This is a genomic window from Terriglobia bacterium, assembly GCA_020072815.1.
Taxonomy (GTDB): Bacteria; Acidobacteriota; Terriglobia; order Terriglobales; family Acidobacteriaceae; genus Angelobacter.
The window spans coordinates 1-57671 of the sequence record JAIQGE010000010.1; the positions used below are offsets into that span (position 1 = coordinate 1).

A 57671-nucleotide genomic window follows, 5' to 3' on the forward strand; every position below is an offset into this window, starting at 1 on the left:
GCGGTCCCAAAGCTCCCCCGCGGTTGTAGCCTGAGGGGAAACGGGCGCCGTCCGCCACGCGAGGGGTTCGAAAGGCCTTCGGATCCCTCGCAGCGACATTGTCCATTACCATTTGCCGCTGAATAACAGATACAAGGGGGAGGGTGGAAGAATCGCCGTGATCGCCGACATCGCACGTGATCGCCGTGATCGGAAAACCTCAGACTCCAAAACTGTCTCACCCCAGGGGTTCACCTCACGGAAAAATGATCGCCGGGGATGACATGAGCTAAGTCTATATTTTCCGGGGATGAACGGGGAGGGGAGGGGGTATCGCAATTGGGGACTCCCGCCCAAATCTTGGGTATAATCGGCGGCAACCGGGCTCTGACGCGGTCGCGCTCCCCCCAACGCCTGCGTTCAGCCGCCCTTAAAAATCGGAGGATTGCCCGATGCGTCACTCCCTGCGACTGCTTGTTCTCTGCATCGCCCTGTGCCTCACAACCATCCCGGCCTTCGCCCAGGTCCAGACCGTGGGCGACGTCTCTTTCGCCGTCCCGGCCGGCTGGACTTACACAACCGGCCCCGACTTCGGCGCCATGGTTTACAAGGAAGACAACCGGTTCTGGCTGGTGAGCGTTTATACGTCCATGCCCAGCAGCGGGAATCCTGACCAGGATTTCAAGGCGGCCTGGCAGCGGGTGGTCCTGGCAATAGCCGGGTTCCGAGGCGTGCCGGGGTACAACCCGTACAGTATCTCGAAACCTCTGGGATACGCGGGCAAGTACTATGACGATTCCAACACCAGCGGCACGGCGTACGCCCGGCTTTACGCACTCCAAACCGGCAAGAGCTGTGTGCCGGTAGTGTTCATCAGCGGGAACCGCCAAATGCTGGACGGCATGGGGCACATGGAGGCGGCCATCCTCGGCAGCGTTCGTGCGGCGCCGGCCAAGGCAACTCCCATTCAGTTGAGCGCTAAAGTAGGGGACTTGACCGGGGAATGGCACGAGGGTCTGGCCTTCAGCCAGAATTATTACAGCCGATCCACCGGGCAATACGTTACCAGCACACAGACTTTTTATAGCGCTGTGTGGAACATCGGAGCCAACGGCAGGTACGACTACAAGATGGGCGGGATGATGAACAGCCGCCCGGTCAACGATAATGATACGGGTGTCGTGGAGCTGGCGGACGGGTTTGTGATGCTGAAAGGTCAAAAGCACCAGCGGCGCTATCGCTTTGTGTATCTCCTTCAGGCGCTGGATGGTTCCACCGTGCTGGCACTGTTTCCTGACGTGGAGATGGCGCAGATTAATTCGAATCGTGACATTACGTTCTGGACGCGTTCGCTCAAGAAATAACGCGGTGACTTTGCAGGACAGTAACTACTTGATTCGTGGGCCAAAAAACTAGCTGTGTGATTCTTTGCGATCAGGAAGGGAAAATGCTCATGCGCCGGATTGCTTGCCTGCTTCTTCTTGGAGTCTCAGCCTTCACAGCCCTGGCGCAGGGCGGCGTACAAGGCTTTGGAGATGTAACGTTCGCCGTCCCGGACGGCTGGACTTATACCGCGGGCCAAGGCGGCGGTGGCATGATGTCCCTCAAGGACGGCCAGCGTTTCGCGGTGATGGCCGTGTGGCCGCCGATGGTTTCGAGCGGGAATACCGAAACCGATCTGCTGACTGCGTGGAACACGATCGTGATTGCCGGCGGCGGATACCGGGGAGCGCCGGCCAAGCCGTATTACCAGATCAACCACACGGTGGGCTATCCCGGTAAACGCGCCGACGATTCCAGCGTGAACCGCGCCACCTACACGCGGCTTTATGTTCTGGAGGCCGGCAGGATGTTCATCCCTGTGCAGTGTGTCGCCACCGATGGCGCGGCTCTCAACGCCGTAGAGCACATCACCAATGCCATGCTGGGCAGCGTGCGGCTGGCGCCCCTGAAGGCGTCGCCGATCAAGACGAACATTACAACGGCGGACCTGGTGGGCCACTGGACCAGCGGCGCAGGCAGCAGCTACGACTTTTACAGTGCCTCCACCGGACGCTATGAGAGCACGGCCAGCGCCTTTTACGGCGCCGGCTATACCATCGCTGCCAACGGCAGCTTCACTTACCAGATGTCAGGCATGGTCAACGGCCGGGTCGCCCGCGACGACGATGCTGGCGTGGTGCAGTTCGACAGGGAATTCGTGGTCTTCAAGGGCCGCGCCCACGTGGTGCGCTACCGCTTCCTCAACATCCAGCAAGCGATTGACGGATCCACGGTGATCACCTTCCTGCCGCCGGCGGCCAATCCCGCGACGCTGAGCTTCATCCGCGACAGCGAATATTGGGTGCGGAAGCCGGGCAAATAGTGTGCGTGGACGGGAGCGCAAGACTGCCGGGCTTGCTCCGAGTCCGTGGGAGTGCAGACGGCATAGAGCATGGCCGGGCCACCGTTGGCAGCGTGCGCATGCTGCACGCGCCAAGCTTCACCTTCAGGAACACCAATACACCGGCTGATCTAGTGGGGTGGGTCGCCAGGCGGCGCGCCTCGCGATGTATACTCTACGGCGCCCAGGAAAAAGCAGAGAAGGTGGCCGACTCCAAGAGTAAGTGAGGTGTCCATCCACCATGTGGCTCGCAAAAGCAATCACGCTCGCCGGATTTTCTTTGCTGCTGATTTCCGGTCGGGCGCCAGGATCGCCGTGCCTTCCTTCCCCGGAATTGCCATCAGAAGCTTTGCAATCAGGTTCGGCGTCCCCAGCCCCGCCCGCGCAGGATGCCGGTCAGGGCTCCCAAGTGGGCGCTTCGCAGCCGGTCATCACCGTCCGCGGTTTGTGCAGCGAGGACGGGGGCAAAGCCGTGAATGGCGCGGCCCGGTGCAGCACGAACATCACCCGCGAGCAGTTTGAGAAACTGATGAACGCTTTGAATCCCGCTGGTCAGCCAATTTCGCTCGCAGGGCGGCAGAACCTTGCACTGGCCTATGTCGAGGTCCTGGCCTTCGAAGAAGCTGCCAGGAAATCCGGGATGGAAGACTCTGCTCAGTTCCGCGAAGTGCTGAACTGGGCGCGCCTGCGGACCATTGCCGATCTCTACCGCCGCAACCTGCAGGAACAATTCCGCAGTCCCTCGCAGGAAGAAGTTGACTCCTACTACCAGCAGCATCTGGCCGAGTTTGAAAGGGTCCACCTGGTGCGGATTCTTGTTCCGCGTGAAGATCTTTCCGGTCGCGACAAGAATGATTTCGACAAGAGGGCGCTGCAAGCCGCCCAGTCCGCGCATGAGCGGGCCGCCAAAGGCGACGATCCCGGCCAAATTCAAAAAGACGCGTATTCCACGCTGGGACTGGAATCGCCACCGGCCACGGACCTGGGAAACTTCCGGCGCGCGGACTTCCTGGAAAAGGAAGCGGACGAAGTTTTCTCCCTGCAACCAGGAGAGATCAGCCGCGTGCAAACCGAGCTCAAGAGCTATGTCATCTACAAAGTCTTGAGCAAGGAGACGCTGCCGGAAAGCCAAGTCAAAGCGGAGATCGCTCGCGAGATTGCCCAGCAGAAGTTCAAGGACGCCATCAAGGCCGTCGGCGATGCTGCACCAGCGGAGTTCAATGAGCAATATTTCGGCCCTATGGCGCCCAAACTTCCCGTGGAGGCGCCGATCGTGCCGTCGCGACGGCCGGGTCGTTGACCTGCGCACCGGTTTATCCGCGACATCGCGCAGGGAACAGGACTGCAAACAGCACACGGCGCCCCATCTGGGACGCCGCGTGCCGGATTCAAACGGAGAACCAAGCCGCCTTGGTCAAAGTGATCGCAGGAACAGGATTACGTTCTGCTGTTGAGTACAGTTCAATTGGTTAAATTTAGTGATGACCGCATTCGATTCCGAACCGCAGAACGTGGTGGCCGCGGCAGGGATGGTGATTGTCTGTCCGTTGAGAATGAATGTCTCGGACACGCCGGTCACCTTGACACAGTCGGTTGCCGGGCTCACGTGGAACTGCTCGATCACATCCACCAGGTTATTGGTGCGGCCATCGTGCAGGAAGAACAGACGCTGGCCTGCTCCCCATAGCGGTGCGGTGCGGAATTCATCCGGCCCTGCGGCGCCCTGAGTGACCCCATCCGCCAGTTTGGAACCCATGTGGTGCAGCGCAAAATCAGAAAAGGGAGCAAACGTGGCGTTGTTGAGGTCGGTGAAGAGAGAGGGGCCGGTGGTGAGGCTTGGTGTGTGGCAGGTGTTACAGCCCGCGGCGTTGAACTGGGTCTGCCCGTCGACGGCGGCGGGGCTGAGCGGCAGGCATTGCGGAATCCCGCCCGGCGCCTGGCTGCTGAAATCGCACTGCGCGGGAGCCGTGTTGGCGAACATGAAGAATGACTGAAGCTCGATGTCGGAAGCTACGACAACCGGGTTGGTGGAGATGGTCTGGTTGTTGGGGGTGGTGAAGTCCTCGGGTGTGGTGTTGCTGGCGCAATCGCCGGGCCGCCGCTCAAAAGGAAAGAGCTCATTGGTGACGCCCATTTCCACGTTCGAGGCCTCTCCCGTAAACATCAGCATGGATACGTTCTGCGCCTTCCAGCCGAACCGCGTGACCGTCTGATCGTTGCCGTTGGTGTTGAGATGGCCCCCGACGCCAAAGGGGTTCGTGCTCGCCGCGAGCAAGTTGGCGATCAGAGTATTGTCCGGCACCGTCTCAATGAATCCCATGCCGAAGGTGGGCGTGGGGACGCGGAAGATCACGTTGTTGTTAGCCACCGCAGCGGGAAAGTTGGGTTGCGTGATGTTGCACACCGGCGGCGCGTCATTGCGTCCCTTGATGGTATAGAGCTGCTGCACGGATCCATCCAGCACGTTCACCGGAGTGCCGGTGGCGTTGGTAGCCAGCGGGAAACGCGCCTCCAGCACGGGCCCGTTCGGCCGGTTCTGCACGAAGGAAGGCACAAAATTGGTGGCGCCGTGCGCGCCGGCCAGGGGAATCTGCGGATTTCCCGCGAAAAGCGGCGTACCCTGTCCAGGGCTGCTCCCGCCGATGGACGGCTGCGAGTGGCACATGAAGCAACTGTTGCCGTTGAATCTTGGTCCCAGGCCTTTGAGCGGCTCAGGGCTGATGCCCGCTGCGCCCGGTACGGATGCTACGTCGCCGAACTTCGCCATGCCGGATTCCCAGAAATTGAATTGGTTCACCGTCAGGTTGGGCAAGGCGTTGCCGGAGGAGTTGAAGGTTCCATTTTGCGATTGCTGCGTGAAATTTGGAATGTTGTTGCCGTGACCGTCCGCAACGCTGTAGTGAGGGATGTTCCCCCCCGCCGGCCGTGGTCCCGGATCTTTCAGCACGCAAGAGGTTTGGGCGCTTACCAGAGACGAACAGCATAGCAGCGCAACCAAGGTACGAGCACACTGCGAGATAATCTTGTTTCTGAGCCTCATGTGGGTTTTCCTTTCACCAAAGCACCTTCTCCGCACCTTAGCAATAGGGCCCCGGGTTGTAGCATCTGCTTCTTGATGCATGAAGCGGCTGGAATTTTAGTCCGCAAACACCAGCGCAATGACCGTGTCGTGCGTTTTTTTTGGCTTGCAGGTTCCCGTTTTGGGAAGCTCCGAACAGTTCGCTTTTGGGAACGATAGAACGGATCAGTTGGGGAGACGATGTGCCCGTCGTCACTGGGAAAATTCACGTTGCGGGGGAGTTCACGACAAAACAAAAAGCCCGCCTTTCCGGCGGGCCCTCGTAAACGATCTGGATTAGATCTTATCGGTTCGCTTGCGCTGCGGCTCTCTGCGCTACGATCCTCTTGGCGTTGTCGGCCAGCTCTTTGGCCTTGGGCAGTTGGTTCAGCGCAGCCAGCACCTGCGGATCGTTCTCCGCGCGGACCTTCAGGCCTTCTTCCTGCCCGAATTCGCTGATGAAGAGTTCAGACTTGATGCTGGCCTTGATGTAGTCCAGGCCTTCGTTGATTTCCGGCTCGGTGTAAGGGATCTTCTGCGCATCCAGGAATTTGCGGAAGTCGTGCATCACCGCGTCCGTGACTTCAAAACTCTTGTCCACGTGGCGCCCGTTCAGGTAATGGTGGGCAAAGTTGAAGAACGCGTACTTGAGCAGCAGGGAATCCTCAAATTTCGTGGTCTTAAAGGTGGCCACTTTCACGTCTGGAGTGATGCCGCCGCCGCCGAACATGGTCCGGCCGCTGTCGGTCAGCTTCACTTCTTTCCCTGACGAGTTGGCGTTGTTGTTGGGATTGTCTTCCTGCGCGCGGGCGTAATAGTAGTCATAGAGCGAAACGCCGTTGTAATCGCGCTGGATCAGGCGTCCGCTCGGCGTGTAGTACTTGGCCGTGGTCAGCGCCAGTCCGGTATTTTCTGAAAGCGGATACACCGTCTGCACCAGGCCTTTGCCGAAGGTAACTTCGCCCACAATCAGCCCGCGGTCGTGGTCCTGGATGGCGCCGGAAACAATCTCCGCCGCGGAAGCTGTGCCGCGATTGACCAGCACCACCAGGGGATAATCCTTGCCGCCGTTGCCGTGCGCCGCCTTGTAGAGCTTCTCCGGTGAGCTGCGTCCGTGATGGGAAACAATCACCTGGCCTTTTTTCAGGAACTTGTCGGCCACGCCCACGCCTTCATTGAGCAGGCCGCCGGGATTGCCGCGCAGGTCCAGCACCAGCCCTTTGAGTTCGCCAAACTGGGCCAGGGCGTCTTCCACTTCCTGTTCCGTAGTCTCGTTGAAAGCGGTCACGTGCATGTAACCGATGCCCGGCTTGATGAAGAACTTCAAGTCCACGCTGTTGCGCGGGATCTCGTCGCGGACCACGTTGAATTCCAGCGGCTTCTCCGCGCCTTCGCGCAGGATGGAGATGTGGACGTTGGTGCCTTTGGGGCCTTTGAGTTTTTCCGCCACGTCGCTGACGCTGAGGTTGTCGGTGGGCGATCCATCCACCGCCATGATCACGTCGCCCGGCCGCAGCCCGGCTTTGTACGCCGGCGTCCCGACGAAGGGCGCCACCACAATGATCTTGTTGTTGCGCGGGGCAATCTGCATGCCCACGCCGTAATACTTGCCGCTCTGCTCTTCGCGCAGCAACGAGTATGACTTGGGGTCAAAGAAGTTGGAGTGGGGATCGAGAACGTGCAGCATGCCGGGGATGGCCCCGTTGTAAATGGCTTTGTCGGCGTTGACCGGCTCGGCGTAATTCTCTTCCACCAGCGAATACACCTGCGAGAACTGGCGCAGGCCGTCGCGGACTTCACTGTCGGACGCGGCGCCCATGTACGCGCTGCTGCTGCGCTGGCTAAAACCGGCGCCCAGCAGACCGCAGATCACAACGATGAGTGATATCAATAAGAGCGAAGAACGTGAACCACGAGACATGAATCTTCCTTCAACGTACGAGCTTGAAAGTTGCCCGGCTATCGGGATGCTGACGCAAGTATAGCACCACTTCGTACCCGGTTTTGCCCCGTTTTTGTCCCCCGACGGGGCTAATTCCAGCGGTTCCCGGGGGGATCTGGACAACCGGTACTTTCGTACTGTTTTGGATGCGGTTCCGCGCGCCCAGGTGCGCACTTTTTTGCGCGGCGATTGGAAAACTTAATCAAAAACCAAGTCTGCTTCTAACCAATCTTGCGGTATCATGGGGTTTACTCACCATGAATATCGGCTTCCCAGAAATGGTCTTGTTGGTGGTCCTGGCGCTCATCCTCTTTGGGCCCAAGAAGCTGCCGGAAATCGCCCGCACCGTGGGCAAGTTTGTGGCGGAATTCAAGAAAGCCAGCAACGAATTTCAGGGCCAGATTCATGAGGAAATCCGCAAGTTGGAGCTGGAAGAGGCTGACCCCACCAAACATATTGGCGAGGAAGTGGCCAAGCTCGCCAGCGATGAAGACCTCTCTATCACGGGCGCCTTAAACCGCCTGACCGAGCGCATCAAGAACAACGTCCCGCAGGATTACGATGCCTGATTTAGTCGCTGAGCCGGATGAAAAACAAATAGAAAAAGAGCAGCGTGCGACGGGGGCCATGAGCCTGTTGCAGCACCTGGAAGAGCTGCGCAAACGCATCATCCTTTCCGCCGGCTCGGTGGCGGTCTGCTTTGGCGTGGGCTGGTGGCAGTCTGAACGCATCTTCAATGAGATGCGCAAGCCCATCGTGGTCGCCCTCATCAACAACAAAATGGATCCCTCGCTGTTCTTCAAGAACCCCACGGATCCCTTCAACTTGTTTCTGAAGATCGGTTTGATCGCAGGCATTTTCATGGCTTGCCCGATCATCCTCTACCAGATCTGGATGTTCATTTCCCCCGGCCTGTACAAGCGCGAAAAGAAGTTTGTTCTGCCGTTTTTGTTCATGTCGGTAGGCCTGTTTGTGACCGGAGGCGTGTTTGGCTTCAAGATCGTGTTTCCCGTGGCCCTTGACTTCCTGATCCAGCAGGGCGCCCACGCCGGCATGAAGTCGGTCATCATGGTGGACGAGTACACGGACTTGTTCCTCACCATCATGCTGGGGCTGGCTCTGATCTTTGAGTTGCCTATCGTCCTGGGCTTTGCCGGCCTGATGGGCGTGGTCAACGCCAGGTTCCTCTTCAAACACATTCGCGGCGCCGTGCTTATCTGCTTCGTCATCGCCGCCATTCTCACCCCGACCACCGACATGATGAACATGACCATCTATGCCGCGCCCATGATCCTTCTGTATATCTTGAGCATCGGCATTGTCTGGCTGGTCCACCCCAAGCAGCGGCGCAAGCGCGCAGAAAAACGCGACGAGAAACAGAAATAGATTAGACTGTTACCGGTTTTTGAGGAGCGCACGCGTGAAGGCTTGCCGGTTGTGGTCATTGCTTGCTCTAAGCTCTCTGATGGCTTTCTTGGCTGGCTGTGACCATGGCCGGACGGCGTCCGTCTCAGGTTCGGCGACGCCGGTTGTCCCGCAGGCTTCCGCCACGCCCGCGGCCGTCCATCCTGAGCCGGCCGGTCCCGCTCTGCGCATTGATTCTGTGCGCGCCTGGCAGTATGTGAAAGACATCATTGCTTTCGGCCCGCGCTGGGACGGCAGCAAAGGCCAGCAGAAGCTGGGCGAATACCTCCACAGCAAGCTGAAGAACGACCAGGTGGAAGACGATGCTTTCATCGCCGACACGCCCGCCGGCAAGATTCCCATGCGCAACATCATCGCCAAATTCCCCGGCAGCAAAGACGGCATCATCCTGCTGGGCTCGCACATTGACACCAACTACCCCTTGCGCAAGACCAGCTTCGTTGGCGCCAATGACGGCGCTGCCACCACCGCGCTGCTGCTGGCCATCGCCGACCAACTCCGCGGCAAGAAGCTGGAAGGCTACAGCGTCTGGCTGGCATTTCTTGACGGCGAAGAATCCATTCCTTCCGCCCGTCCGGGCGACCTGGGCTGGGACGACAAATTCAGCCTCTTCGGCAGCCGCCATCTCGCCCAGAAGTGGCAGCAGGACGGCACCACCAAAAAGTTCAAGGCCTTCTTGCTGGCGGACATGATCGGCGACAAGGACCTGGACATCCAGCGCGATTCCAACTCCACTCCCTGGCTTGAGGACCTGGTGCTGCAGGCGGCGCAACGTCTGGGCTATCAGTCTTACTTCTTCGACCGGACTATTGAGGTCAGCGGCGACGACCATTTGCCCTTCAAAGCCGCCGGCGTGCCCGTCGCCGACATCATTGACCTGGACTACGGCTACAATGATGCTTTCCACCACACCGTGGAAGACACTTTGGATAAGATCAGCCCCAAGAGTTTGCAGATCACCGGCGACGTGTTCCTGGAAACCATCCGCTTGCTGAACGCACGGTAATTTGAGTTTCCTCTTTTCCTTTTCACGGCTTTCATTTTTAATCGGCTGGATGAGACAACTGACTACTCTCGCCCTTCTCCTTGCGATGTCATGCTATGTGTCCGCGCAAACCCCTACGGACAAGCTGCTGCAGGAAGCGCAAGCCGCGCCCACGCTGGAGCAGAACCTGCGCGTCCTGACCGACGAAATCGGCGGACGCATTCCCGGAACTCCGGCCATGGCGCGCGCCGAGCAGTGGGGCCTGGACGCTTTCAAGGCAGCCGGCGGCGAGAACATCCACCTGGAACCGGCGCAGCTCGCGGCTTCCTGGACAGAAGGCCACACGCAGCTTGACGTCGTGAGCCCGGTGCAGTTTCACGTCCGCGCCGTGTCGCTGACCTGGACCGCGCCCTCCAGCTCTCCGCCTCTCGGCTCGCCCGTGATAGACGTTGGCTCCGGCTCAGCGCAGGACTTCCAAAAAGCCGGCAACTTGCGCGGCGCCGTCGCGCTGGTGCATTCCCACACCATGAAGACCTGGGACGACCTGTTTGAAGAATATCTGAAGCAGGGCGATCTTATTGCCGCAGCGAAGAAAGGCGGCGCCGTGGCGGTGGCGTTCATCTCCACCCGGGAACAGGACCTGCTTTATCGCCACATCGGCAGCTTTGACGACCACATCAGCAACTTCACGCAGTTCATGGTCGCGCGCGAAGATGGCGAGCGCATTGCCCGCCTTCTGGCTGCCGGCAAGAAAGTTCGGATGAAGTACTCCATCCCCAACCACGTCGGCGGGCCGGTTGTCGCGCACAATGTGATTGCCGAAATCCGCGGCCGGGAGAAGCCCAACGAGTTCGTGGTCATCGGCGCGCACCTGGATTCCTGGGAGCTGGGCACCGGCGCGCTGGACAACGGCTGCAACGCCGCGCTGGTGATAGAAGTTTTGCGGGCCATCAAAGCTTCCGGTCTGCAGCCGCGCCGCACCATTCGCTTCGCGTTGTTCACCGGCGAAGAAGAGATCAATATCGGGTCTTGGGCCTACACCCGCGCTCACCAAAATGAACTGGACAACATCGTGGCCATGCTCACCTGGGACGAAGGCACCGGCAAGACCACCGGCTTCTCCCTGGGCGGCCGCAAAGACCTGGTGGGACCCATCACGCGCATGCTGGAGCCGATTAAGCAGTTCGGCGCGAACGCTCTGACCACCGACGCCTTTGTCGGCACCGACAACATGGACTTCCTCCTGGAAGGCGTGCCAACCCTGGTCGCCAATCAGGAAGAGGCCAATTATCTGATCAACTACCACGCCGAGTCTGATACGTACGACAAGGTTGATCTGCCGCAACTGCGGAAACACATCGCCATCGCCGCGCATCTCACCTTCGCCATTGCTGACAGTCCGGAGCGACTGGGAGCGCGCCAGAGCCGTGCGGAGATCGAAGCCTTGATCGGTGAAACCCATCTCGACGACCAGATGAAGGCCTTTGGTCTTTGGGACACCTGGGCCGCTGGCAAGCGGGGCCGCACTAAATGACGAGCTAGCGCTCATCCCGGAGTAAAGGGTGGAGCTGGCGATGTCGTTGCGCTCGCTGCACTGACTGAAAGCAAGATTGCCAGCCGGACTGAATTTCTCCGTGCCTCCGTGGTGAGCGAGTCCGGCTTCTGGCCCGTGTTCATCTGCGTCAATCAGCGGTAAGATTTTTGCTTCTGGTCCTCCATGCACATTGGTTTTTGGATCATCTTTAATTCGTCGATCATCCTCCTGCTGTTCCTTGACCTGGCGGTCTTGAACCGCGGAGGCCGGGTCATGTCATTCAAGGTGGCGTTGCTCAACAGCGCCTTCTGGATTGGTCTTGCCATCGCTTTTGCCGCGTTCATCTATCTGGCGCCTTTATCTGTTCAGCAATTCATGCACCAGGAGTTGGGGCCCGGTAAGGCCTTGGAGTTTGCGACCGGCTATCTGGTAGAAGAAGCCCTCAGCGTAGACAATCTTTTTGTTTTCTTGCTGTTGTTCGCATACTTCAAAGTTCCACCTGAACAAGAGAAGACGGTGCTGTTCTGGGGCATCATCGGCGCATTGATGATGCGCGGAATATTTATCGTGGCCGGCGTGGCGCTGGTGCACCGCTTCCACGTGATCCTTTATGCCTTTGGGGCGTTCCTGGTGTACAGCGGCTTCAAACTGCTGGGCGAAGGCGAAGACGAGACCGTTGATCCTTCGCGCAACGTGGTGCTGCGCCTGGCGCGCAAGTTCCTGCCGGTGAGCGACGCCTACGAGGGAAGGAAATTCTTCGTCCGCAAGGAAGGGAAGAGTTTTGCTACGCCGCTGTTCATCGTCTTGCTGGTGGTGGAAACCACGGACGTCCTCTTCGCCACCGATTCCATCCCCGCCATTCTGGCCATCAGCCGCGACTCGTTTATCGTTTATACGTCCAACGTCTTCGCGATTCTGGGCTTGCGTTCGCTCTTTTTTGCTCTCTCCGGGCTGATGAAACTCTTTCACTACCTGAATTACGGCCTGGCGGTGGTGCTGATGTTTATAGGGGCCAAGATGCTGGTGGAGGCCATCTACCACATTCCCACATGGGCGGCGCTGTGCGTCATCGCCGGCGTGCTGGCCGTGTCAGTGCTGGCTTCCATCCTGTTTCCGAAGAAAGAAAAAGCCTAGTTCGGCAGCTCGCTCGGCATAAATGACATCAGGATCGCCACCTGTGCCGGCGTCAAACGGTCTGACTTGCGATAGTGCGGTTGCGGGCGCTTTTTGCGCACGTCGGTGGCGACGCGAGGCTGATCGTCGGAAACCAGATTCAGCTCGTTCAGCCCCCAATAGCGGGTCTGGGCAATGGCGCTGTGCTTCTGGTTCAGGTAGCCGTCTTCGGTCTGCGCGCTCAGGGAGAGCGCCTTTTCGTAGGCGTCCTCGGGAGAATCGGCAAAAATGACCCGGGTGGCCCGGTGGACCACGTTTAGCGGATTTCCTTCAATGACTTCCTCAGTCAGTTCAGCAATGTACCAGCGTGCCGAGGGGAGGTCGGCCATAATGGGTTCCTTTTCAATAGGTTACCAGGAACTCAGCCAAACGCTCCGGCCAAGGACTTCACCTGGGCAGTGGTCATTAGCGACCTGGCGTCCCTTCAACTTCGGGAATGCCCGTTACTACCTATATAGGATGGCCAAGCGCGCCAAAAAATATGGCTGACACAAAGTATTTTTCGCAGAACGGTGGGGTATTAATTAATCTTTCTAATTTGAAGAAGCCTGAAGACTGAAGAAAGTATGGCTGGATTGAGTCGCCAACCAGGCGACAAAAAACGGAAAAACTGGCCCATCCCACTCTTCTTGGAAGGCCCTCTGCTGCGAACAGCCTAACGGCCAGGGCGAGAGAACGAGCGGACCAGCGGCGAAAGGGGTTTCCTGCGGCTAGGAGCAAGAGGGAGGTTCCCGCGCGGCGTGGACGAAAGTACTGTAGTGTTTGAAAAATCCCCCTTGCGCAGCTCATTACATCGTTATACGATACTACTCACCTCGCTGGAACCTCGAGCAGCAAGGGAACTCGCTCAAGACCCAGGAGTTCCTAAGAAGCATCGCAACTCTTCCCTTTGGTTAAGCCCCGGACCGCCGGGGCTTTTTACCTCCCCGGCTGCCGCGTCATCGTCACTGCCATGCGCTTTCGCCGACTGCTGGGCGCTCAGCTTCTCCTTGTTGGCCCCGTCATCATTGGCCCCGTCGGCACCTGGAATGTTTATGCGTCTCGAATAGTGATCATGGCGTGTACGTATCTACACAGGCGGCGCGCAAACGCAAGCCTGCGTCTTCGAGTCCGCTTGCTCGCTCAGTCCACCCGATGCACCTCATGTCCGCATTTGGGACACGTCAGCTTGTTGGTCATCACCGCTTTCCGCACGCACTCCCAGCACAGATGCCAGTCATGCGTGGAGCAGTAATAGACGTTGTGCGAATGCTGCTCACCGCAAAGCGCGCATTTGAAGGTCATGGTGTCTCCTGTTCGAAAGCTTGATGAGCAGTCTCACTGCTGTTTTCAAGGAACGACCAGGACTCCCGTAGGTTGCACCAGATTGGCGAACGCTCCGGCCGGAAGCGTTATCGGCACTCCGTTCCTATCAAACGCACTCACCGTTCCGCCGCAGATGTTCGACACGTAATACTTTGGCGACGCGGCATCTCCATTGCTCACGATTGCGTCAGGCCCGTTCAAGCCCGGGAAACCACCTGCCGACGAGACTGCGGTTCCGTCCGGCGCATATACAAAGATTTGATTAACCGAGCAGCCCCCCAGACCATCGGAAGCAGCTCCAGTTATGTAAAGATTCCCGGTTAAAGGATCCCAAGACACATCGTCGGGAGAGTTAAGCCCTGCAAAAGCTCCTGCCGCAGTTTGAACCTGAGTTCCCAATTGGTCGTAAACGGTAATGGTATTGTTCCCAGCGTTCGTAACATAAATCAATCCGTTCGCAGAGTCCCATCCCAGGCCAAAAGGCGAGCTGAGATTCGAAAATGCCGTTGGGGCCAGCGTCACGAGATTACCACTTTCGTCAAATACAACAACTTGATTTGGTATCGGCTCGTTTATATAGAAGTGGTGGTTGATCGGATTAAATGTGATGTCTTCCGGATCATTGAGTCCAGCAAAAGCGTTCGGACCCAAGTCAATCAGATTGCCATCCAGATCATAAACAGTAACCGTGCTATTGCCAAGATTGGCCACATATATGTGTTTGTTTGATGCATCGTAAGCCATGCCATCAGGGGTGCTCAATCCTGGGAACGAGCCGGTAACTCGTATGATGCTTCCCTGTGAGTTATATACCGTAATGACGTTTGCGGAAGAATCTGCCACATAAACCCGGCCGCCAGGGTCCCCAGGGGAGGGTGGGAACAGAGCCTGAAGGACGGTGCAGCTTTCCGATAGTATGTTTGCCGGATCGGTCGGGTCTTGCAGGACGAATATCTGGCCGAGTATATCCGCTGCCGCGCCTCCCAGAAAGCGCTCCGTGAGCTGCGTTGCGATGAATTGGAGGCATTCCGTGGCCAAATCAGCCGTGGTTGCTGCGTTCTCTAGTGCACCCGCGCATATGGCGGCTCCGAGCCCCGTTTCTGGAAGTAGACAAGAAACCACCGTTATCCCAGTTCCAACACAACTCAAGATATCCTTGAACTTTCCAACCGCATTGATTGCATTGCAGGCCTGATTGATCAAATTGCTCGGCTGGATATTCAAGCCATTCTGTGTGTAAGTCTGCTGACAAGCCACAGAGACGGTTGTGGTAAGAGCTGCGTCGGTATAGCAGCTGTCAGGAATGGTGAAGGGATTGGTCGATGATGGCAATCCGCTAGTGCCGATGCTGAAGGGCTGAAAATTGTTTAGAAACGCAGCCTGCGCGGTTGCGCCAATTCGAGCTGCCGACGATGCGCTACGCGCAGCCGCTCCCGTGGTTAGATTCTGAAACTCTATGTTCACCGCGGCCGTTTGGCGACCGCTTGTTACAGTGATGGCCACTGCTTGCGTGGGATCAATGGCCGCCGGTGGAGTTATGCCCGCAATTAGTCCCCCGTTTGAATCCGTAAAGCCTGCGAGGGGTGATACGGTGCCGGCAGATGCGCCTAAGGCTACCGGTAAACCGACCACTGGTTTCCCAGTCGGGTCGAGCGCGACGGCATTCAATATCCAGGGTCCAGCTGCCGCTCCAGAAGCTGCTGGAGTCGCGAACAAAGAAAGAGAAGCTACGAAGACAACGGATAGTGGTACGTTCCCAGAAGTTCCGCCCCCTGCTGCAGAATTGGAGACCGATATCTGCAAAGTGCCGGGAGCTGCAAAGAGAGAGCCGGGGACTGAAGCCAGAAGCTGAGTCGACGAATTGAAGGTTGTTCCCACCTTGCTCCCATTCACGAGCACACTTGAGTTGGACAGAAATCCCGCCCCGTTCACGGTAATAGCAGTGTCAGCCGAACCGGATGACACCACCGCAGGTGAAATGCTTGCAACTGCAACTGGTGTTGGTGTTGGTATGGGCGTCGGTGTGGGTGTTGGCAGAAACGCGTTACTGCCTCCTCCGCTGCAACCGACTATCGCCATACTTGCGAGAGCCGTAATGAGCGCAGCCAAAAATACTGATGATGACCTTGAATTCATGCGACACGTCCTTAAGCAGGTCTAAGGCAATCACTAGAGTTGGGTACCAAAGTACACTTGCCTATATCGCCCGAAAGGGCTATGCTGCACAAGTGGCAGAAGCTGGCGGAAGCTGACTTTTACTGACACCCCCTTATTTCGGCCTCGGCGCCAACCGCTGCAAGTCCACTCGGTCCCTAACTTAAAACCTATAAGGTTTCGCAAGATGCCAGAGAACCACTCTGCCCGCGGCCGGCTCGACTCCTGGAAGGAGATCGCCGACTACCTCAAGCGCGATGTCCGCACGGCCATCCGTTGGGGTAAAGAGAGAGGCTTGCCCGTTCATCGCGTACCAGGAGGGAAGCGCCAGGCGGTTTTCGCTTATCCCCATGAAATTGATGCCTGGCTGGGCAGCCAGAAAGACGCCAGCTCTGTATTGGCAGATGATGATTCAGGGCAAAATGGAAAACAAGGCGCAGAGCCAATCCCGGCACAAGGCGCCTTCCATGCAAGAACGCAGAATGGAGACCGGGGTGGCGCGGCAAAGGACGCGGGAATGCCAGGGTCTGGTCCAGCTTTGCGCGATCTTGAGAACCGCAAAGCGCCTGCGACTGCTGCTGTCTCTTTGTCCCCGGGGGCCGAAGGTAAGGCAGCAACGTGGCGGCCGTTCAAGGGTACGCAGCGGAAGGTAGCGGCGGGAATCGTTTTAATGCTCGCGGTGGCTTGGGCAGTACTTGTGACTCGGCCAAGCGCTTCCGCTTCGCTTCGTCCGGTCAAGATTCACAAGCTAACCGACGACGGACATCCCAAGGTAGGGCTACGGACGGATGGCAAAACGATCTATTTCATCCAAGCCGAAGGCGCTCGCGGCGTCCTAATGTCTATGCCTGCAGCCGGGGGCCCAACTCGCCCGCTGTTGACTCCATTTCCAAATGTCACGCTTCATGATCTTTCAACGGACGGCAAGAGCCTCCTGATGAGCACCGAAGAGGGCATCATGATTGATGGCCCGCTGTGGGAGATATCCGCGCTCGGTGGTACTCCGAATCGCGTAAGTGAGAACTCCTGCGTTGATGCCCAATGGTCGCCCGACAAGAACAAGATTGCTTGTTCCGGCAGGACGGCCATTACGTTAATGAATGCCGACGGCTCCCATGCCCACGCCATCGCGCCTTTTACCGCGTCTCCGGGCAAGCTGTTGTGGAGCCCGGACGGCACGCGCCTGCGCTTCAATGTGGAAGAATCCGGGCCCTACGCGCATTCAACGTGGGAGATTGATGTCAAGCCGGACGGGACAACAACGCAGCCGCAAAGGCTCCCCATGGGGCCCGGCTGTTGCATAGACTGGGCGTGGACCCGTGATGGCAAAAGGTTTGTGTACATTGAGGGCGATTCCAGCAACAATTCACACCTGATGGTGCAGGGGGAATCGTCTGGCCAAGCGAAGGAGTTGCCGGTGGACATCGGCACCATCTCGTCGCTCACTCCGGCGGCTCTGCCAGATACCCTGTACGTGACCATCACGGGCACTCCTCGCGGTGAAGTACTCAAGCTGGATAGGAAACAAGGGACTTCACAGACCTTTCTTCCGGGTCTGTCAGCGACGTTTGTGAGTTTTTCCCCGGACGGGCAGTGGATTACCTACACCGACATGGAAGGCGCTTCCTTTTGGCGCAGCCGAGCTGACGGGACCGAACCCTTGCTGCTAGCCAAGGCCCCGTGGGAGGTGGAGCTGTCTTCCTGGTCGCCCGATGGAAAGCGCGTCGCCTTTATGGGCAGGACGCCAGGCAAGCCGTGGCGGATTTACCTGGTCGGCCGCGATGGCGGGCCTATCGAACAAGCCTCTGAAGGCGAAGACAACCAGGGTGCGCCAAGCTGGTCGCCGGACGGCAACCATCTTGTTTATGGCAACGTAGTTTGCGAAAAGACCGAGAACTGCTGGATCCGGCGGTTGAATCTGGCGACGCGCACGGCCGAGATCGTGCACGGTTCCAACGGCATGCGCACCGCTCGCTGGTCTCCTGACGGCAAATACATCGCCGCGCTTCGCGTTCACGCGCACGAGCTTCTGATCTTCGATCGTCGAACGGAGCAATGGAGAACTTTGGCTGGCTCTGTCAACGGGGACAATATTAGTTGGTCCAGTAATTCGCAATTTGTTTATGTGGACAACCCGCGGGACAAGAAGGCGGTGGTTGAGCGCATACGCATTCGCGACGGGCAACGCGTTCCTGTGGTGAGCCTGGGGCCGCTGGAGAAAATAACCGGTCAGCTCGGCCCGTGGTTCGGCCTGACGCCAGACGGCTCGCTCATCCTCTCTCATCTGCTCAGCACAAGCGAAATCTACGAACTCAAGTGGACCAACCGATAGCCGAATCCGGGGATCGGGTGATTGAGCACATCAAGTCAGGCTGCTGATCAGCGCTGACGCAACTTTCAAGTCCTTTTTATCTCCCCGGCTCCAGCCTCAGCTCATGCTCCTTCGCCGACTGCACGGCCGCGTCTGTGAATGCCAAGGTGAAAGTCTTGTTGTTGTACCAGGCGTCCCAGTGGTCCATATTGTGTGGACTAAACGGCTGGCCGGATTCGCCCAGCACAATGTTGAAAGTGGACGCGTCCAGGTTGGAAAAATCTACGGTCATCCGCTCCGATGGTCCAAAGCCCCGGCCGACCTGTTTGATCGTATAGCCCCCGCCGGATTGCGGCTTCATGCCCGGCCCGGCGATGCCAGCGTGGCCGTGCAGTATGGGCAAGCCGCTGAACACCGGGTGGCTGATCACCACCGGATACACGTCGCCGTACTTCCACGAGTGCAGATCGGCGGGCGCATCTTTGAGCGCCTTCTCCACCGCGGCGGTGAGCAGGTCATCAAAGTTGGCGTAGCCCGGAGGCAGCCAGCGTGCGGGTTGCTCGCGGACAATGTTTTCCAGGGCCACAGCGGATTGTGACCATTCGTAGTTCTCGGCATCGTTGCCCAGCTTGGGCTCCAGCAGCATCTCCCACAGCGCGCGGCGGGCGCGCACTTCGATGGTTGGCGCAGCATAGTCGGCCAGCATGCGGCCGTCCCAGCCGTCCATTTCTTTGGCGGCCTGCCTAGCGCGCTCCGTGGCCTTGGAGCTGTGCGCAATCGCGTAAGTAAACTTCTCGGCAAAGAAGCGGTCGTAGTCTGACGTGACGTCCGTCTGGATGGCCAGCATGTCAGCGGGCGAAAACTTTTTGCCCGACTTCAGCAGTTGATAAATATGCTCGGCGCGATACGGCGGGAACCACTGCGTCGCCAGTTGAAACGGGTAGCCCTCCGGCGTGATCTTGGAGTTGGCCGTGGCGATGATTCCTGAAGGCGGATTGTACAGGTTCGGCAACTTGTCGAAAGGTAGGTAACCGATCCAGTCATGCTTGCCGTCAGCGCCATTGACCGGCACCGTTCCATCGCCTGCGGCGCGCAGCGGCACAAAGCCCATGGGCTGATAGCCGATGTTGCCGTCCACGTCGGCATACACCACGTTCTGTGACGGCGTCGCGAACACGGACAGCGCTTTGCGGAACTGCTCCCAGTTCTGCGCCGAATCAAGATCAAACAGCGGCACATTGATGGCCTGCGAATCGTAGATCAGCCAGCCCAGAGCGATCTGTCGCGTCTCACCGCGCAGCAGACTCGTGATAATCGGCCCGTGGCGCGTTACCACCACATCAAAGCCAACGTCAGGCTGGCCCTTTACGTGGATGATCTGGTGGTCAATCTCGGGTTTCTGCCATCCGGTAGGTGTTTGATACTCGCCCGCGGCATTAAAGTTTTCGATGAACAGGTCCTGCACGTCAGGATTGAGATTGGTAAAGCCCCACGCGATGCGCTGGTTGTGGCCCACGCTGATGAACGGCAGGCCGGGAAGGGAGAAGCCTTCCATGTTGAAGTCGCCGGAGTGCAGCTGGAGCTCATACCACACACCGGGAACGCGGTGGGGAAGATGCATGTCATTCGACAGCAGCGGCTTGCCGGACACGGTATGCGCGCCGGAAACCACCCAGTTGTTCGATCCCGGCACGCAGGCTTCGCATTCGGCCTCTTCTTGAAACCCTTCTTGGAAGCCGGGAGCAGTTGCGCGGTCCCCAAGCGCGATTGCGCGATCTGCGAGCGAAGCAGGCGAAGACGAACGGCTATGTTGTGCGGGCGCCTTTTCTTTGTCACTCTTTTTCTTTTCAATCTGGACTGGACTTGCCGAAGTGTTTGCGACGCTGCCCGCTTCGCTGGCTGGCGGATGGTCGCGCTTGGAACTCGGTGGATAGAGGTCAGCCATCAGCTCCGGCGAAAGCTTCGCGCCGATCTTCTCCCGCCAGTACTCGGTCGTGTATTGCGGGTTGAGCAGTTGGCTCATGCCGATCCCGATCAGCAGCGAGTCCGCCGGCGACCACGCGCGCGGCTTGTAGCCCAGCAGGTGGAACTCCATGGGCAAATTGTCCTGGTGCTGGGCGATGTAGGCGTTCACGCCTTTTGCATACGCCTCAAAGAACACGCGGTCGCGGGTCGTAAGCTGAGCGGCAACGCGCTCGGCCACCGTGCGCAGACGCATGATGCGCTGCTGCTTGTCGTAATCCACCCAGGTCTGGCGCGGGCGCGCGGCAACGCCTGGCCGCGGCGCAGGCTGCGCGGGGCCGCTGCTGGCAGGGAAGATCTCGGCCATCTCGCCGCCTACCGCCCGGCGCGTCAGGTCCATCTGCCACAGGCGGTCTTGCGCCGTCACGTAGCCTTGCGCGAAGAACAGGTCGGGAAGGTTCGCCGCCGTCAGGTGCGGGACACCGTGCGCGTCGCGAATCACGGAGACCGGCGCCTGCAATCCCGCCAACTGGATGGTGCCGTCAAGTTGCGCCAGAGAACGCCGCGCCGTGCTGTAAAACCAGAAAAAGGCCAGTGTGGCGGCGATGATCGCCAGCAAAACGATCCAAAGTAGGACCTTGAAAGTCAGTCCCAGAAGGCTTCGGCGGGCAACGGGTGCAGCAACAGTGGTTGTGGCCATGGGTTGCGATTGTAAGGGAAGGCCGCCGACCACGACAATCAGGAACGCGGCTCATCTCTGCTGGGGATGGATTCGCTTGGCCGCGGCTCATGCTTGCGGCTCCTGAAGAGCACTACAAGAAACGTTACAACGCCGACTGCAAACCCGGCTGGAATGCCAAAGATGAAGGTTGCCAGGCCGGCCATCGTTTCGTCTGGATGGAGAGTAACCAACAAAATACCGCCGGGAATCCAGACAATGACAAAGGTGATAAAGAAAGCCAGCACGGCAGCGATTGTGGCCTTGCCCCAACTCAACTGGGCCTCCTCATTATTACATGCAGCAATCATCGCACGGGATTTCTCGTTCCTCGCCTCGCTCCCGCAAGGTTTTTGCCATGAGGCTGGAAGGCCCGAGTATAATGAAAATGAATTTCAATTTCATTTGGCCGGTGACACGTATTTCCCGGCTTCGCACTCATGCTGCAGAAGAGAATTGACGATCATGCTCCGCCCACGCGCGAATCCATGCGCGAGGCGCAGGAGATTTTCTACAAACACCTGAAGCGCGTCGGCCTCAAGCACACCGACCAGCGTGACACCATCCTGGGCACCTTCCTGGAGACTCGGGACCATCTTTCCACCGACGAACTGTTCCGCCTGGTGCGCAAGAAGGACTCCAAGATCGGCTTCACCACCGTCTATCGCACGCTCAAACTGCTGGCCGAATGCGGACTGGCCAGCATGGTGCCGTTCCCTGACGGGATGACCCGCTACGAACACCAGTTCAACCGCCGCAGCCATCACCACATGGTGTGCACCGAGTGTGGCGCGTCAGTGGAGTTTTTCTCGCCGGAAGTCACGCGCATCGAAGAGGAGATCGGCCGCAAATACCACTTTGACGCCACCCGGCACAACTTCCAGATCTACGGCGTCTGCGAAGATTGCCGCAAGAAGTCCAACCGGCGCCCGGCTTAGCCTGACCCCTGCATTCGCTGGGATGAAGCCGATGAAGCTAAAGCTCGCCTCTCGTTACAATGTTTCCGTGGCCATTTTGCGCCCATACCAGCCGCAGGATTTCACCCGCCTTCTGGAAATTGACCAGTCCTGCTTCGTGGAAGGCATTGCCTACACGGAAGAAGAGATCCGTTATTTCCTGGCGATGCCCGGCGCCAGCGCCTTGGTAGCGGAAGACGCAGAAGACGCGGAAGGCCCAGGGCAGATTCTGGGATTCATCATCGCTGACCGCTTTCGCCCGCGACGCACCTCGCCCTACATGGGCCGCATCATCACCATTGACGTGTTACCGCAGGCGCAAGGCAGCGGCGTGGGAGCGCTACTGATGGCCGGGGCGGAAGCTCAATTGAAGCAAGGCGAATGTGATCTTGTTTGCCTTGAAGTCGCCGTGGACAACCCACGCGCCATCCGTTTCTACAAGAAACATGGATATACCGTCTTGAAGACCTTGCCGCGTTATTACCTGGATTCGATTGACGGTCTTTTGATGGTCAAGAAGTTGTAACGGACTTAGGACTTCGCCGCAGCAAATACCTAGGCGTCCTTTCTTAAGTTGTTCTAAGAATTCGACTTTTCCGCTATGACCAAAAGTCATGCGGATGCACAGCTGGGCAGTGATATTGTAGGGTCAAGTGAATTCCTTGGTAGAGGCTCCTAGCAGTGCAACAAGGAAAGATCCAAGAAGCGGGTGACCCACGGTCCGGCCTGCGTGAACAAGCCGTTAGTGATAGTTCAGATGTTGCTCTGCGAAAGAGCGAGGCCCTATTTCGCGCGCTGATCGAGAACAGCTCAGACGCTGTCGCATTGCTCGATGCCAGCTTGAATGTTCTTTACGCCTCGCCTGCAGCCGACCGGCTCCTCGGGCATTCTCCCGGCGAAATCAAGCAAGGTTTTGACTTATGTCACCCGCAGGACCATGAAAAAATGGCGGGCATGTTGAAGGAATGTGTAGGCAACCCAGGAAGGGCCGTTCATGGCGTCCTTCGCATGCGCCACAAAGACGGTTCCTGGAAATGCGTAGAAGGCACTCTGACCAACCTGCTGGATGATCCGAATGTAGCCGGCATTGTTGGTTACGGCCGCGATATCACAGAAAGAGTCCACGCCCAGGAAGCGTTGCGCGCCTCCGAAGAGAAATTCAAGCGTGCTTTTGGCTCCAGTCCCGACGCCTTGACCATCACAACTGTGGCCGGAGGGCTGTACCTGGAGATCAACGAAGCTTTCGAGCGGCTCAGCGGTCACACCCGCGCCGACGTGATTGGCAAATCAGCGGGGCAGATCGGTGTTTGGGCCGATCCTGAAGACCGTGTCCGTATTCTGGACGAATTGAGAAAGAACGGCTGTGTCCAGAGTATGGAAACCACCTTCCGCAGAAAAGACGGAACAATTTTCCCGGCCCAGATGTCGGCGGAGCTCATTGAAATGGACGGAATCCAGTGCATGCTCGCCATCTCGCGGGACGTCACTGCCCTTAAACAGGCCGAGCAGGACTTGCGGAGCTCCGAAGAGCAATATCGTTCGACGATTCAGCAGGCCCCGTATGGCATTTGTCGGACGGTCCCTGAAGGGCGCATGACCATGGTCAATTCTGCGCTGGTCAAGCTACTGGGCTACACCACGGCCGAGGAAGTCCTGGCGCTGAATCTGGCCAGGGACGTTTATCGCGACCCCAAAGACCGGGAGCAGTTGATGGCCATGGCCCACGGTCGTACCCCTCCGGATTGGCCGTTCTCGACCGTATGGAAACGAAAAGACGGGGCTGACATCAACGTCCAGCTGGCTGGACGGGTCATCCTGGACGAGCGCAAGCAGCCGCGTGAATTTGAAGTATTTGTGGAAGACGTGACCAAGCAGCAGGCCCTGGAAAGCCAACTCCGGATGGTGCAGAAGATGGAGGCCGTGGGCCAGCTTGCCGGGGGTGTCGCCCACGATTTCAACAACCTGGTGATGATCATAGGCAGCCGGGCCGCGATGATCCTGGACGCCGCGGGCGACCAGAAACATGTGGTAGCTCAGGCCGAAGAAATTGTCCGCGGCACGCGCCGCGCGGCGGTCCTGATCAAGCAGTTGCTGGCCTTTAGCCGCAAGCAGGTGCTGCAACCGAGCGTAGTGAACCTGAACCTGATCCTGGCAGAGATGGAGAAGGTTCTGCCCCGGCTCATCGGAGAGAACATTGAGATCAGTATCACAGCCTCACCCTTGATCGGTAAGGTCAAGGTGGACCGCGGCCAGTTTGAGCAAGTCGTGATGAATTTAGCCATCAATGCACGGGATGCCATGCCGGAAGGCGGCAAGCTGGTGATTGAAACCAGTGCCGTAGAGCTGGGAGAGGACTTTGTGTCCGCTCATCCTAACGCCCAGGCCGGAAGCTACGTGTTGCTTGCGGTCAAAGATAGCGGCGCTGGCATGGACCAGGACACCTTGGCGCGCATTTTTGAGCCGTTTTTCACCACGAAAGGGCGCGGCCGCGGCACTGGACTGGGGCTGGCCATGGTTTACGGCATTGTGGAGCAAAGCGGCGGGTTTATTTCTGTGTGCAGCGCTCCGGGCCAGGGAACCACCTTCAGTATTTATCTCCCCGTCGTGGCGGAAACCAGCCAGGTTGTCCAGTCCGAAGAGGTATTGCCGGAGCCGCCAGGCGGCACGGAGGCCATCCTGGTGGTGGAAGATGAAGATGCTCTGCGCACGGTGTGCGCCGGAGCTCTTCGCTCCAGGGGATACAAGGTTTGGGAGGCCGCCAACGGCGCCGAAGCCCTCAAGATCTGCAACGCGAAACCTGACGCCATTCAACTTCTGCTAACGGACGTGATCATGCCGGGCATGAGTGGCGCCGAACTGTCCCGACAGGCGAAAGCCTTGCACCCGAACATGCGCACCATTTTCATGTCCGGTTACAGTGGCACGGCCGTGGATTCAACTACACTCCAGGCCCCGGATGCTTATTTGCACAAACCTTTTGACATGGCCAGGCTGGCCCGGCAGGTCCGGACAACGCTGGACTACCGCTCCTGACCAGCAACCGCCCGCTTTTTCCCGCGTGCTAGAATCCTCAGTCTTTGGCCCCCTGACTTATGGCATCGGAAAAAGCGCATGGCGCGCTCAGAATCGCGATTGACAGCGGCGGAACCTTTACCGACTGTGTATGGCTGCACGATGCCGGCTCGTCGCGTGGACGCGTGGTGTTGCGCGTGCTGAAGGTTTTCTCCACGCCCGCCGATCCATCGCAAGCCATCGCCAGCGCGGTGCAGACCATCGCCGCGGAAAGTCCTCAGGTCACCATTCTGCACGGCACCACCGTGGGCACCAACACGTTGCTGCAGCGCAAAGGCGCGCGCGTGGCTTTTGTGACCACCGCGGGTTTTGAAGATTCAGTGGAGATCGGGCGGCAGAACCGTCCGCAGCTCTATAACTTTTTCTTTGAAAAGGACCCGCCACTGGCCGCCGCGGACATGCGTTTTGGCGTGGACGAACGCACCGCCGCCGACGGCAAAGTGCTGCGCTACCCAAAGACTGAAACCCTGATGCAATTGGCCAGTCGGATCAGGGCGCAGAAAGCGCAGTCCATCGCGTTGTCGCTGCTGTTTTCGTTTGCCAATCCGGAGAACGAACGAGCCGTGGCCCGCGAGCTGAGCGGGCTGGGAATACCGGTCTCCGTCTCGCACCAGATTCTGCCGGAGTTTCGCGAATACGAACGCGCCAGCACCGTACTGGTGAACGCTTATCTCCAGCCGGTGATGCAGCGTTACCTGGAGAGTCTGGAGCAGCGCCTGAGCGAACCCGGCGTGGCTCGCAGCGAGTACACGCACCGGGGCCAGCAGGCGGCGCGAAGAAATCCCGCGCGCATTTTCGTCATGCAATCCAGCGGCGGCATCACCGCCCTGACCACGGCGGCAGCGCAGCCCGTGCGGACGGTGCTCTCCGGACCTGCCGGAGGCGTGGTCGGTGCATCCGCCGTAGCGCGACGCAGCGGTTTCGAGCGCATCATCACCTTTGACATGGGCGGCACGTCCACCGACGTTGCGCTGGTGGACGGCCAGCCTTCCACCACCAATGAAGCTGACGTCGCCGGTGTGCCGGTGCGCGTCCCCGTGCTGGACATACACACCGTGGGCGCAGGCGGCGGCTCGCTGGCGCGCTTTGATGCTGGAGGAGCGCTGCGAGTAGGACCGGAATCCGCCGGCGCCGATCCCGGCCCCATCTGCTACGGACGAGGCGAGCGCCCCACCGTGACCGACGCCAATCTGCTTCTTGGCCGCTTGCCCGCCGGCCAATTCCTGTGCGGCGACTTCCAGCTCGATCTGCCGCGCACACAAAAGATTGTTCAGCACTGGCTCAAAGACACCGGCAGCCGGCTTTCTGTCGAAGACTTTTCCGCCGGCGTGGTGCGCGTGGTGAATGCCAACATGGAGAAAGCCATTCGCGTGGTGTCCATTGAGCGCGGCCACGATCCTCGCCAGTTCGCGCTGGTCGCTTTCGGCGGCGCCGGCGCCATGCACGCCTGCGAGCTCGCCGCATCGCTGCGTATTCCCAAAGTGGTTGTGCCGGCGCATCCCGGAGCCCTCTCCGCCTTGGGCATCTTGATCAGCGACGTGGTGAAAGACCATTCGCGGACGGTGCTGTTGCGCGTCCGCGAACTTCCCGCCCGCCAGTTGGAACAGATTTTCTCTGAGCTGCAGCGCGACGTGGCCGCCGAACTCAGCAAAGAAGACTGGCAGGGAAGCGCGATTTACGAGCAAAGCGTGGACGTGCGTTATCACGGACAAGGATACGAAATCAATCTCCCTTTCGGCGACGACCTGCTGCATCGCTTCCACGCCGAACACCAGCGCCGCTACGGCCACAGCGACCCGGCGCGCGAAATGGAGATCGTCACCGTGCGCCTGCGGGCGCGGGTAAGCTCTCCGGAGAAACTGGAGTCCATGCAGATCGAGTCCGGCGTGGGCAAGCTGGAGCAGGGAACGGCGGCGGTGTGGTTCGCGGGCAAGCGGATCAAAACAAAAATCTGGCCGCGAAATCTTCTCAAACCTGGCCGTCTCTACCGCGGCCCGGCGATCATCACCGAATACAGTGCAACGACCGTGGTGCCGCCGGAGATGGCGTTCCACGCGGACAAGGCGGGCAGTGTGATCATTGACGTTGGCTCCCAAGCCGTGCGCCGCAGCCAAAAGTAAGCTCAGGCCCGCTTGGCTGCCAGTCAATTATTTTGCGTGGCTCGCAACTCCATCAGCAAGCCCGGGTTCCAACTCCCAGGCCGACAAGGCCCAACAACCTCCTGTTGAAGGTGAAGTAAAGAGGCGCTCCACACGGGCGCCTTTTTTTGTCGCTGCGCTCCAAACCGCCGGCGATTGGATCAAGCTGAAGATCTTCATGCACTCGTTCGAGAGGTCCTTCGACTCCGCTACGCTTCGCTCAGGATTTCGGCTGGCGGCTCGGACGCCGCCAGAACGCCTCAAGCTCGGCGCGCAAGCCGGCCTCGCCACCACGAACCGGGCAGATGCAAGATTGGCGCGGCCAGCAAAAAGGCGTTACAGTGTTCAGGCTACGAGGGAAATACCTTGGCCGCGAGCCCGGCGGGCGCGGCGAGCGGCCCGCAACAGGCGCGGAAAAAACTCAGGTGAAGGAAAATCCGTAAGCGGTTTGGAGCGAAGCGACAAGAATAATGAAAGTTGCCATCCAAGGCGAGCGCGGAGCATTCAGCCACCAGGCTGCGCTTAAGCTGCTCCCCAAAGCGCAGGTGCTGGCGTGCAGCCGGTCCATTGAAGTCTTTGATGCCCTCGATTCGGGACGCGCCGGCGCCGCTGTCATCCCCGTGGAGAATACTCTGGCCGGCCCGGTGGGCGAGCACCTTGATCTTCTGCTGGAGCGCGATGTGTTCATCCACCGCGAGGTGCGGCTACGGATTGAGCACAACCTGATCGCTGCGCGGGGCGTTAAGCTGAAAGACATTCGGCAGGTGCTTTCACATCCAGTGGCGCTGGACCAGTGCCGCAACTTTTTCCGTCGCCACAACCGAATTTCGGCCGTCCCGTTTTATGACACCGCGGGCGCCGTCAAGCACGTGGTCGCCCAGGAACTGCGCGACGTGGCGGGGATCGCCAGCCGCCAGGCCGCCAAAGAGTATGGCGGCAAGATCCTGATGTCCGGCCTGGAAGATAATAAACAGAACGTCACCCGCTTTTTCCTCATCCTAAAGAAGAGGAAAGTTTCTGCCGACGCGGATACCACGTCGCTGGTATTTTCCTTGAAAAACGTGGCTGGGGCGCTCTTCAAGGCATTGAGCGTATTTGCTTTACGCGATTTGGACTTGAGCAAGATTGAGTCGCGGCCGGTACGCGGAAAGCCCTGGGAGTACTGCTTTTTCGTGGACGTCACGCGTGGCGACGACCAGCCTATGCGGTTGGCCCTGCGCCATCTTGAAGAAATTGCAGGGTTTGTTAAGGTCCTGGGCATTTACCCGCGGGCCCGATGAGAAGGGGATCGCAGTCATTGCACGTGGTCCACGGTTTTGACAGGACAGGTCGCCGACATCCACGGCTGGGCCGGGACGGGTCGCCGTGATCGGTAATACGGGCTAATATCAGGTGCCTGAAGGGTTTTCGCCAGAGTCGGGCCAGTTAGTACCAACGGTAATTTGCTGCTTTTAAGTAAATTGACTAGAATCCGCCCGGTTACAGGGAAGTCCCGGCAGAACAGCGGCTTGCATCCTTTTTGGGTACCCATTCATCAATATGTGAGTCTGTTATTATCAAGGATTAACTTATGGCCATAGACGACATCCGCGAAGAAGTCATACCCATCGCATCCGCCTCTGACGAGCTGCCGGCGGAACTTCAGAAATCCAGCGTCCCGGTTCTGCCGGTACGCGACACGGTCCTGTTTCCCCATGCGGTCCTGCCGCTGACCGTGGGGCGTGAAAGCTCCATCCAACTAATCAATTCGTTGGGAGAAGAAAAGACCATCCTGGTGGTGGCGCAGCGCGAAGCCCGTGTTGACAGCCCGCAGCCCGCCGACCTATACAGCATTGGCACCCTGGCCACCGTTCACAAAGTGGTCAAGATGCCCAACCAGAGTCTGTTTGTATTCACGGAAGGGTTGCGCCGCGGCAAGCTGGGCGAATTCAACCAGCTCACGCCTTTCATGCGCGCCAGCGTTGACCTGCTGGATGACACAGAGCCGGAAGAGTCGCCGGAAATCGAAGCGCTGCAGCGCAACGTCCTTACGTTGTTCCAGCAGATTGTGGCCGGATCGCCCACGCTGTCCGACGAACTGCAGACCGTGGCCATCAACATTGAAGAGCCCGGACGCCTGGTGGATTTTGTTGCGTCGTCGCTGCCGTTCCTCTCCACCAAAGACAAGCAGGAGATCCTGGAGACGGCGGAAGTCACCAAGCGTTTGCAGGCCATCAACCATCACTTGGCGAAAGAGCTGGAAGTCCAGCAACTGCGCAACAAGATCCAGACGGAAGTCCAGGACCAAGTGCAGCAGTCGCAGCGCGAGTACTACCTGCGCGAGCAGATGAAGGCCATCCAGAAGGAACTGGGCGAGCAGGACGAAACTCAGCGTGACGTGGAAGAGCTGCGCCAGAAGATTGAAGCCGCCGGCATGCCCGACGAAGTGAAGAAAGAGTCTTTGAAGGAACTCACGCGTCTGGCGCGCATGTCACCCATGGCCGCCGACTATTCGGTCACCCGCAATTACATTGAGTGGCTGGCCGTGCTGCCCTGGGCCAAGTCCAGCGGCGTGGTGGTGGACATCGGCAAGGCCCATGAAGTCCTGGACGCCGACCACTACGATCTGCAGAAAGTCAAAGACCGCATTCTCGATTATCTTTCCGTGCGCCGGCTCAAGCCCGGCATGAAAGGGCCGATTCTGTGCTTCGTCGGGCCTCCGGGCGTGGGTAAGACGTCACTGGGCCGCTCGATCGCGCGCGCGCTGGAGCGGAAGTTTGTGCGCCTCTCGCTGGGCGGCGTGCACGATGAAGCTGAAATTCGCGGCCATCGCCGTACCTACATCGGCGCGTTGCCGGGACAGATCATTCAGGGCATTCGCCGCGCGGAGACCAACGATCCGGTGTTCGTCCTGGACGAAGTGGACAAGCTCGGCCGCGACTTCCGCGGTGATCCTTCGTCGGCGCTGCTGGAAACGCTCGACCCGGAGCAGAACTCCACGTTCCGTGACAACTATCTGGACGTGCCGTTTGATTTGTCCAAAGTGCTGTTCATCTGCACCGCCAACATGCTGGACACCATTCCGGAGCCGCTGCGGGACCGCATGGAGATCATTGAACTCCAGGGCTACACCGAAGACGATAAGTACCACATCGCCGAGCGCTACCTGGTGCCCAAGCAGATCGAAGAGAACGGCCTGACCAAGGAGCAGATTGAAATTCCGGAAGACGCCGTCCGTTTCGTGATCCGGCATTACACGCGTGAAGCCGGCGTGCGCAATCTGGAGCGCAACCTGGGCACGCTGTGCCGCAAGCAGGCGCGGCGCATCGCGGAAAAGAAGGCGGAGAAGCTGGTCGTCACACCGGAAGTAGTGCAGGAGTTTCTGGGCGGAATCAAGATCCGCATTGATACTGAGATCGCCGAGCGCACCAAGCGCCCCGGCGTGGCGGTTGGACTGGCGTGGACGCCGTCAGGCGGCGACATCCTGTTCATCGAAGCCAACAAGATGAAAGGCAAGGGCGGCTTCACCATGACCGGACAAATCGGCCAGGTCATGCAGGAATCTATGCAAGCTGCGCTGACCTGGGTGCGGTCGAACGCCGTGCGGCTGGGAATTTCAGAAGACTTTTTCAAGGACCATGATATTCACATCCACGTGCCGGCGGGCGCCATTCCCAAGGACGGTCCTTCCGCGGGCGTGACCATGGCGACGGCGCTGGTTTCGTTGCTGACCGATCGCCGGGTGCGTCCGCTGACCGGCATGACGGGCGAGATCACGCTTAGCGGCAACGTGCTTCCCATCGGCGGCGTGAAGGAAAAGTTCCTCGCGGCCAAGCGTGCCGGCGTGAAAGACATACTTTTCCCCGCGGAAAACCGTATGAACGTGGAGGAAGACCTGACGCCCGAGCAACTGGAAGGCGTGAACATCCACTATGTCAGCATGATTGACGACGTTCTGGAGATCGCACTGCCCAGTTCCAAGCAGCAGGAGCGCCAGGATGCGGAAACCCGGGAGCAGGTGCTAAGCAACGTCTAAGAACAAATCGCGCATGATTCAAAGGGGCCCGGCTTGTTTGCCAAGGCCCCTTTTGCTTTGGATCCCCGCGCTAGCTGTCGCGAATCACGTCGCAAACTGCCGCGTGGAGAGTTCTTACGATGCGGCCTTCACACGACCTGCTGACGGGAGCTTTTCGTGGATGGTTTTTGTCCAGGTGCCGTCCGGATACCCGGTTCCGCTGGGTGGTTTGCCCTTGATGGGCCGGGTCTTGATATCGTACGAAAAGGTATAAAGCATCGCGCCTTGCTTGTGGCCTTGTGAGGGCTCCCATTGGCAAAGCTTAATCACGTCCGCCAAGGGCGTGAAGTTGTTGCTGGCAGGCTGCGGCGGTCCCATGCAACTGATGCCGATGGCCAGCTTCTCCGGACCTCCAATGGCCTTAGCATATTGATTGAAGAGTTGGATGGTGGTGTCGAAGCCCGGATATCCGGTGTAGTCCATGGTCGTCAGGTAATCGAGCGAATCGGCAAACTGCCCGAGGAAATTCAACATGCCTGTCCATGCGCTGTACACAGGGGCCGTCATCAGCGTCCCGCTGCCCAGGGTAGAGCGCAGTTGCTTGACCACGGTGATCAGCGTTGGACTCTGGAACGGCGGTTCGAAATCAATGTCAATTCCGTCAACGCCCCATTCCGTGATGGCGTTCTGCACGGTCTGCGCAAAACTCGATGGGTCCTTAATGGCGGCGAACTGCTGGGAGTTGATGGAAAGAAGGACCTTGGTGCCTTGAGCACGAACGGTTTTGATCCATCCCTGGATGGTCGCTGCCGAGTTTTGTTGGGTAAGGAAATTGAAGTCAAGTTGATCATCGCTGGTAATTCCAACGAAGGCCAGGGGAGCCACGTCAACGTAGGCGGGCATTTGATTCAAAGTAGGGGAATGACCGGGACCAGTAGGTTCCTGCCCGATCCAGTAGCTGGTGAACTGTTCAGGATTCATGGTCTTGCTCCGTTCTCCACTCGCCGTTGCGGCAAATGGAACTGCATCGGTGGTCAAGTATAGTCTTTGCGCAAGCCGGGGAATGAAGTCCAGCGAAGCAAAAAATTACCTTAGTAGGCTGCACCGTCCGGTAGTATCCAGACAAAAAAATCCGGAGTGGCTGCGACGACCACTCCGGACCAAGTATTACTGCGTTGTAGCTTTGCTTTGTCTGGACAATTGGATGTACGCGTCGCCCGCGCGGTTCACATAAATATTCAAGTCAACAAAACTTAACTTTTGGTCAGCGGGCTACCCAGGAGCCTCGCCCAATACTCAAGACGCCCAGATTCCATGGTTTCCGGTATGCTTAAGTACGCCATGCGCATACGGGTGCTGCTCTTCGGGCAGCTTCAAGACATTGCCGGAACAAAAGAAGCCCAGCTCGACCTGCCCGCCGGAGCCACGGTAGCCTCGGTGATGTCCCACTACGGGCAGCAATTTCCCAAGTTTCAGGCGCTGGCCGGCTCGGTTGCCTGTTCGGTGAACCAGGAGTATGCAGCCAGTTCCGCCGCGCTCAAAGACGGCGACGAAGTCGGCCTGTTGCCTCCGGTCAGCGGCGGCCAGGGCGCTTCCGAAACGGGGACTGGGGAAGAGGTGCGCGAACTGCGTACCGACCATTGTTCCATCGTCCGCGAGCCGATTGATCTCCAAGCCATCCAGGAAGAGCTTGCGGCCCCGGATGATGGCGCGGCCATCTTCTTTGCCGGCGTGGTCCGCAACAACACCCGCGGAAGGCGTACTTTGTACCTCGACTACCAGTCCTATGAGTCTATGGCCATCAATGAGATGGAAAAGCTTTCTCATGTAGCACTTGAACGGTTTAAGGTGCGCGATGTACGCCTGGCCCACCGCCTGGGGCGGCTGGAAATCGGGGAAACCAGTGTGCTGATCGGCGTAGCGTCGGCGCACCGGGCTGCGGCGTTTGAAGCCTGCCGCTGGCTGATAGATACCTTGAAAAAGACCGTCCCCATCTGGAAGAAGGAGTACTTTGAGGATGGCGCCGTGTGGGCGGACGGCGAGCCTTTCCCCGAGGAAATTCGCAAAGGGAAATAACCTTTGGCGGCAATTTGCATCTAACGAATCCTAGAATCCAATCCATATGAACGCTGACAAAGCGGGAGCTGCAGTAAAGCAGTTCAAGTTGACGTGGTGCGTGGTGTGGCTGCTGGCCGGTCTGGCCCACGCGCAAGCGCCGGGTCCTGCCAGCACGCCGCCCGAACCGCCTCGTCCTGCGGCCTCGCCGGCGCCCAAAGCCCCCAACCATGGACCCTCCTTCCGCGTGAACGTGCGCTTGGTGAACGTGTTTACCACGGTCACCGACGCCCACGGCACTCCCATCGCCGACTTGAGTAAAGACGATTTTCGCGTACTCGAAGACGGCATCCCGCAAAGTATCAACGTCTTCGACCGGGAATCCGAACTGCCGCTTAACATCGTCCTGGCCGTGGACACCAGCCAGAGCACGGTGCGCGACTTCAAGCTGGAAGTGGCGTCCGCGCGCAAGTTCGCGCGTTCTATCATGCGTCCCGTGGACCGCTTGTCGCTGTTCCAGGTGACCGAGAACGTTGACCAGGTCACCCGGGGATTCACGGCCGACCTGCGAGAGATTGAGCGCGCCATTGACCATCTGGAAATCGGCGCTGGGACTTCGCTCTATGACGCCATTTTCCTGGCGTCTGATGTGCTCATCAACCGCGAGGGACGCAAAGTTCTGGTGCTGATTACCGACGGCGGCGATACCACCAGCAAGTCCGACTACAATCGCGCGCTCAAGCGGGCCCAGCAAGCGGAAGCCATTGTCTACAGCATCATTGTGGTGCCGGTGGAAGCCGACGCCGGCCGCAACACCGGCGGCGAGCACGCTCTCATCCAGATTTCGCATGACACCGGCGGCAAATACTTCTACGCGGAAAGTATGGCCAAGCTGGACGAGGCGTTCCGCCAGGTCAGCAAGGAACTGCGCACGCAATACCTGATCGCCTACTATCCCAATCGCCAGGTGGCCGATTCGCCCTTCCGCCGCATCCAGGTCCAGGTGAACAAGCCAGGCGCCGACGGCAAGACGTATCAGGTGCGCCATCGCGCCGGCTACTACACTGCACCGGCCCGGTAAACGCGCCGGGGTCTCACTTCCAAGTGAAGATGGTGAATGAGGTTTCCACCAGCATTTCATAGCTGAATGGTTCGCCATTCTTGCGCGCCGGTTGAAAGCGCCATCGCCGGACTGCTTTGACCGATTGCTCTCCCAGATCAGGTTGGACAGCCTCCAGCAAGCAGGCGCGTTTCACACTGCCGTCTGCGCCGACCTGAATGAGCACGCGGGCCCCTCCATTGACGTGCGCTTTGCGAGATATCTCACCGTACTCGGGCTCCGGCGTATACACGTGCTTGGGAAATGTTATGTCTTTTGGCGGGGGATTCGGCGGCGTCCCGGTACATGGCTCGCCGGTAGTGGTGTCCACCGGCTTTTCCACCCGCATGACCATGGGCTGCGGAAGGCCTGGAGGCGGGCCGGAGGTCTTAGGCGGACGTGCGGGTACATCTTTGCTTTTGCTATCAGCCAAAAGGAATACTGACCAGTCGCTTACTTTCCCCGGATGTCCGGCCTTGTCTACGGCCCAAACTCGCCAACTTCCTGACCGGCCGGCAGGCATCGAATAAGAGTACGGGCTGTCTACCATCCAGGCGGAGTGCGTGACCCGGCTGGTTTCAGAACACCAGCGGCCGTGGTCGCAGCAGCTGAAGCAATCAATTTCGACTCCGTAGGTCGCAGCGCCATCCACCGGCGCCCATTCCAGCCGCACAAAGTTGCCCGCGGAAGCCGGCACTTGCGCATTGTTGACCGGAGCTTTCTGCTGCGGCGGCGGCAGCGGTTCGGCCTTGCTGGGGTCTGTACTCTGTGCGCTCGCGCCAACACTGCCGGCAGTCAAGACCAAGAACAGCGTTGTCAACAGACGATTCATGGCTTTCACCTTTGCTGGATCGGGCATTTTAACTGCTGGATCGGGCATTTTATCGCACTTTCAAATCGTCTTTGCATCGGCGGCGAAGGGTGCCGTCCGGCGGCGCGCTGCAGTCCCCCGAGTCCAGCATCGCTGGCCGATTACTCAAGTACAGCATCTATCTGAGTGCTGAATGCTGATTGCTGAATGCTGTTTTTGCGTTACAATCTCGGCATGCCTTTCCGTCCGCCTTCACCTGGTTTTTCCGCCAAGAAACCGGCCAAAACGCCGCCCCCCGACGATACCGGCATGGAGCCCGCGTACCTGAAAGCTCTGGGCGAAAAACAAACGCCGGTGGCGGTGAAGCTGCTGTCCGGCGAGCAGTTCTACGGCTGGATCGAGTACTACGACGTGGCCATGGTCCGCCTCACCCGCGATGACGGCCCCAATTTGTTCATCTTCAAGCATGAAATCATGTTCATTGCGGAAGATAACGGGCGCCGCGCCCGCTGATGCCCCAGCCGTCCCACGACTTTTTGCCACCCATGCAGGAACTGGCGCGCGAAGCCGGCGCGCTGCTGATGTCGTTTTTCGGCAAAGTCTCCATCGAGTACAAAGGCGAAGCCGACCTGGTGACCAAAGCTGACCGCGCTGCGGAAAAGCTGATCGTCGAGCGCATCCGCAAGCAGTGGCCGCACCACGACCTGCTGGGCGAAGAAGGCAGCCGCACCGAAACCGGTAGCGACTATCGCTGGTACATTGATCCCCTTGACGGCACCACCAACTTTGCCCACGGCTACCCGGTATTCTGCGTCTCGCTGGGACTGGACTACAAAGGTGAACGCATCGCCGGCGTGATCTTTGATCCCTGTCGCGACGAAATGTTCGCCGCGGAGAAGGGAAGCGGTGCGCAGCTGATTTCAGGACGTCCCGGTACGCCAGTTCCCAGTGGTCAGCTTTCCGGTGAACGACTGCCTAGTGATCAGCTTTCCGGCGGGCCAACTCCCGGCGGGCAGCTTGAAGCCCGCGCCATCCGCGTTTCCCCGACCGCGCATCTGGTGGAAAGCCTGATCGCCACCGGCTTTCCCAGCTACAAGCGCCATAAAAACCCCAACATTCACTTCTACCATCAGCTTACGCTGCGTTCTCACGGGGTGCGCCGCGCGGGCTCGGCCGCGCTGGACCTTTGCTACGTCGCCTGCGGACGCTATGACGCGTTCTGGGAATTCAACCTGAATCCCTGGGACACCGCCGCGGGCGTGCTGATCGTCCAGGAAGCCGGCGGCGCGGTGACCAACTTTTCCGGCGGGCCGTTCACGATTGACAGCCAGCAAGTCCTGGCCAGCAATACTTTGCTCCACGACGAACTGCTCAAGGAATTTGCCGCGATCTTTGCCGGCCGGGTGGAAGGCTTGCCTAGTGTGGAGGAGTACCAGCGGTCGCGGTGACCGCTGGAAGAAACTTACCGCGGGTCTTCGCGGATGAGCGCGGATCAAGACGCAAAACCTAACGTAGAGACGTAGCACCGCTACGTCTCCGGTTACGGCGATCCCTCCGCCTCTACTTCTTCCTCTCCCGTACGTGGTCTATATCTTCGCGCCCAGCGCCTCCAGCATGGCCTTCACGTCCTCGACGTGGCCGCCTTGGGGCGCGAGTTCGAGATACTTCTTCAGCGCTTCCACCGTCCCCGGTGGCACAACGTACTTGCTCTGCGCGTCGAGCTTGCCGCTGCCATAGAGCGCCGAGCCTCGGATGAAGTAAGCGTCAGCCTTGGTAGGATCGGCGGCGATGGCTTTGGCGCAGGCCGCAGCCGCCTCGTCCATCTTGCCGGCGTTGTACTGCGTGGCGCAGAGGTTGAAGTACGCGGTGCCGGGATTCGGACTCAGCGCCGCCGCCTTCTCATACGCGGCCAGGGCCTGGTCGGTCTTGCGCATCTTGAGATAGCAGTTGCCTTGGTTGGTGAGCATCTGGCCCACAACTGCCTTGATTCGGGCGGGATCGTCTTTAGGGCCGGCGCCGGCCTGCGCCACCTGAATGCCTTTGTCGTAGGTGTGGACCGCGTCTTCGTACTGCCCCAGGTTGAGCTGCGCTTCTCCCAGGCCGGAGTAGTAATCGTACCGGTCGGGCCGCAGTTCGATGAGTTGCTTGAAGCCGCTGGCTGCGTCCGCCCAGTTCTTGGCCTGCACGGCCGCGTTCGTCTGGGTGATGATGGCATTTTCCTTGAGCGCCGTTTCCCGCTGGGCCTTGAGGGCGTCAAGCTGTTCCTGGCTTGGCTTAGGCGCTTCCTGCGGCACAGTTCTCAGGTCCACGTTGAAAACCATTCCCGAGGGGTTCAGCCCTACGGTAAAAGATTTGCGGCTGAAAAGTAGCTCGCCCGTCCCGCTGATGATGGAGACGTCGTACAAGCCGTCAGGAAAGCCGACGCCGAAATAATCGCCGTTCTTTTCGGTCTTCATCTTGAAAGTCTTGTGCGTCGCAGTGTTGGTGTACGTCACTATAACGCTGGCCAGGGGCTTGCCGTCCCGGCCGATTACCTTGCCGCTGACTTTGGCCAACTGCGTTTGCGCAGACGCGTAACTTGTCAGGAACAATAGCGCTGCGACGGCCAGCAGGATTGAATGCTTTTTCATGGTTCGGCGAATCCTCTCTTCTTAGTGCAATTTAGTGCGATGGAATCCCCGGCTCGGCGAGCACCAGGGGCTTGCGAATCAGCATACGCGAATCTGACTCTAAACGTGGTTCTTAACCAGGCTTTGATCCGCAGCAACCGTCTTTAGCTGCCGCCTTTATTTCTTCGCGGGACTGTCTTCTTGTTGAAGCGACTCGTCCTGTAGTTCTTTCAACGCCTGCTGGGCATCTTTGGAATTGGGATTCACCTTAAGCGCCTGCTGGTACAGGGAAATCGCCTTGTTCTGCTGGTGCAGCATCATGTAGGCGTCGCCCAGCAGGACCATAGCTTCATCATCGTCCGGCCGCGCCGCCACGTCGGCTTCCAAAATCTCAATGGCCTTGGGATAGTTTCTTTCCTGAAAGGCCAGCTCCGCCCGGTAGAGCCGCCCCTGGCCACCGTTACGGACTGACAATTCGTGTCCGGCTGCAACCAGGATCCCCGCGGTCACCAGGATCGTGGCCAGTTGCAGCAGTTTGTGATTGCGGGCGAATGCTCCCAGCGGCAATCCGATGATCAGTCCGGTCACAAAGCCACCCAGGTGGCACATGTTGTCAGTATTGGGGGAATTCATCCCCATCACCAGACTGAAGACGATGAACAGGCCAACCGAGCCCAGCAAAGATCGCCGCTGTTTTTCGCGGACAGGCAATTCTCCGAACTTCAAGCCGGCCACAATGGCCCCAGCGATGCCGAAGAGCGCTCCGGAAGCCCCCACCTCAAGCCGGTCCGGCGCATAGCCGATGCTGAGCAGCGCTCCACCCACGCCGGTGAGCATGTAAATCAGGAATGTCTGCCATTTGCCGAACAGGCGCTCGGAGAGCGGTCCTAGAAACCACAGGGCCCACATGTTCATTCCGATGTGGATCAAACCGCTGTGCAAAAACCCGGCGGTCACCAGCCTCCAGTATTCGCCGCCGGTGGTAAGCGGGCCAAAGTTTCCGCCCCATCGGATCAGCGCCAGCCCGCTGGGCGAAAACATTCCCACACCAGATACCACCATGGCCACGTACACCGCCAGGTTGATGGCCAGCAGAATGCAGGTCGCCGGATAGTCGCGCAGCGTGCCGGTGGTCAGCATGCTGCGCGCGCGGCTGGTAGCGCGTCCGGCGCAGCGGTCGCACAGGACCGGCGCCACTCCTTCTTCGTTTACGACGAGTTCAGCGCCGCATTTCAGGCATTTGGGCATGATGAGTACTGGGATAAGAAGTAAATCAAAGTTTATGGTTTGTCCAACGGTTTGCCGATCCTATTTTGTTGAAGCAGGGGCCTTTTGGGCCTGCTCAAGTTTGTTGGCGAGGTCGGTTTCGCGCTGGGCTTCTGCGGTGCTTCCTTGCGCCAGCAGAACGGCCGCCAGTTCGCGATGCGCCTCCGCGTCCTGGGCATTCCTGATGATGGATGCGCGCAGGGCGACCTCGGCCTCGTCCAGCTTGCCAGTGGCGTGTAACGCGCGGCCAAAATATTTGTAGCCTTCAGCGTCGGCTGGCTTGCCGGAAAGCCACTTCTTGAACAGCGGAATGGCCAATTCCGGCTTGCTTTGTTCAACGTAGGCCTCGGCCAGAAGGACTTGACCAAAGGCGTCATCCGGTTCGGCAGCCACATACTTCTGCAAATGAGCAACGGCCGTTCCGGCATCGTGGTGTTCCAGCGCATCGGCGCCCTTAAAAAGGTCGGCGGCGTAGCCGCTGATTTTGGCTACGGGGAAGTACAGCAGGAACAGGCACACAGCACCCGCAACCATCACCTTGATCTGCGAGGGCAAGCGCTCCGCCTTCGGCACACTGACGGAACGTGCGAAGAAAAAGCCCACACCCAGCCCGGTAATGAGCCCGCCCAGATGGCCCATGTTGTCAATGTGGCTCAACAGGCCAAAAACAAGATTGAGCAACGTGAACTTGACCACCGAGCCCAGCAGCGCCCGGACGCTTTCCGGCGACAGGTTCAGCTTGCCAAAATAAAGCACCGGGATCAGCACCCCGGCGATGCCGAAGACCGCGCCGGATGCGCCGGCGCTCACCACCAGAGGATGCCAGCTCAAACTCAGCAGGCTGGACCCCACGGCGGTCAAAAAATAAACACCGGCCACTGCCGTTTTACCCAGCAACTTTTCGGCAAGCTGGCCCAGGTTCCACAGGCACCACATGTTCATCCCCAAATGGAAGATGCCGAAGTGCAGGAACGCCGACGTGATCAAGCGCCAATACTGTCCGCCCAGCGTGTACGGGCCAAAATCCGCGCCCCACTGGATCATCTGTTCGGTAGTCGGTTCAAATGGAGAAATGCCTTTGACAACCATCGCCAGATACACCGCCACATTCACAGCGATCAGCAGGTTGGTCGCGGTGAGCCAGGCGTACTTGCTGGCTGCTTGCGGCCGGGCAGCAAAGGTTGCGAATTGATCGGGCGGAAGCTGTCCCGGCTCTGCTGACGCCTGCCGGGCGCGGCAATCCTTGCAGTAGGGCGATGGCTCGCCAAACGAAAACGCTGGCAGCTTTGCGCCGCATTGAATGCAATTAGCCAAGACTCTGGGAACCTCAATCTTTGGAGGAGCGAACTCTATTGTAAGGCAATGCGATAGTTTGTCTTGGCCTCAGGCAAAGTGGCACGGGACTTGTTAAAATCATCGTGTGGAACCGTCATTATTAACGCGCGCCATTGTCAAGCGCCCTGACAAAGTACGTCTGCAGGGCCGCATCCTTTTCTTGACTGAAGACCCGGAACTGATTCGCCGCCAACTCAACGGCGAGGACCTGCCCTGGGACACCCAGAATCCGCGGAACAATCCCAAGCTGCGGGACGACATCTCCACCGACGAGATCACCCCCGCGCACATCTGCTTCTTCTTCGACGAGACCTTGGGCGAGTTTCCCTACACCGGCCTCAAGTGCGGCAATGAAGTGCCTATCAAGCGCGGCGACGTGAAAAAAGGCGGCTTTGTGGCCGCCGTCAGCGGCAAGCGCCGAGGCAAAGGCTCCAGCCGGGAGCAATCGCCTTATGCCGAGTTGTGTGCCGGCATCAAGCTGGTGGTCGCGGAAAATATTGAGCGCATTTACAAACAGAACTGCCAGAACCTGGGCGTGCTGACGACCACCGACTTCGGCCTGATTGACAAGATCCGAGCCGGGGAAGAGGTTCCCCTGTCCAAGTTCACTGAAGGCGAAGACGACATTACGCGCCAGGTGATCGAGTACGGCGGATTGTTCCCGTTCAACGTGGCGCGGATGCAGGGCAAAGTTTTTCTGCCGCCCATCCAGACCGCCAAGCGGCCCATGACCATCGCCGAGAAAATCTTTGCCCGCCACATGCTCAACGCCCAGAACGAACCCGGCGTGCCGTTCGTCACGCCCGGCGATTCCGGCTTTGCCCGCACCGATCTTCGTTTCAGCCACGAGTACGTCACGCCCATGGCGGCCATCTTCTTTGAGCATTTCGTCGGCAAGGACGCCAAGGTCAACGATCCTTCCACCATCCTTTTCTTCCGCGACCACCTGACCTTTTTGGACGAGGTGATTTCAGAAGAGAAAAAGAAGATGGGCCTGCTTGACCTGGCCGGACAACTCAAGCTGAAGCAGGAGGACTTCGCCAAGAAGCAGGGAATCCGCCTGCACGGCGAACTCAAAGACCGCAAAGGGTCGGAAGGCATCTGCCACTCGATCGTCGCCGAAACGTATGCGCTGCCGGGGCAGCTCAACGTGGGCTCGGATTCGCACACCCCGCATGTAGGCGCCGTGGGCTGCGTGGCCTTCGGGATCGGCACCACGGACGTGTTCAATTCTTGGATCACCAAAGACGTTCGCGTAAAGGTGCCCGAGTCGGTCAAAGTGGTCGTTCGCGGCAAGCGCAAGCCCAACGTCACGGCGAAAGATTTCATCCTGCTGCTGCTGAGCATGGAATACATTCGCAGCGGCAAGGCCTTGGCCAAAGTCATGGAGTACTGCGGCGAAGCCATTGAAGAACTCAGCGTGGACGAGCGCGCCACCATGACCAACATGGCGGCAGAGATTGGCGGGTTTACCGGCATCGTGGCGCCGGACCGCAAGACCGTGGACTTCCTCATGGAGCGTCGCGGTATGTCGCTGGCGGAGGCCAGCAAATATTGCCAGGGCCTGTTCAGCGATCCTGACGCCCACTACGCCCACGTGATCGAGGTCAATGCGGAAGACATTACTCCCATGGTGGCCACGCCGGGCGATCCCGGCAACGGCAAGTACGTCCGCGAGCTGAACACGCCGGTGCCGGTGGAGATCGCTTACGGCGGCACCTGCACCGCCGGCAAAAACGCTGACATGGATATGTACGCCCAGGTGCTTTCCGACGCTCTCAAGCAGGGCAGGCACGTGGCCGAATCCTGCAAGTTTTACATTCAGTTTGGCTCGCAAGAGACGCGAGATTATTGCCTTCGCAAAGGCTATCTGGACGTCTTCAAACAGGCCGGAGCCATCGTGATTGAGCCCAGTTGCGGCGCCTGCATCAATGCAGGTCCGGGCGTTTCCACCCGCGCCGATCAGGTGGTCATCAGCGCCCAGAACCGCAACTTCCCTGGTCGCAGCGGTCCCGGACAGATGTACTTGGCCAGCCCGTACACCGTGGCTGCCAGCGCCGTGGCCGGACACATTGTGGAATATGAGCCGCAGCGCGAGTTGGTTGGGGCGTAAGAGAAGCAACTAGCATTGATCAAATGGCAGTTGGCCGGATTAGAAGAACCTGCGTCTCCTGAATGGTGCAAAAATCGTACTGCGACAAAGCGGGTGGGCCCCACCGTCAACTCCTCCATTTCCCGAACAAAACCCAGGGTAATTGCTGATTGCTAATTGCGGTTTTGCTGGCATAAAATTAACTGTTGCTCCGAAAAATCTGGCGGAGCCCCCGATCGTATGGCATATGTGATTGCAGAGCCCTGCATAGGGACCAAGAGAGCGGCCTGCACCCGGCAGAAGGAGTTGCGTCGCAACCATTTGCTGACTAGAATCGTTCGTTACTTATTCAGTCCGATTGACTTCACGGAGAACACGACCCTTATGGCATATGTAATTGCTGAGCCTTGCATTGGAACCAAGGACGCGGCCTGCGTGGATGCCTGTCCTGTAGACTGCATCCACCCCAAGAAAGATGAATCGCAGTTCGAAAGCACCGACATGTTGTTCATTGACCCGGTGGAATGTATTGACTGCGGCGCCTGCGTCCCGGTCTGCCCGGTTTCGGCGATCTTCGCCCAGGACGACCTGCCGGAAAAGTGGAAAGCCTACACCGAGAAGAACGCCAAGTACTACGGGCGGTAACAGGCCGGCGAACTTTAGCGACGCGCAGCCGCCAAGCTGCGCGTTTTCTTTTGCGCCATTATCTTTCTCCTGGCCGGCTTGCCGATGGCTGTATTCTTGGTGTGAATGCCCAAGCAGTCTGAAGCCCTGGTTCTGCGCACATATCCGTTCCACGAAGCGGACCTGCTGGTCACGCTGTTCACCCGCGCGGAAGGCAAGGTGCGGGGCGTGGCCAAGTCTGCCAAGCGGTCCAAACGTCGCTTTGGCGGTGCGCTGGAGCCGCTGACCTACGTGGTCGCGCACTGGGAAGACAAGGAAAAGCAGGAACTGGCGCGGCTCGACTCTTGCGACATCATTGCCTCTCCGCTGGCCAGTGAGGTGAGTTATCCGCGGCTGGTGGCGCTCAGCTACGTGGCCGAAGTCATTGACCAGCTTCTCCCCGACCGCGAGCCCAATGACGACATCTTTCGCCTGGCGCTGTCGGTGGTCGGACAGATTCGTGGCGACTCCGTGTGGATGCCGCTGACTTACTTCGACTTGTGGATCGTCCGCCTGATCGGCCTGCTGCCCGACCTCACGCAGTGTTCTGCGTGCGGCGACGTTCTCAATGGCCACCGGGCGTACTTCCATCCCCTGGCGGATGGCTTGCTTTGTTCGCGCGACAAGCGTTTGGCCAGCACGGAAATCTCCGCCGACTCGCGCTCCGTGGCCGCGGAAATGTTCCGCGCTCCGGTAGAGAGCTTTGCCGCAGCGGCGTGGCCCCGGCGTCGCGGCGCTGATCTGCGCAAATTCCTGGCCCAGCGCATTGAACATCACATTGAAAAAAAGCTGGTCACCGCTGCCATGCTGGAACGATTGGACTGACCTTCGCCGGCGCGAGAATCAGCCTATTGTGCGGTCGCGGAAGCCTAAAGTAACGAGCGGGCGCAGTTTCTGATTGTTTTGCCGCCACGGGCCCGATAGACTGCGGTTAATCCTTTCCCCCAAAGCTTTTCAGCCCGTAGGAGGCATCATGAAGCGTGCGGTATCACTCTGGCTCGTGTGCACTTTTTTCTCTGTCTTCTTGCCGGCCCAAGCAACGACGCAGCCTTCCGGGACCGCAGCAACCACCGCCTCGGCTGCGCAGGACCCCGCGCCTCGCGCCTGGAAGCGTTACCGCTACGAGGCTGACGGGTTTTCCACGGAGTTTCCTGCTGAACCGAAATCAACGCCCAACGACGATAAGTCGGGAACGCGCTACTTCACCTCCATCGAGAACGACAACATCGCCTATTTCGCTGAAGTGGCGCAGCTTCCCGCCGATCTCGACAAGACCCCGCAGGCGATTTTCGAAGACTATGCCAAGGGCTCGGCCGGGGCCACCAAGTCAGAGATCAAGTCTCAGAAACCAATTTCTTTCCATGGAAACACGGGCTCAGAGTTTTTGTTGGAGAATGACACCATGTTTCTGCGCTTCCGGCTGATTTTGGTGGGGAAGAAACTCTACCAACTGCTGGTGGTGGCGACCAAGGAGCTGATGCCCGGCGCGGAAGCCGATCGCTTCCTGGACGCCTTCCAACTCATCAAATAGCTGTGACCACAGGAGTGCCTATGCCCGGGGCCTGCACTTGCTCAGAAACCGGACGCGCGTTTGCGACGGAAGAAGAAGCCCGCGCCAGCGAAGCACGCTTTCGGGAAATCCAGGCGGAGTGCGATGCCGGACGCGTCCCCGAACTTCGCCCCGGCGACGTGATCTACGTCGAGACCGAGCTCTACCTGGGCCATGGCCGCGATGATTTTCGCGGCGGTCTGGCCGAAGTCCTGGAAATGCGCGCAAACGTTAGCGCCGGCAAGCCCACGCCATTTGTCTGCATCAAGCAGCAGCCCGATTCCTGGCAGAACTGGGCTTATTTGGCGGCAGAGCAGCAAAAGCTGCGCGCGGAGTTCGGCAAGAACTGGTCCTATCCCGATCCCGATAATCGCCCGGAATTTAACGACTGGTAAGTCCGGCGCCTTCTCCACCACCACAGGCTGAACACCACCGCTTCCGCAAACATGACGGTAATGATGGCTATGGCAAACCCGCCGACGAACGCCGGGAATCGATCATATTTCACAAACAAAACCCAGCCGTACCCCGAAGACAGCGCGCAGGCCATCAGGATCATCAAGATGCCTGCCCAGCGCTTGGTCGCCGACGACAAGCTCATGTCAGAGGGCAGCGGTTGCGATGGCGCCTTCCTGAACCATATCGCGTACCAGACCACCAAGACGGTCATTCCCAGGAGGGTGCTGCCGTGTTGCAGCACGCTGAAGATGGAGCGTCCGAAAAAGATTTGCGGGAGGACTACGGTCTGCAGGAAGTCGAATCGCTGGACGAACCATCCGCCGCTGTGGGTGAACGAATCCCACAGCAAATGCGTGAGCGTGCCGGCCAGCATGGACGCCACAATGAGCAGCAGACGAGGCAGCGGCGTGAACGGGAACGGCCCGGCAAAGGCCATAAGCTTCTCCGCGTGACGCGCCGGCGCCAGGCTGATTAAAGGCAGCTTCAGGAAGCGATGGAAAATCCACAGGACCAAAAGTCCGGCCGGCAAGCAGAAGAGAAAGACGCCGGGCAGGGAATGGCTGGCTTCGGCGTCCGGACCCATGTAGATGAAGTAGTGGAAGTCCGGGGCCATGCTGCCCACCACCAGCGCGGAAAGAACCAGCCACTTGCGCAGCGGCAGAACGGCGGCAGGATGAGCAAGAGTGAAGGGCAAAATCGAGTATAGCGTATTACGCCCACGCCGCACTGAGCGCCGCCAGACGCGGGCAAGCGCGCCTTTTCTGATAAATTATGTAGTTCAGACCATGTCCAACTCCAGCGTCCCCACATATCAGGAACTGATTCTCAGCCTTCAGCAATTCTGGGCGGAGAGCGGCTGCGTGCTGCAGCAGCCTTATGACACTGAAGTCGGCGCAGGCACCATGTCCCCGGAGACTTTTCTGCGCGCGCTGGGGCCCAAGCCGTACAAAGTCGCGTACGTGCAGCCTTCGCGCCGTCCCGCCGACGGCCGTTACGGCGACAATCCCAACCGCCTTTACAAGCACATGCAGATGCAGGTGATCGTGAAGCCTCCGCCGGAGGACGTGCAGGAGCTGTATCTGCGCTCGCTGGGCAAGCTGGGCATTGATCTGAGCAAGCATGACATCAAGTTTGAGGAAGACAACTGGGAGTCGCCGACCCTGGGCGCATGGGGCGTGGGCTGGCAGGTGATGCTCGACGGTCTGGAGATCACGCAGTTCACTTACTTCCAGCAGTGCGGCGGCATTGACCTTGACCCCATCTGCGCCGAACTGACGTACGGACTGGAGCGCATCGCCGCGTTTCTGCAGGACGTGGACAGCATTTACGACATCGTGTGGGCGCGCGATCCCAAGACGGGAGCGGCGGTCACGTATCGCGATGTGCGCTTTCAAGATGAGTTGCAGCTATCGGTTTACAACTTTGAGGTGGCCGAAGTCGCGAATGCCTGGAAGCACTTGGAGCTGTACGAGAGCGAGTGCCAGGCACGCATTAATGACTTCAACAAACTTGCAGCGAACAAAGCTGCCACGCAGTCTGAGAAAGACCGCTTTCCGCTGCTCGCCACTTATGAGCTTTGCTTGAAATGCTCCCATCTGTTCAACATCCTGGACGCCCGCGGCGCCATCTCAGTCACCGAGCGTGTGGGCGTGATCGCCCGCATACGACAACTGGCAGTCGGCCTGGCCAAAGCATATCTGGCGCAGCAGAGTTCTTCCACACAGCAGAAAGAAGGAGCGGCCTAAGATGCCTGACTTCCTTCTGGAAATTGGTTGCGAAGAGATTCCCGCGCGCATGTTGGACGCCGCTTGCAAAGAGCTGGCGCAGCGCCTTCTGGGTGCGATGGTCAAAGAATCTCTGCTGCAACAGAGCACGCAACCCGCGTACCACAGCGACATGCCTGCGGTCATATTTAGTTCCTTTGCGACGCCCCGCCGCCTTGCCCTGGTATTGCCGGGCGTGCTGGCGTCGCAACCGGACGTGACTGAGCAGATCACTGGACCTTCAACCAAGGTTGCATTTAAGGACGGCCATCCAACCCCGGCAGCGGAAGCGTTCGCCAAGAAGGCGGGGGTTGAAGTTTCCAAGCTGGAAAAGATCACCAACCCGAAAGGCGAGTATCTGGCCGCAACCATCACCAAGAAGGGACGGCCTGCGGCTGAAGTGCTGGCGGAAGCTCTGCCGAAGGAGATTGCTGCAGTTTATTGGGCCAAGAATATGTACTGGCGCGCGGGCAAGCCGGAACGCTTTGTGCGACCCATCCGCTGGATCGTCGCGATGCTTGATGGCCAGGTGGTCCCGCTGGAGTTCGGCGGAGTCAAGGCCGGCAATCAGTCTCGCGGCCACCGGATTCTGGGGCCGGCGACGCTTTCCATCGCTTCGCCCACCCAATACGTCGAAAGCCTGCGCAACGCCCACGTGATGGCCAGCCCGGCGGAGCGCGAACAGCGCATCCGCAAAGCCCTGGACGCCGCCGCGCGCACCGTTTCCGGCATACGCTGGCGCGAAGACGCCGCGTTGCTCAGCACCGTTGTCAATCTCACGGAATGGCCTTCGGCGATTCTGGGAAATTTTGATCAGCAGTATCTTGCGCTGCCGGAAGAAGTTCTGGTGACCGTGATGCGCGACCACCAGAAATACTTCGCCGTGGAAGATGCCTCCGGCAAGCTGGCTCCGCATTTTCTGGCTGTACTGAACACGGATGGCGACCCCGACGGCCTCATCGCGCATGGTAATGAGCGCGTACTGCGCGCACGCTTCAACGACGCGCGCTTTTTCTGGGACACCGATCAGAAGACGCCGCTTCGAGATCGCGTGAACCTGCTAAAAGCCGTAACCTTCCAGAAGGATTTGGGCAGCTATTTCGACAAAGCAGAGCGCATTGTGAATCTGGGAGAGAGGCTGTGTCCCTTGCTGCAGCGGGCTGGATTGAAAGTCGACGCCAGTGCGGTTCAGCAGGCAGCCTGGTTTGCAAAAACGGACCTGACCGCCGAACTCGTCAAGGAATTCACCGAGCTGCAGGGAATCATCGGCGGACTCTACGCTAAGACACAAAGCCTCCCACAATCCGTCGCCGACGCCATTTATGACCAGTACAAGCCTGCGTCCATGGAAGATTCCGTCCCTCGGACGTTGGAAGGCGCAGTGCTCTCCATCGCCGACAAGGCTGACTCCATTGCCGGAATGTTTGCGCTGGGTCTGGTGCCTTCGGGGTCGAAGGATCCATTTGCGTTGCGGAGGCAGGCCAACGGGATTGTGAAGATCCTTGCAGAACACAAGTTATCGGTTCGATTGGGAATATTGATAGCTGATTCGCTGGAAGGCTACGAAGACAGTGAAGCCAGAAAAAACTTCAAGTTCCCGAGCCAGATTAAGGAGATAGGGGAGCGACTAGAAGCCAAGTGGAAGCCGGTGGCACCCAACGTCCGACAGGATCTCGCATCTATCCGGTTCCTGATTTCTCAATTTTTCAGAGAACGATTGGAATTCTATCTCCGGGATGTCCTTCACTTCAGATATGACGTTGTAAGTGCCGTCGTACAAGGGGCATACGACCGTGGAGACGATGAGGTTCCGGACCTGATTGAAAGGTCGAAAGCGGTTGCTGAAATTTGTACGTCGACTGAGTTTGAATCTCTATTCATAGCGTTCAAGAGAGTCAAGAATATCATTCGTCAGGCTCAGGAGAAGGGCTTCGCTATTGCGGAGCTTCAGCCAGAAGAGAAATTTGATTCTGAAGCTGAAGTCGCGATATGGAAGGAGTTCCGGCGCCTGGCATCTTCCTTTTTGCCGTTGCGAAAGCAGCGAAGATATCTGGATGCGTTTCGGGAATTGGCCAAGGTGAGGGAACCGGTGGACCGTTTCTTCGACTCTGTCATGGTAATGGTGGATGATTCGGACGTACGGGCAAAACGGCTCGGTCTTCTAAACTACTTGCTCGCTACCTTCAATACAATTGCCGATCTTTCAGAACTCGCACCTGAATCCAAATGAATGGAATTGTCACCTAACCGGTTCGACCGCTGGAGTGGTTCGCACCTGTGCCGCACCTACGGCGCTCAACTTCTTTCTTGTCGCTTACCCACCCCTCCGGCTTCGCGTGCGCTCGCCTCAGGGTGGGCTAGACTCTTTCGCGCCTACGGCGCTGGGGTCCATCGGTGTCAAACGTTTTCGGCTTTTCCCGTACTCTTTCGCGCCCTTCCTCGCGTCCTTTGCGGTGAGTCTTCTTTTGGCTGAACGCTAAATGCTGACTGCTGTGCGCTTCCGCTACTGTGCTCGCCATCACATTCCCTCGCGCTCCCACTCGGGTAGAGTGGAACGTTTGGCCCAATGAGTTTAAGATTGACAGGTTTGGCCTGGGCCACGGCATTCATCTTCTGATATCGGAGATAAGGTCCCTATGAGTTCATCCACGGTTTCCCGTCCACGCTCCCGAGCTTCGCAAAAAACATCCGCCCACAAGCCCCAGAAGAAAGTTCACGGTCGCCCCAAGCTGGTGGCCAAGCCCAAGCTTGTGCCCAAAACAAAGAAGGACGTCCAGTACGTCTTTTTCTTTGGCGGGGGCAAAGCGGACGGCCACGGCACCATGAAAGACGAACTGGGCGGCAAGGGCGCCGGCCTGGCGGAGATGACCAATGCCGGATTGCCGGTGCCGCCGGGATTCACCATACAGACCGAAGGCTGCCGCGAGTACATGCGCACGGGAAAGACCTCGAATGGCGTCCACCAGCAGACCATGGCTGCGCTGGCCCGTCTGGAGAAGCTGCAAGGACAAAAGCTAGGCACGGGCGATAACCCGCTTTTGGTGAGCGTGCGCTCCGGCGGAAAATTCTCCATGCCCGGCATGATGGATACCATCCTGAACCTGGGGCTGAACGACGAAAGCGTAAAAGCTCTGGCCCGCAAATCGAACAACGACCGCTTTGCTTATGACTCTTACAGGCGTTTGATTCAGATGTTCGGCAACGTGGTGCTGGACATTCCCAAGCACGCGTTTGAAGAAGTGTTTGACGCGCAGAAGGCCAAACGCGGAGTGAAGCTGGACACCGAACTCACGGCCGACGACCTGAAGCAGGTCATCGCCGACTACAAGCAGGTGGTGCGCAAGCAGACCGGGCGCGATTTTCCCCAGGCGCCGGTGGACCAGCTCACCATGTCGCGTGACGCCGTGTTCCGCTCCTGGAACAACGACCGCGCCAAGGTCTATCGCCGCATCAACAATATTTCTGACGACCTGGGCACCGCCGTCAGCGTGCAGTGCATGGTGTTCGGCAACCTGGGCGAAACCAGCGGCACCGGCGTGGGCTTTACCCGCAATCCGGCCACCGGCGCCAAGGAATTTTACGGCGAGTTCCTGATGAACGCGCAAGGTGAAGACGTGGTCTCCGGCGCGCGGACCCCGGTGCACATCAGCGAACTGCAGAAACTGATGCCCGGCGTTTACAACCAGTTGCGGGACATCACGTCGCGGCTGGAAAAGCACTATCGCGACGTGCAGGATTTTGAATTCACTATCCAGGAAGGCAAGCTGTACATGCTGCAGACGCGCAACGGCAAGCGCACCGGGCGCGCCGCGGTCCGCATTGCCATTGATATGGTGAATGAGAAACTGATCAAGCCGGAAGAAGCCATCTTCCGCGTTGATCCCAGCCAGCTATATGACTACCTGATGCCCAACCTTGACGATAAGGGCGGCGACGTGGAAGTGATCGCCACCGGACTGCCGGCATCGCCCGGCGCGGCCGTGGGGCAGATCGTCTTCACCGCCAATGACGCGGTGAAGATGGCGGGCACCGGACCGCAGAAAAAGCCTGTCGTACTGGTCCGCGGAGAAACCACCCCGGAGGACATTCACGGCATGGAAGTGGCTGCGGGCATTCTCACCGCGCGCGGCGGCATGACCAGCCACGCCGCCGTGGTCACCCGCGGCATGGGCAAGTGCGGCATTGTGGGCGCCAGCGAAATTGAAGTGGACGAAAAGAAGAAAGAGATGCGCGTCGGCAACCTGGTGATGAAAGAAGGCGACTGGATTTCTCTCGACGGCACCACCGGACGCGTGATCAAAGGCCGCCTGAATACCGTACCCGCGTCGCCGGACGATCCTGATTTGAAGAAGCTGATGGGTTGGGCGGAGCCATACCGCAAGATCGGCGTGCGCGCCAATGCTGACATCCCGCGTGACGCCGTGGCTGCCCGCTCGTTCGGCGCGGAAGGTATCGGCCTGTGCCGCACCGAGCACATGTTCTTTGCTGAAGACCGCATCCCGCACATGCGCGCCATGATCATGGCGGACACGCTGGAGGACCGCAAAAAGGAGTTGGTCAAGCTGCTGCCCATGCAGCGCGCGGACTTTGAAGGTCTATTCCGCGCCATGCCCGGGCTGCCCGTCACCATCCGCTTGCTCGATCCTCCGCTGCACGAGTTCCTGCCCAAGCGCGAAGAGCTGATGGTGCAGATCGCCAAGCTGGAGATCACTGATCCGCAGTCGCCCAAGCTCACGGAAGCGCGGGCCATCCTGCGGCGCGTGGAAGAGTTGCATGAGTTCAATCCCATGCTGGGACTGCGCGGATGCCGGCTGGGAATCACCTTCCCGGAGATTTCTGAAATGCAGTCGCGCGCCATCTTTGAGGCGGCGGTCAACGTGAGCAAGGAAGGGATCAAGGTGATCGCTGAAGTCATGGTGCCGTTGACCGTGACCGTCAAAGAGATGGTCAACCAGAGCGCCATCATCCGCCAGACTGCCGAACAGGTGTTCAAGGAGAAGGGAAGCAAGGTGCACTACCTTGTGGGGACGATGATTGAGCTGCCTCGCGCCTGCGTGGTGGCCGACGAAATCGCCACCGACGCCGAGTTCTTCAGCTTCGGCACCAACGACCTCACCCAGACCACGTACGGCTTCTCCCGCGACGACATCGGTACCTTCCTGCCGGCGTACGTGGAGCGCGGCATCCTGAAGAATGATCCGTTTGCCAGCATTGACCAGAAGGGCGTCGGCTACCTGATGGAGTTGGGCGTACAACGGGGCCGCAAGACCCGGCCGGACATTGAGCTGGGCATCTGCGGCGAGCACGGCGGCGATCCGGCGTCGGTGGAGTTCTGCCACAAAATCGGTTTGGACTATGTTTCCTGCTCGCCGTATCGCGTGCTCACGGCGCGCCTGGCAGCAGCGCAAGCCGGTGCGTCCGACAAGCTGAAAGTGGAAGGCGGAAGGACGAAGTAGGCGACGCAGTCATTGGTCCTGATGCGCTGAACGTAGCCCGTTCCAGGGGACGATTCGGGGATGTGTTGGCATATCAGCACCTCAAAAAGAGCGTCGCTGACCCGCGGAGTAAAGGTATAATCCGCGTAACAAGCTGACGTTGAGGAGTTTTCCATGCGGATTCCTGCAATGATTTGTCTGGCGACATTGGCCCTGCCTATTGCCGCAATTGCGCAAAAGGCTCCCACCCTTGAGCCCGGCCAGAAGGCTTTTGAGGCTCAGCGCAGGCGTGAACCCAAGGTGCAGCCGAAACTCCAGACGGCCGAACAAAACAAAGCTGTGGTACGGCAGGTTTTTGACGACCTCTTCACCCGCGGCCGTTACGATCTCATTGACAAGGTTTACAGCAGAGACTGCGTCGTCCATTACAAGAACCGGCTTTACAAGTTGGAAGAGTCCGTTTCTGAAGGCAAAGGCTGGCGCTCCGCGGCCCCTGACCTACAGATGATTGCCGAGCAGATGAAGGTGGAAGGCAACTTGGTTGATGTTTCCTGGACCGCAAAGGGAACCCATACGGGAAGAGGCAACGGGCTGACGAAGCCCACCGGGAAACACATTCTGGTGCACGGCAACAGCAGGTTTCGCGTGGTCAACGGCAAGATCGCAGAAGTGTGGAACAACTACGATCGCAATGAAGTCTTCCGCCAACTCGGCGTGTCTCCCACCATGGGGTATTTTTACGAAGAGACTGAAGGCCTGCGCCTGGCTTTGAGCCGGTTGTTCTACGGCCCGCTCTCCGCGCAGCCACAGCAGTAACTCTGCCTCCGAATTCCTGCTCCTGGACGCTGCACGACTGGCGGTTCTGCTTTACGTGGTGATAGTTGCCCGTACCGATTCCTCTCAGTCCAGCGTAACGTTACACTGGCAATCGTAAAGAGAGATGATCAAGCCTTCCGCCACCGCACCTCGTTCCAAGATCGAAGACTCCGGCCTGGATAAGGAATACATCCAGGCGTGCGGGCGAACCTGGTTCAAGTTTCTGTTTGAGCGCTATTGGCGGGTTGAAGCCAGAGGATTGGAACATGTGCCTCGCGCGGGGCGAGGAATCCTGGTGGGAATGCACCGCGGGTTCATGCCGTGGGACGCCGTAATGGCCCTCCATTTGCTCGTACAGGAAACAGGACGGTATCCCCGGTTTCTCACGCATCCCGGATTACTGAAGTATCCCCTCATCGCCAATTTCATCACCAAACTGGGCGGAGTCCTGGCCTGCCAGGAAAGCGCCGATCGGGTCCTGGAAAGCGACGAACTGCTGGGAGTGTTCCCTGAAGGCGTTGAGGGTGCGTTCACGCTCTATCGTCACGCCTATCAGCTTCAGGGATTCGGGCGCCACAGTTTCGTGAAGATGGCGCTGCGTCACCGCGCCCCGATTATTCCGTTCGTTACCGTGGGGAGCGCTGAGTCGTTGCCCATCTTTGCCAGGATAAAGTCCCGGCGTTGGACCCGGCTCACGGAATGGCCGTATCTGCCGTTCTCCACGTTTCCGCTGCTGCCGGCGCCGCTGCCATCGAAGTGGCACATCCGGTTCCTGCCGGCCATTCACTTGGAAGAGCACTATGCCCCGGAAGCCGAGCAGCAGAACTCCCTGGTCAAGACCATCAGCCTTGAAGTTAGGACGCGGATGCAGCAGGCGGTGGATGAGATGGTCCGGAGCCGCCGTTCAATTTTCTTTGGGTCAATTTTTTCCAGCAGCACTTAGCACTTAGCGTTTAGCCTTTGAACGTTAGGTTGGACTTGCCCCTCGTGGCCGCTTACTGCACTCTCTGCAGGCGGTCAATCAATTTCTGCGCCAGGTTGTCGTCTGACTCTGACCACAACACGCGACCGCTGATGCCGCAGTTCTTCTCCACATCGTTGGTAAAGTTCACCAGCTTCTGCACGTTGGCTTTGATGCGCTTCTCCACCGATTCGGTGAAGTCAACTTCTTCGTGAAGGAACGGCGTGTCCAGACCGAAGTCAACTTGAATGTGGCCGTTCTGCTGGTAGGTGGATTCCTCGAACTCCGTGCCAAAGGTGATGAACTTCACGGCTTGGGGCCGCAGCGCCCAGGTGGTGTCCAGGTTGCCTTCCTGCACGGGGAACCACAGGTCCCACATGGCATCCAGTTCGTAGGCGTTGTCTTCATGCAGGAAGTCGGCGGCCAGGGCCAGGACGCGCTCCGGATCAGAGAGGTGGTCAAAGGCCTGCTGGAAGACGATGGGCTCGTCCCAGGCGATGCTGTGAATCGCTAGATGACTGATGCCGGGCCGCTGGGAAGAGAAGGGAAACTGCTTGAGCACGGAGTTGAGACGCGGCAAGATCTCCGGCTCATGAAAGCTGGGAAACCAAACGCTGAGGTAGAGTCGGTCAGCCATGGAGAGGTTATTGTAATCTGAGAGGCCAGCGGGGGCGCAGCGGCACGTCGAAATATCCGCCGGTCAGTGCGCGGCAGTGGCCGCGGGCTTCCTGGCTGCTTTCACCCAGCGCCAGATAAAGCCTACAACTACTAGACTCAGCACGATGATGACGGCAATCCAAAACAGAACTTGCAACGGAGCGATCCTGCTCGCCCAGACTTCAACACTGGAAGGGAAGTAGCGCAGTTCAAAAAATGCCTTTATGCGCTCCGGACTTCTGGCGCCGCCGGGGCTGTACATGTAGTCGTGAAAGAGCCGGGCGTAGGGCCGGTAAGTGAAATACAGGCACACGCAGCTCGCGAACAGAACAAACGGCCCGTACTTGCCGGCTCCGTCCATGAAGGCATTGAGCCAACGGCTGGCGCGGAAGCCGAGCCACTGACGGCTAAAGAAGTAGCCAATACCCAGCAGCGTGCCAAGCATTGACAGGGCCGCGAGCACGCTCGAAATGCTCACCGCAACGCCCAGCGAAGTGATGTGCCCGAAGACTGCTTCCCAAATCCTCCTGGGGTTGGAATAAATCTCGCGCTCCGCTTGCAGCCTGGCCAGGATTTCTTTGCTGCGAAGTTCCTTCTCCGGGTGGGGCCATCGCTGGTACAGCGCCAGCAGTCTCTTGTGGGAGTCCGTCAGCGGGCCGCGACTGAACATTGGTTCGAAGCCGCCTTTTGTCTCGCTGTACAAGCGTGCCGAGAATTGCTCGGTGCTTAGATAGAACGCCTCCGCTTGCTCGGGATGGCCGGCGGCCAGGGCCTGGTCGCCTTGAAGAAGCAGGAGATTTGAATAGAATTTGATGTCTGTCCAGCTGGTCCAATCCTGACGGAAGATGCCGTTTGCTACCAACAGGGGACTGTGCGTTCCCATACGCAGAAAAGCGTCGCGCTCCAGCCTCATGCGACGATCAAAATAGCTGTCATACTGCGGCGCGGCGAAAGCCTTTTCCATGGCGGCCAACCATGCCTTGCGGTGCATGAGCTGCTCACCATCCCGGGGCGAAAGGGCCATGGCAAGCGAAGGCGGCCAGTTACCACCTTCGCCGAGTCTGGTGGTCTGGGCCTCCCAGATGTACGACGTCGCGTTGTCCGGGTCCCATTGTTCAAGCTCCTTGACCCAAATCTCTTGTTGCTCGTGCGGAATGTGGCCGCGAGTTTCGCTCATGTTTCCGCTCCGCGCCAGCACCACGGTCAGCACCCAAGTGAGCTCTTTATCCTGGGCGACGGCGCGCTCGGCCAGTTGCGCGGCCTTCTGCACGTTCTTGGTGTGCAACGCGGCAAATGCCAGCGCCGGTGCGTCGTTCTGGCGCTCCGCCGCGGCGGTGATCTGATCCAGGTTGCTGAGGACGTTCGGGGCCCAAGAGCTCCAGCTTTCCAGCGAAGTCTGAATGCCTTCGCGGAACACCGGCGAAAGCAGCATGGCCAGCGACAAAAGCGCCGCCAGGAACGCCATCCTCTGTGTGGGCGACGGGGGATGGATTCCTGGCGGTCCGGCGCTGCGCAGACCGTTTCCGGTGAGCGCGCGCACAAATGAAGCTTTACTCAAAAACATGCCGCCGCCCAGCGCCCACAGAACCGGGCCCGCTATGCCGTCCACGCAGGGCAGTTCGGCCAGCATGGCATCGCCCCAGGGCTGCAAGTCCGGCGGGAGGTCGCGGGCAAAGAAGCGCAGGAGGCGTTCTGAGAATCGGGTTGCGGCCACGTGCAGATTCATAGTCCGTTCATGCCTCGAAATACGCTGGCTTCAGGTGCGCCACGCGGCTGGGATTGGCCTGGAGCGCGCGCCGCGCAGCTTCCGCTCCGTCGGCGGTGAGGCGGTAAATGTGGCGAGGCTTGCCGTTTTCGCCGGCGTGTTCCCAACGCGTCTCCAGCCAATCGCGTTCGGCCAGACGCATCAGGATGGGGTAGAGCGTCCCCGATTTGAGGCCAGTCTCGCGGCTCAGATCGTATCCGTAGCGCCAGTCGGCTGGCGTGGAAAGCAGGGCGGAGAGGATGGCCAAAGTCTGCGGGGAGATGCGGACATCGTCAGGCATGGGGGCAACTCTACATATGTAGAGTTAAGAAGTCAAGGGGGAAATCTAGCGCAAGGACGCTCAAGCGGAAAAGCAGTCAGGACGGGGTGTGTGGTGAGAACTCACTAATGCGGCATGGTTGGGGACAGATTCTCTTGAGCTTTGTCATGTTGAGCGCAGGGCCGCGCGAACAATTCGCCGGCACGGAGTCGAAACATCCCGAGGTGCGTTGTGGATCCTAAGAAAGACACCAGCGGGAATCTCAAAGGCGACTCCGCTACTGTACTTTTTCGCGCTAGACTAGGCGAACAAAACAAGTTATAATAACTACCTCGTAGTTGAGGTCGGGTTGCTGTAGGCCCCATGTCCGCCCAGGCGGACGTTAAGACGATCTTTGATAACTGAGGAAACTGCTTCTTGCCACAAAAAGCGCTAATAGCCCAAAGAATCAGCAGGTTAGCAGAGAAGTTTATTCTCTGGTAAACAGTTGGGTGACCGTTGGGTCGAATGGCGGAACTCTTTTGTTTGCAACAGCGCAAACAGGGGAGGGGTGGAGGGGGAGTAACCGGATGGTGATTGGCGAGATGGTTAATGGGTAGGCGATGGCAGGGCAGTCTTGCCACGGAGACAGCGAGAAAAAACGCACGGGCAGGAGTGTCCGTGCCACACGATCCTTCAGCGCAGCCGGGGGCGGCTGCGCTCCCAAAATCCATCCTCCTGGGATGAATCGCGTAAGCCTTTTAGAATCCTAGTCGAAGGGGTGGGGGGGTAGGCACCTGTCACTTGGGGCTACCACTTCACGATCGCCGCAAAGCTCTTGGGATCAAGGCTGGCGCCGCCCACCAGCGCGCCGTCAATCTCCTCCTGCGACATCAGGGCTTTGGCGTTGTCCGGTTTGACGCTGCCGCCGTAGAGAATCCGCATGTGCGTGGCTACGCCTTCGCCAAAGGCCTTGGCCGCCTCCGCTCGGATGACGCGATGGGCTTCC

Annotated in this window: 46 protein-coding genes (1 of these 46 running past the window's edge); 29 read left to right on the top strand and 17 right to left on the bottom strand. The window is 58.9% G+C overall.

The window, feature by feature from the left end:
- The first annotated feature begins 431 nt into the window (after positions 1-431).
- The 3 genes from LAO20_13880 to LAO20_13890 all read left to right on the top strand — a co-directional run bounded on the left by LAO20_13880 (position 432) and on the right by LAO20_13890 (position 3662).
- Positions 432-1343, top strand: coding sequence for a hypothetical protein (locus LAO20_13880; GenBank protein ID MBZ5532516.1), 912 nt, complete (start codon positions 432-434; stop codon positions 1341-1343).
- A gap of 83 nt (positions 1344-1426) precedes the next feature.
- Entirely contained in the window at positions 1427-2344 is a 918-nt protein-coding gene (locus LAO20_13885; GenBank protein MBZ5532517.1) for a hypothetical protein, read from the top strand.
- Positions 2345-2603: 259 nt separating this feature from the next.
- Positions 2604-3662: a peptidyl-prolyl cis-trans isomerase gene (locus LAO20_13890; GenBank protein MBZ5532518.1), complete on the top strand. Its 1059-nt coding sequence runs from the start codon at positions 2604-2606 to the stop codon at positions 3660-3662.
- A 114-nt stretch (positions 3663-3776) separates the two neighbouring features.
- Here the strand turns inward: LAO20_13890 and LAO20_13895 are convergent, their stop codons facing one another.
- Both LAO20_13895 and LAO20_13900 read right to left on the bottom strand, forming a co-directional pair.
- Entirely contained in the window at positions 3777-5402 is a 1626-nt protein-coding gene (locus LAO20_13895; GenBank protein ID MBZ5532519.1) for a hypothetical protein, read from the bottom strand.
- Positions 5403-5724: 322 nt separating this feature from the next.
- Positions 5725-7341 (bottom strand): S41 family peptidase, encoded by a 1617-nt coding sequence (locus LAO20_13900; protein ID MBZ5532520.1) that lies wholly within the window; start codon positions 7339-7341, stop codon positions 5725-5727.
- 278 nt (positions 7342-7619) lie between these two features.
- On the opposite strand from LAO20_13900, the gene tatB reads away from it, so the two are divergent.
- The 5 genes from tatB (at position 7620) to LAO20_13925 (ending at position 12440) form a co-directional block, all read left to right on the top strand.
- Entirely contained in the window at positions 7620-7931 is a 312-nt protein-coding gene (gene tatB, locus LAO20_13905) for a Sec-independent protein translocase protein TatB (protein MBZ5532521.1), read from the top strand.
- A gap of 58 nt (positions 7932-7989) precedes the next feature.
- Positions 7990-8748, top strand: coding sequence for a twin-arginine translocase subunit TatC (gene tatC, locus LAO20_13910; GenBank protein MBZ5532522.1), 759 nt, complete (start codon positions 7990-7992; stop codon positions 8746-8748).
- A 79-nt stretch (positions 8749-8827) separates the two neighbouring features.
- Positions 8828-9793, top strand: coding sequence for a M28 family peptidase (locus tag LAO20_13915; protein MBZ5532523.1), 966 nt, complete (start codon positions 8828-8830; stop codon positions 9791-9793).
- Between the two features lie 97 nt (positions 9794-9890).
- A complete protein-coding gene (locus LAO20_13920) occupies positions 9891-11306 on the top strand; it encodes a M20/M25/M40 family metallo-hydrolase (protein MBZ5532524.1) in 1416 nt (471 codons plus the stop codon).
- Positions 11307-11489: 183 nt separating this feature from the next.
- Positions 11490-12440, top strand: a complete 951-nt coding sequence (locus LAO20_13925) for a TerC family protein (GenBank protein ID MBZ5532525.1) — start codon at positions 11490-11492, stop codon at positions 12438-12440.
- On the opposite strand, the gene LAO20_13930 is transcribed toward LAO20_13925, so the two are convergent.
- The 3 genes from LAO20_13930 to LAO20_13940 form a co-directional block, all read right to left on the bottom strand.
- On the bottom strand, positions 12437-12808 hold the full coding sequence (locus LAO20_13930; GenBank protein ID MBZ5532526.1) for a DUF4288 domain-containing protein: 372 nt from the start codon (positions 12806-12808) through the stop codon (positions 12437-12439). The genes LAO20_13925 and LAO20_13930 overlap by 4 nt on opposite strands.
- Positions 12809-13601: 793 nt before the next feature.
- Complete coding sequence (locus LAO20_13935) at positions 13602-13763, bottom strand: hypothetical protein (GenBank protein MBZ5532527.1); 162 nt, start codon at positions 13761-13763, stop codon at positions 13602-13604.
- 45 nt (positions 13764-13808) lie between these two features.
- Positions 13809-15287 (bottom strand): NHL repeat-containing protein, encoded by a 1479-nt coding sequence (locus LAO20_13940; GenBank protein MBZ5532528.1) that lies wholly within the window; start codon positions 15285-15287, stop codon positions 13809-13811.
- A gap of 1588 nt (positions 15288-16875) precedes the next feature.
- Between LAO20_13940 and LAO20_13945 the strand changes: the two genes are divergently transcribed.
- Positions 16876-18270 carry a hypothetical protein gene (locus LAO20_13945; protein ID MBZ5532529.1) on the top strand — a complete coding sequence of 465 codons (1395 nt, stop codon included), beginning with the start codon at positions 16876-16878 and terminating at the stop codon, positions 18268-18270.
- A 76-nt stretch (positions 18271-18346) separates the two neighbouring features.
- On the opposite strand, the gene LAO20_13950 is transcribed toward LAO20_13945, so the two are convergent.
- Both LAO20_13950 and LAO20_13955 read right to left on the bottom strand, forming a co-directional pair.
- A complete protein-coding gene (locus LAO20_13950; protein MBZ5532530.1) occupies positions 18347-20911 on the bottom strand; it encodes a penicillin acylase family protein in 2565 nt (854 codons plus the stop codon).
- A gap of 38 nt (positions 20912-20949) precedes the next feature.
- Positions 20950-21240 (bottom strand): hypothetical protein, encoded by a 291-nt coding sequence (locus tag LAO20_13955; protein MBZ5532531.1) that lies wholly within the window; start codon positions 21238-21240, stop codon positions 20950-20952.
- A gap of 177 nt (positions 21241-21417) precedes the next feature.
- Here LAO20_13955 and LAO20_13960 point away from each other — a divergent pair, with 177 nt between their 5' ends.
- The 6 genes from LAO20_13960 to lon all read left to right on the top strand — a co-directional run bounded on the left by LAO20_13960 (position 21418) and on the right by lon (position 31110).
- Positions 21418-21867, top strand: coding sequence for a transcriptional repressor (locus LAO20_13960; GenBank protein MBZ5532532.1), 450 nt, complete (start codon positions 21418-21420; stop codon positions 21865-21867).
- Between the two features lie 31 nt (positions 21868-21898).
- Positions 21899-22411, top strand: coding sequence for a GNAT family N-acetyltransferase (locus LAO20_13965; GenBank protein ID MBZ5532533.1), 513 nt, complete (start codon positions 21899-21901; stop codon positions 22409-22411).
- Between the two features lie 155 nt (positions 22412-22566).
- On the top strand, positions 22567-24918 hold the full coding sequence (locus tag LAO20_13970) for a PAS domain S-box protein (GenBank protein MBZ5532534.1): 2352 nt from the start codon (positions 22567-22569) through the stop codon (positions 24916-24918).
- Positions 24919-24977: 59 nt separating this feature from the next.
- A complete protein-coding gene (locus LAO20_13975) occupies positions 24978-27077 on the top strand; it encodes a hydantoinase/oxoprolinase family protein (GenBank protein ID MBZ5532535.1) in 2100 nt (699 codons plus the stop codon).
- A 488-nt stretch (positions 27078-27565) separates the two neighbouring features.
- Complete coding sequence (gene pheA, locus LAO20_13980) at positions 27566-28375, top strand: prephenate dehydratase (GenBank protein ID MBZ5532536.1); 810 nt, start codon at positions 27566-27568, stop codon at positions 28373-28375.
- Positions 28376-28665: 290 nt separating this feature from the next.
- Complete coding sequence (lon, locus tag LAO20_13985) at positions 28666-31110, top strand: endopeptidase La (GenBank protein MBZ5532537.1); 2445 nt, start codon at positions 28666-28668, stop codon at positions 31108-31110.
- 114 nt (positions 31111-31224) lie between these two features.
- Here the strand turns inward: lon and LAO20_13990 are convergent, their stop codons facing one another.
- Positions 31225-32070 (bottom strand): hypothetical protein, encoded by an 846-nt coding sequence (locus tag LAO20_13990; GenBank protein ID MBZ5532538.1) that lies wholly within the window; start codon positions 32068-32070, stop codon positions 31225-31227.
- 360 nt (positions 32071-32430) lie between these two features.
- Here LAO20_13990 and LAO20_13995 point away from each other — a divergent pair, with 360 nt between their 5' ends.
- Positions 32431-33165, top strand: a complete 735-nt coding sequence (locus tag LAO20_13995; protein ID MBZ5532539.1) for a molybdenum cofactor biosynthesis protein MoaE — start codon at positions 32431-32433, stop codon at positions 33163-33165.
- A gap of 46 nt (positions 33166-33211) precedes the next feature.
- Positions 33212-34225 (top strand): VWA domain-containing protein, encoded by a 1014-nt coding sequence (locus LAO20_14000; GenBank protein ID MBZ5532540.1) that lies wholly within the window; start codon positions 33212-33214, stop codon positions 34223-34225.
- Between the two features lie 13 nt (positions 34226-34238).
- On the opposite strand, the gene LAO20_14005 is transcribed toward LAO20_14000, so the two are convergent.
- The gene (locus tag LAO20_14005) at positions 34239-35075 is read right to left on the bottom strand and encodes an energy transducer TonB (GenBank protein MBZ5532541.1); all 837 of its coding nucleotides are present in this window, start codon (positions 35073-35075) and stop codon (positions 34239-34241) included.
- Positions 35076-35288: 213 nt separating this feature from the next.
- On the opposite strand from LAO20_14005, the gene LAO20_14010 reads away from it, so the two are divergent.
- Positions 35289-35567 carry an RNA chaperone Hfq gene (locus LAO20_14010; protein MBZ5532542.1) on the top strand — a complete coding sequence of 93 codons (279 nt, stop codon included), beginning with the start codon at positions 35289-35291 and terminating at the stop codon, positions 35565-35567.
- Positions 35567-36502: an inositol monophosphatase gene (locus tag LAO20_14015; protein ID MBZ5532543.1), complete on the top strand. Its 936-nt coding sequence runs from the start codon at positions 35567-35569 to the stop codon at positions 36500-36502. The genes LAO20_14010 and LAO20_14015 overlap by 1 nt, the downstream gene beginning before the upstream one ends.
- Positions 36503-36640: 138 nt before the next feature.
- Here the strand turns inward: LAO20_14015 and LAO20_14020 are convergent, their stop codons facing one another.
- From LAO20_14020 to LAO20_14030, 3 genes are all read right to left on the bottom strand, one after another.
- Positions 36641-37684 carry a tetratricopeptide repeat protein gene (locus LAO20_14020; GenBank protein MBZ5532544.1) on the bottom strand — a complete coding sequence of 348 codons (1044 nt, stop codon included), beginning with the start codon at positions 37682-37684 and terminating at the stop codon, positions 36641-36643.
- A 156-nt stretch (positions 37685-37840) separates the two neighbouring features.
- The gene (locus LAO20_14025; protein MBZ5532545.1) at positions 37841-38911 is read right to left on the bottom strand and encodes a rhomboid family intramembrane serine protease; all 1071 of its coding nucleotides are present in this window, start codon (positions 38909-38911) and stop codon (positions 37841-37843) included.
- Between the two features lie 60 nt (positions 38912-38971).
- Positions 38972-40243: a rhomboid family intramembrane serine protease gene (locus LAO20_14030; protein ID MBZ5532546.1), complete on the bottom strand. Its 1272-nt coding sequence runs from the start codon at positions 40241-40243 to the stop codon at positions 38972-38974.
- Between the two features lie 133 nt (positions 40244-40376).
- Between LAO20_14030 and LAO20_14035 the strand changes: the two genes are divergently transcribed.
- The 5 genes from LAO20_14035 to LAO20_14055 all read left to right on the top strand — a co-directional run bounded on the left by LAO20_14035 (position 40377) and on the right by LAO20_14055 (position 44963).
- Positions 40377-42377, top strand: a complete 2001-nt coding sequence (locus LAO20_14035; protein MBZ5532547.1) for a 3-isopropylmalate dehydratase — start codon at positions 40377-40379, stop codon at positions 42375-42377.
- A gap of 363 nt (positions 42378-42740) precedes the next feature.
- Positions 42741-43001 carry a ferredoxin family protein gene (locus LAO20_14040; GenBank protein MBZ5532548.1) on the top strand — a complete coding sequence of 87 codons (261 nt, stop codon included), beginning with the start codon at positions 42741-42743 and terminating at the stop codon, positions 42999-43001.
- A 105-nt stretch (positions 43002-43106) separates the two neighbouring features.
- A complete protein-coding gene (gene recO, locus LAO20_14045) occupies positions 43107-43844 on the top strand; it encodes a DNA repair protein RecO (protein MBZ5532549.1) in 738 nt (245 codons plus the stop codon).
- A 148-nt stretch (positions 43845-43992) separates the two neighbouring features.
- Positions 43993-44550, top strand: coding sequence for a hypothetical protein (locus LAO20_14050; protein ID MBZ5532550.1), 558 nt, complete (start codon positions 43993-43995; stop codon positions 44548-44550).
- A 20-nt stretch (positions 44551-44570) separates the two neighbouring features.
- Complete coding sequence (locus tag LAO20_14055) at positions 44571-44963, top strand: hypothetical protein (GenBank protein MBZ5532551.1); 393 nt, start codon at positions 44571-44573, stop codon at positions 44961-44963.
- Here LAO20_14055 and LAO20_14060 read toward each other — a convergent pair.
- Positions 44921-45721: a DUF4184 family protein gene (locus LAO20_14060; GenBank protein MBZ5532552.1), complete on the bottom strand. Its 801-nt coding sequence runs from the start codon at positions 45719-45721 to the stop codon at positions 44921-44923. The genes LAO20_14055 and LAO20_14060 overlap by 43 nt on opposite strands.
- Positions 45722-45812: 91 nt before the next feature.
- On the opposite strand from LAO20_14060, the gene LAO20_14065 reads away from it, so the two are divergent.
- The 5 genes from LAO20_14065 (at position 45813) to LAO20_14085 (ending at position 53984) form a co-directional block, all read left to right on the top strand.
- Positions 45813-46772 (top strand): glycine--tRNA ligase subunit alpha, encoded by a 960-nt coding sequence (locus LAO20_14065; protein ID MBZ5532553.1) that lies wholly within the window; start codon positions 45813-45815, stop codon positions 46770-46772.
- Between the two features lies 1 nt (position 46773).
- Positions 46774-49020 carry a glycine--tRNA ligase subunit beta gene (glyS, locus tag LAO20_14070; protein ID MBZ5532554.1) on the top strand — a complete coding sequence of 749 codons (2247 nt, stop codon included), beginning with the start codon at positions 46774-46776 and terminating at the stop codon, positions 49018-49020.
- A 406-nt stretch (positions 49021-49426) separates the two neighbouring features.
- Positions 49427-52246, top strand: coding sequence for a pyruvate, phosphate dikinase (ppdK, locus tag LAO20_14075; GenBank protein MBZ5532555.1), 2820 nt, complete (start codon positions 49427-49429; stop codon positions 52244-52246).
- A 153-nt stretch (positions 52247-52399) separates the two neighbouring features.
- On the top strand, positions 52400-53041 hold the full coding sequence (locus LAO20_14080; protein ID MBZ5532556.1) for an ester cyclase: 642 nt from the start codon (positions 52400-52402) through the stop codon (positions 53039-53041).
- A 124-nt stretch (positions 53042-53165) separates the two neighbouring features.
- Positions 53166-53984, top strand: coding sequence for an acyltransferase family protein (locus LAO20_14085; GenBank protein MBZ5532557.1), 819 nt, complete (start codon positions 53166-53168; stop codon positions 53982-53984).
- Between the two features lie 52 nt (positions 53985-54036).
- Here LAO20_14085 and LAO20_14090 read toward each other — a convergent pair whose 3' ends face one another.
- From LAO20_14090 to tpiA, 4 genes are all read right to left on the bottom strand, one after another.
- Entirely contained in the window at positions 54037-54639 is a 603-nt protein-coding gene (locus tag LAO20_14090; GenBank protein MBZ5532558.1) for a hypothetical protein, read from the bottom strand.
- Between the two features lie 63 nt (positions 54640-54702).
- Positions 54703-56385: a hypothetical protein gene (locus LAO20_14095; protein MBZ5532559.1), complete on the bottom strand. Its 1683-nt coding sequence runs from the start codon at positions 56383-56385 to the stop codon at positions 54703-54705.
- 7 nt (positions 56386-56392) lie between these two features.
- On the bottom strand, positions 56393-56704 hold the full coding sequence (locus LAO20_14100; protein MBZ5532560.1) for a PadR family transcriptional regulator: 312 nt from the start codon (positions 56702-56704) through the stop codon (positions 56393-56395).
- Positions 56705-57472: 768 nt separating this feature from the next.
- Positions 57473-57671, bottom strand: partial view of a triose-phosphate isomerase gene (tpiA, locus tag LAO20_14105; GenBank protein ID MBZ5532561.1) — the final stretch only. 551 nt of this gene lie beyond the right edge of the window; the window shows 199 of its 750 coding nt (coding positions 552-750); the start codon falls outside the window, past its right edge; it ends in the stop codon at positions 57473-57475.

Bases quoted from the DNA above. Each gene is read 5' to 3' on its own strand.
- LAO20_13880 (MBZ5532516.1), top strand. From the start codon at position 432: ATGCGTCACTCCCTGCGACTGCTTGTTCTCTGCATCGCCCTGTGCCTC.
- LAO20_13885 (MBZ5532517.1), top strand. From the start codon at position 1,427: ATGCTCATGCGCCGGATTGCTTGCCTGCTTCTTCTTGGAGTCTCAGCC.
- LAO20_13890 (MBZ5532518.1), top strand. From the start codon at position 2,604: ATGTGGCTCGCAAAAGCAATCACGCTCGCCGGATTTTCTTTGCTGCTG.
- LAO20_13895 (MBZ5532519.1), bottom strand. From the start codon at position 5,402: ATGAGGCTCAGAAACAAGATTATCTCGCAGTGTGCTCGTACCTTGGTT.
- LAO20_13900 (MBZ5532520.1), bottom strand. From the start codon at position 7,341: ATGTCTCGTGGTTCACGTTCTTCGCTCTTATTGATATCACTCATCGTT.
- tatB (MBZ5532521.1), top strand. From the start codon at position 7,620: ATGAATATCGGCTTCCCAGAAATGGTCTTGTTGGTGGTCCTGGCGCTC.
- tatC (MBZ5532522.1), top strand. From the start codon at position 7,990: ATGAGCCTGTTGCAGCACCTGGAAGAGCTGCGCAAACGCATCATCCTT.
- LAO20_13915 (MBZ5532523.1), top strand. From the start codon at position 8,828: ATGGCTTTCTTGGCTGGCTGTGACCATGGCCGGACGGCGTCCGTCTCA.
- LAO20_13925 (MBZ5532525.1), top strand. From the start codon at position 11,490: ATGCACATTGGTTTTTGGATCATCTTTAATTCGTCGATCATCCTCCTG.
- LAO20_13930 (MBZ5532526.1), bottom strand. From the start codon at position 12,808: ATGGCCGACCTCCCCTCGGCACGCTGGTACATTGCTGAACTGACTGAG.
- LAO20_13935 (MBZ5532527.1), bottom strand. From the start codon at position 13,763: ATGACCTTCAAATGCGCGCTTTGCGGTGAGCAGCATTCGCACAACGTC.
- LAO20_13945 (MBZ5532529.1), top strand. From the start codon at position 16,876: ATGAGCACCGAAGAGGGCATCATGATTGATGGCCCGCTGTGGGAGATA.
- LAO20_13950 (MBZ5532530.1), bottom strand. From the start codon at position 20,911: ATGGCCACAACCACTGTTGCTGCACCCGTTGCCCGCCGAAGCCTTCTG.
- LAO20_13955 (MBZ5532531.1), bottom strand. From the start codon at position 21,240: ATGATTGCTGCATGTAATAATGAGGAGGCCCAGTTGAGTTGGGGCAAG.
- LAO20_13960 (MBZ5532532.1), top strand. From the start codon at position 21,418: ATGCGCGAGGCGCAGGAGATTTTCTACAAACACCTGAAGCGCGTCGGC.
- LAO20_13965 (MBZ5532533.1), top strand. From the start codon at position 21,899: ATGAAGCTAAAGCTCGCCTCTCGTTACAATGTTTCCGTGGCCATTTTG.
- LAO20_13975 (MBZ5532535.1), top strand. From the start codon at position 24,978: ATGGCATCGGAAAAAGCGCATGGCGCGCTCAGAATCGCGATTGACAGC.
- pheA (MBZ5532536.1), top strand. From the start codon at position 27,566: ATGAAAGTTGCCATCCAAGGCGAGCGCGGAGCATTCAGCCACCAGGCT.
- lon (MBZ5532537.1), top strand. From the start codon at position 28,666: ATGGCCATAGACGACATCCGCGAAGAAGTCATACCCATCGCATCCGCC.
- LAO20_13990 (MBZ5532538.1), bottom strand. From the start codon at position 32,070: ATGAATCCTGAACAGTTCACCAGCTACTGGATCGGGCAGGAACCTACT.
- LAO20_13995 (MBZ5532539.1), top strand. From the start codon at position 32,431: ATGCGCATACGGGTGCTGCTCTTCGGGCAGCTTCAAGACATTGCCGGA.
- LAO20_14000 (MBZ5532540.1), top strand. From the start codon at position 33,212: ATGAACGCTGACAAAGCGGGAGCTGCAGTAAAGCAGTTCAAGTTGACG.
- LAO20_14005 (MBZ5532541.1), bottom strand. From the start codon at position 35,075: ATGAATCGTCTGTTGACAACGCTGTTCTTGGTCTTGACTGCCGGCAGT.
- LAO20_14010 (MBZ5532542.1), top strand. From the start codon at position 35,289: ATGCCTTTCCGTCCGCCTTCACCTGGTTTTTCCGCCAAGAAACCGGCC.
- LAO20_14015 (MBZ5532543.1), top strand. From the start codon at position 35,567: ATGCCCCAGCCGTCCCACGACTTTTTGCCACCCATGCAGGAACTGGCG.
- LAO20_14020 (MBZ5532544.1), bottom strand. From the start codon at position 37,684: ATGAAAAAGCATTCAATCCTGCTGGCCGTCGCAGCGCTATTGTTCCTG.
- LAO20_14025 (MBZ5532545.1), bottom strand. From the start codon at position 38,911: ATGCCCAAATGCCTGAAATGCGGCGCTGAACTCGTCGTAAACGAAGAA.
- LAO20_14040 (MBZ5532548.1), top strand. From the start codon at position 42,741: ATGGCATATGTAATTGCTGAGCCTTGCATTGGAACCAAGGACGCGGCC.
- recO (MBZ5532549.1), top strand. From the start codon at position 43,107: ATGCCCAAGCAGTCTGAAGCCCTGGTTCTGCGCACATATCCGTTCCAC.
- LAO20_14050 (MBZ5532550.1), top strand. From the start codon at position 43,993: ATGAAGCGTGCGGTATCACTCTGGCTCGTGTGCACTTTTTTCTCTGTC.
- LAO20_14055 (MBZ5532551.1), top strand. From the start codon at position 44,571: ATGCCCGGGGCCTGCACTTGCTCAGAAACCGGACGCGCGTTTGCGACG.
- LAO20_14065 (MBZ5532553.1), top strand. From the start codon at position 45,813: ATGTCCAACTCCAGCGTCCCCACATATCAGGAACTGATTCTCAGCCTT.
- glyS (MBZ5532554.1), top strand. From the start codon at position 46,774: ATGCCTGACTTCCTTCTGGAAATTGGTTGCGAAGAGATTCCCGCGCGC.
- ppdK (MBZ5532555.1), top strand. From the start codon at position 49,427: ATGAGTTCATCCACGGTTTCCCGTCCACGCTCCCGAGCTTCGCAAAAA.
- LAO20_14080 (MBZ5532556.1), top strand. From the start codon at position 52,400: ATGCGGATTCCTGCAATGATTTGTCTGGCGACATTGGCCCTGCCTATT.
- LAO20_14085 (MBZ5532557.1), top strand. From the start codon at position 53,166: ATGATCAAGCCTTCCGCCACCGCACCTCGTTCCAAGATCGAAGACTCC.
- LAO20_14090 (MBZ5532558.1), bottom strand. From the start codon at position 54,639: ATGGCTGACCGACTCTACCTCAGCGTTTGGTTTCCCAGCTTTCATGAG.
- LAO20_14095 (MBZ5532559.1), bottom strand. From the start codon at position 56,385: ATGAATCTGCACGTGGCCGCAACCCGATTCTCAGAACGCCTCCTGCGC.
- LAO20_14100 (MBZ5532560.1), bottom strand. From the start codon at position 56,704: ATGCCTGACGATGTCCGCATCTCCCCGCAGACTTTGGCCATCCTCTCC.